This window comes from Rhodoferax sp. U2-2l (assembly GCF_020594515.1).
Lineage (GTDB): Bacteria > Pseudomonadota > Gammaproteobacteria > Burkholderiales > Burkholderiaceae_C > Rhodoferax.
This window is the reverse complement of the sequence record NZ_JAJCTH010000002.1, coordinates 114,531-172,201: the sequence shown is the minus strand read 5'-3', so window position 1 is coordinate 172,201 and position 57,671 is coordinate 114,531. Positions and strand designations below refer to the sequence as shown.

General features: G+C 61.7%; 42 protein-coding genes and 1 riboswitch (2 of these 43 cut by a window edge). Of the genes, 17 read left to right on the top strand and 25 right to left on the bottom strand.

Annotated features, from left to right (window positions below; translation table 11 throughout):
* Window positions 1–633, top strand: the 3' portion of a protein-coding gene (locus tag LHU53_RS02415) for an alcohol dehydrogenase catalytic domain-containing protein (protein ID WP_227330485.1). Its footprint begins 381 nt before the window's first position; the window shows 633 of its 1,014 coding nt (coding positions 382–1,014); its start codon lies beyond the left edge, outside the window; it ends in the stop codon at window positions 631–633.
* Between the two features lie 37 nt (window positions 634–670).
* On the top strand, window positions 671–2,167 hold the full coding sequence (locus LHU53_RS02410) for a tagaturonate reductase (protein ID WP_227330484.1): 1,497 nt from the start codon (window positions 671–673) through the stop codon (window positions 2,165–2,167).
* Window positions 2,168–2,170: 3 nt separating this feature from the next.
* Here the strand turns inward: LHU53_RS02410 and LHU53_RS02405 are convergent, their stop codons facing one another.
* The 3 genes from LHU53_RS02405 to LHU53_RS02395 form a co-directional block, all read right to left on the bottom strand.
* Window positions 2,171–2,995 carry a patatin-like phospholipase family protein gene (locus tag LHU53_RS02405; protein WP_227330483.1) on the bottom strand — a complete coding sequence of 275 codons (825 nt, stop codon included), beginning with the start codon at window positions 2,993–2,995 and terminating at the stop codon, window positions 2,171–2,173.
* 67 nt (window positions 2,996–3,062) lie between these two features.
* Window positions 3,063–3,410 (bottom strand): Hsp20/alpha crystallin family protein, encoded by a 348-nt coding sequence (locus LHU53_RS02400; RefSeq protein ID WP_227330482.1) that lies wholly within the window; start codon window positions 3,408–3,410, stop codon window positions 3,063–3,065.
* 2 nt (window positions 3,411–3,412) lie between these two features.
* Entirely contained in the window at window positions 3,413–3,622 is a 210-nt protein-coding gene (locus LHU53_RS02395) for a DUF2934 domain-containing protein (protein WP_227330481.1), read from the bottom strand.
* A 246-nt stretch (window positions 3,623–3,868) separates the two neighbouring features.
* Here LHU53_RS02395 and LHU53_RS02390 point away from each other — a divergent pair, with 246 nt between their 5' ends.
* From LHU53_RS02390 to LHU53_RS02380, 3 genes are read left to right on the top strand one after another with little or no spacing between them, the layout of a single operon-like run.
* Window positions 3,869–4,081: a DUF2934 domain-containing protein gene (locus LHU53_RS02390; RefSeq protein WP_227330480.1), complete on the top strand. Its 213-nt coding sequence runs from the start codon at window positions 3,869–3,871 to the stop codon at window positions 4,079–4,081.
* A 53-nt stretch (window positions 4,082–4,134) separates the two neighbouring features.
* On the top strand, window positions 4,135–5,385 hold the full coding sequence (locus LHU53_RS02385; RefSeq protein WP_227330479.1) for a cyclopropane-fatty-acyl-phospholipid synthase family protein: 1,251 nt from the start codon (window positions 4,135–4,137) through the stop codon (window positions 5,383–5,385).
* Window positions 5,382–6,077 carry a protein-L-isoaspartate(D-aspartate) O-methyltransferase gene (locus LHU53_RS02380; RefSeq protein ID WP_227330478.1) on the top strand — a complete coding sequence of 232 codons (696 nt, stop codon included), beginning with the start codon at window positions 5,382–5,384 and terminating at the stop codon, window positions 6,075–6,077. Before LHU53_RS02385 ends, LHU53_RS02380 begins: the two co-directional genes overlap by 4 nt.
* Here the strand turns inward: LHU53_RS02380 and LHU53_RS02375 are convergent.
* From LHU53_RS02375 to LHU53_RS02350, 7 genes are all read right to left on the bottom strand, one after another.
* On the bottom strand, window positions 6,069–7,064 hold the full coding sequence (locus LHU53_RS02375) for an HD domain-containing phosphohydrolase (RefSeq protein WP_370632200.1): 996 nt from the start codon (window positions 7,062–7,064) through the stop codon (window positions 6,069–6,071). The genes LHU53_RS02380 and LHU53_RS02375 overlap by 9 nt on opposite strands.
* Window positions 7,064–11,782 (bottom strand): PAS domain-containing protein, encoded by a 4,719-nt coding sequence (locus LHU53_RS02370; protein ID WP_227330476.1) that lies wholly within the window; start codon window positions 11,780–11,782, stop codon window positions 7,064–7,066. Before LHU53_RS02370 ends, LHU53_RS02375 begins: the two co-directional genes overlap by 1 nt.
* A 61-nt stretch (window positions 11,783–11,843) precedes the next feature.
* A complete protein-coding gene (locus tag LHU53_RS19655) occupies window positions 11,844–11,978 on the bottom strand; it encodes a hypothetical protein (protein ID WP_255631783.1) in 135 nt (44 codons plus the stop codon).
* Window positions 11,979–11,994: 16 nt separating this feature from the next.
* The gene (locus LHU53_RS02365) at window positions 11,995–15,441 is read right to left on the bottom strand and encodes a response regulator (RefSeq protein WP_227330475.1); all 3,447 of its coding nucleotides are present in this window, start codon (window positions 15,439–15,441) and stop codon (window positions 11,995–11,997) included.
* Window positions 15,442–15,607: 166 nt separating this feature from the next.
* Window positions 15,608–16,222: a response regulator transcription factor gene (locus LHU53_RS02360; RefSeq protein WP_227330474.1), complete on the bottom strand. Its 615-nt coding sequence runs from the start codon at window positions 16,220–16,222 to the stop codon at window positions 15,608–15,610.
* The gene (locus LHU53_RS02355) at window positions 16,219–18,051 is read right to left on the bottom strand and encodes a PAS domain-containing sensor histidine kinase (protein WP_227330473.1); all 1,833 of its coding nucleotides are present in this window, start codon (window positions 18,049–18,051) and stop codon (window positions 16,219–16,221) included. The genes LHU53_RS02360 and LHU53_RS02355 overlap by 4 nt, the downstream gene beginning before the upstream one ends.
* Before the next feature lie 239 nt (window positions 18,052–18,290).
* Window positions 18,291–18,758, bottom strand: coding sequence for a winged helix-turn-helix transcriptional regulator (locus LHU53_RS02350; RefSeq protein ID WP_227330472.1), 468 nt, complete (start codon window positions 18,756–18,758; stop codon window positions 18,291–18,293).
* Between the two features lie 129 nt (window positions 18,759–18,887).
* Between LHU53_RS02350 and LHU53_RS02345 the strand changes: the two genes are divergently transcribed.
* The 4 genes from LHU53_RS02345 (at window position 18,888) to glpK (ending at window position 24,531) form a co-directional block, all read left to right on the top strand.
* A complete protein-coding gene (locus tag LHU53_RS02345) occupies window positions 18,888–20,186 on the top strand; it encodes a D-amino acid dehydrogenase (RefSeq protein WP_227330471.1) in 1,299 nt (432 codons plus the stop codon).
* A 222-nt stretch (window positions 20,187–20,408) separates the two neighbouring features.
* Entirely contained in the window at window positions 20,409–20,699 is a 291-nt protein-coding gene (gene groES, locus LHU53_RS02340) for a co-chaperone GroES (RefSeq protein WP_227330470.1), read from the top strand.
* Window positions 20,700–20,872: 173 nt separating this feature from the next.
* Complete coding sequence (groL, locus tag LHU53_RS02335) at window positions 20,873–22,525, top strand: chaperonin GroEL (RefSeq protein ID WP_227330469.1); 1,653 nt, start codon at window positions 20,873–20,875, stop codon at window positions 22,523–22,525.
* A 506-nt stretch (window positions 22,526–23,031) separates the two neighbouring features.
* The gene (glpK, locus tag LHU53_RS02330; protein ID WP_227330468.1) at window positions 23,032–24,531 is read left to right on the top strand and encodes a glycerol kinase GlpK; all 1,500 of its coding nucleotides are present in this window, start codon (window positions 23,032–23,034) and stop codon (window positions 24,529–24,531) included.
* 15 nt (window positions 24,532–24,546) lie between these two features.
* Here the strand turns inward: glpK and LHU53_RS02325 are convergent, their stop codons facing one another.
* From LHU53_RS02325 to LHU53_RS02295, 7 genes are all read right to left on the bottom strand, one after another.
* Window positions 24,547–25,176: an HAD family phosphatase gene (locus LHU53_RS02325; RefSeq protein ID WP_227330467.1), complete on the bottom strand. Its 630-nt coding sequence runs from the start codon at window positions 25,174–25,176 to the stop codon at window positions 24,547–24,549.
* Between the two features lie 42 nt (window positions 25,177–25,218).
* The gene (pgi, locus tag LHU53_RS02320) at window positions 25,219–26,775 is read right to left on the bottom strand and encodes a glucose-6-phosphate isomerase (protein ID WP_227330466.1); all 1,557 of its coding nucleotides are present in this window, start codon (window positions 26,773–26,775) and stop codon (window positions 25,219–25,221) included.
* A 2-nt stretch (window positions 26,776–26,777) separates the two neighbouring features.
* A complete protein-coding gene (gene tal, locus LHU53_RS02315; RefSeq protein ID WP_227330465.1) occupies window positions 26,778–27,725 on the bottom strand; it encodes a transaldolase in 948 nt (315 codons plus the stop codon).
* Between the two features lie 43 nt (window positions 27,726–27,768).
* Window positions 27,769–28,815, bottom strand: a complete 1,047-nt coding sequence (locus LHU53_RS02310; protein ID WP_227330464.1) for an ABC transporter ATP-binding protein — start codon at window positions 28,813–28,815, stop codon at window positions 27,769–27,771.
* Window positions 28,816–28,832: 17 nt separating this feature from the next.
* The gene (locus tag LHU53_RS02305; RefSeq protein WP_227330463.1) at window positions 28,833–31,043 is read right to left on the bottom strand and encodes an iron ABC transporter permease; all 2,211 of its coding nucleotides are present in this window, start codon (window positions 31,041–31,043) and stop codon (window positions 28,833–28,835) included.
* 98 nt (window positions 31,044–31,141) lie between these two features.
* Window positions 31,142–32,152 carry an ABC transporter substrate-binding protein gene (locus LHU53_RS02300; RefSeq protein WP_227330462.1) on the bottom strand — a complete coding sequence of 337 codons (1,011 nt, stop codon included), beginning with the start codon at window positions 32,150–32,152 and terminating at the stop codon, window positions 31,142–31,144.
* Between the two features lie 34 nt (window positions 32,153–32,186).
* Window positions 32,187–33,200: an ABC transporter substrate-binding protein gene (locus LHU53_RS02295; protein WP_227330461.1), complete on the bottom strand. Its 1,014-nt coding sequence runs from the start codon at window positions 33,198–33,200 to the stop codon at window positions 32,187–32,189.
* Window positions 33,201–33,384: 184 nt separating this feature from the next.
* Between LHU53_RS02295 and zwf the strand changes: the two genes are divergently transcribed.
* Together zwf and LHU53_RS02285 are read left to right on the top strand one after the other, a co-directional pair.
* Window positions 33,385–34,839 (top strand): glucose-6-phosphate dehydrogenase, encoded by a 1,455-nt coding sequence (zwf, locus tag LHU53_RS02290; protein WP_227330460.1) that lies wholly within the window; start codon window positions 33,385–33,387, stop codon window positions 34,837–34,839.
* Between the two features lie 57 nt (window positions 34,840–34,896).
* Window positions 34,897–35,745 (top strand): MurR/RpiR family transcriptional regulator, encoded by an 849-nt coding sequence (locus LHU53_RS02285; RefSeq protein ID WP_227330459.1) that lies wholly within the window; start codon window positions 34,897–34,899, stop codon window positions 35,743–35,745.
* Between the two features lie 4 nt (window positions 35,746–35,749).
* Here the strand turns inward: LHU53_RS02285 and LHU53_RS02280 are convergent, their stop codons facing one another.
* Window positions 35,750–36,964: a M20 aminoacylase family protein gene (locus LHU53_RS02280; RefSeq protein ID WP_227330458.1), complete on the bottom strand. Its 1,215-nt coding sequence runs from the start codon at window positions 36,962–36,964 to the stop codon at window positions 35,750–35,752.
* Between the two features lie 133 nt (window positions 36,965–37,097).
* Here LHU53_RS02280 and galE point away from each other — a divergent pair, with 133 nt between their 5' ends.
* From galE to LHU53_RS02265, 3 genes are all read left to right on the top strand, one after another.
* On the top strand, window positions 37,098–38,111 hold the full coding sequence (gene galE / locus LHU53_RS02275; RefSeq protein ID WP_227330457.1) for a UDP-glucose 4-epimerase GalE: 1,014 nt from the start codon (window positions 37,098–37,100) through the stop codon (window positions 38,109–38,111).
* An 80-nt stretch (window positions 38,112–38,191) separates the two neighbouring features.
* Window positions 38,192–39,295, top strand: coding sequence for a sugar phosphate nucleotidyltransferase (locus tag LHU53_RS02270; protein WP_227330456.1), 1,104 nt, complete (start codon window positions 38,192–38,194; stop codon window positions 39,293–39,295).
* A gap of 41 nt (window positions 39,296–39,336) precedes the next feature.
* Window positions 39,337–40,797 carry a mannose-1-phosphate guanylyltransferase/mannose-6-phosphate isomerase gene (locus LHU53_RS02265; protein ID WP_227330455.1) on the top strand — a complete coding sequence of 487 codons (1,461 nt, stop codon included), beginning with the start codon at window positions 39,337–39,339 and terminating at the stop codon, window positions 40,795–40,797.
* Between the two features lie 541 nt (window positions 40,798–41,338).
* Here LHU53_RS02265 and LHU53_RS02260 read toward each other — a convergent pair.
* The 4 genes from LHU53_RS02260 to ahcY form a co-directional block, all read right to left on the bottom strand.
* Window positions 41,339–42,388, bottom strand: a complete 1,050-nt coding sequence (locus LHU53_RS02260) for a hypothetical protein (protein WP_227330454.1) — start codon at window positions 42,386–42,388, stop codon at window positions 41,339–41,341.
* Window positions 42,389–43,003: 615 nt separating this feature from the next.
* On the bottom strand, window positions 43,004–43,846 hold the full coding sequence (metF, locus tag LHU53_RS02255) for a methylenetetrahydrofolate reductase [NAD(P)H] (RefSeq protein ID WP_227330453.1): 843 nt from the start codon (window positions 43,844–43,846) through the stop codon (window positions 43,004–43,006).
* A gap of 74 nt (window positions 43,847–43,920) precedes the next feature.
* A complete protein-coding gene (locus LHU53_RS02250) occupies window positions 43,921–44,844 on the bottom strand; it encodes a TlyA family RNA methyltransferase (protein WP_227330452.1) in 924 nt (307 codons plus the stop codon).
* Between the two features lie 119 nt (window positions 44,845–44,963).
* A complete protein-coding gene (gene ahcY, locus LHU53_RS02245; RefSeq protein WP_227330451.1) occupies window positions 44,964–46,430 on the bottom strand; it encodes an adenosylhomocysteinase in 1,467 nt (488 codons plus the stop codon).
* 77 nt (window positions 46,431–46,507) lie between these two features.
* A riboswitch (S-adenosyl-L-homocysteine riboswitch) is annotated at window positions 46,508–46,619 on the bottom strand.
* A 170-nt stretch (window positions 46,620–46,789) separates the two neighbouring features.
* Between ahcY and LHU53_RS02240 the strand changes: the two genes are divergently transcribed.
* Genes LHU53_RS02240 through glgX form a run of 3 tightly spaced genes read left to right on the top strand, consistent with a single transcriptional unit; the run spans window position 46,790 to window position 53,563 of the window.
* Window positions 46,790–49,228, top strand: a complete 2,439-nt coding sequence (locus LHU53_RS02240; protein WP_370632199.1) for a glycogen/starch/alpha-glucan phosphorylase — start codon at window positions 46,790–46,792, stop codon at window positions 49,226–49,228.
* Between the two features lie 55 nt (window positions 49,229–49,283).
* Window positions 49,284–51,464, top strand: coding sequence for a 1,4-alpha-glucan branching protein GlgB (glgB, locus tag LHU53_RS02235; protein ID WP_227330449.1), 2,181 nt, complete (start codon window positions 49,284–49,286; stop codon window positions 51,462–51,464).
* Window positions 51,452–53,563: a glycogen debranching protein GlgX gene (gene glgX, locus LHU53_RS02230; RefSeq protein WP_227330448.1), complete on the top strand. Its 2,112-nt coding sequence runs from the start codon at window positions 51,452–51,454 to the stop codon at window positions 53,561–53,563. The genes glgB and glgX overlap by 13 nt, the downstream gene beginning before the upstream one ends.
* A gap of 13 nt (window positions 53,564–53,576) precedes the next feature.
* Here the strand turns inward: glgX and malQ are convergent, their stop codons facing one another.
* The 3 genes from malQ to glgC all read right to left on the bottom strand — a co-directional run.
* Window positions 53,577–55,100 (bottom strand): 4-alpha-glucanotransferase, encoded by a 1,524-nt coding sequence (gene malQ / locus LHU53_RS02225; protein WP_227330447.1) that lies wholly within the window; start codon window positions 55,098–55,100, stop codon window positions 53,577–53,579.
* Between the two features lie 69 nt (window positions 55,101–55,169).
* Entirely contained in the window at window positions 55,170–56,618 is a 1,449-nt protein-coding gene (glgA, locus tag LHU53_RS02220) for a glycogen synthase GlgA (RefSeq protein WP_227330446.1), read from the bottom strand.
* A 16-nt stretch (window positions 56,619–56,634) separates the two neighbouring features.
* On the bottom strand, window positions 56,635–57,671 hold the 3' portion of the coding sequence (glgC, locus tag LHU53_RS02215) for a glucose-1-phosphate adenylyltransferase (RefSeq protein ID WP_227330445.1). The gene runs 235 nt beyond the window's last position; 1,037 of the gene's 1,272 nt are visible here — the last part of the coding sequence; its start codon lies off the right edge, out of view; the stop codon is at window positions 56,635–56,637.

Sequence of the window (57,671 nt, the reverse complement as noted above, 5' to 3'; positions counted from 1 at the left end):
TTGCACAAGGTGCCCGATGGCCTGCCCTGGCACCTGGTGCCGATGGCCGAGCCGCTGGTGATCTCGATGCACGCGGTCAAACAGGCCGAAACCAAGGCCGGGCAACATGTGGTGATCACCGGCGCCGGGCAGATCGGCCTGCTGGCCGCGCAATACGCGCTGACCCTGGGCGCCATCCCGATCATGGTGGACCCGGTGGAGGAGCGGCTGGCGCTGGCGCGCTCGCTGGGCGTCGCCCACACCCTCAACCCGGTCAGCCAGGATGTGGTGGCCGAGATCCTGTCCATCACCCAAGGCCGCATGGCCGAGGCCGTGATCGAGTGCTCGGGCGACGCCCGTGCGATTCGTGGCACGGTGGATTACGTGGCCTATGCCGGGCACATCGCACTGGTCGGCTGGCCCAAGAGTGACATCCCGATGCCCACCGCGCTGTTCACCAAGAAAGAGCTGACCATTCGCGGCTCACGCAACAGCGTCGGCCAGTTTCCGGAGAGCCTGCGCCTGATCGCCGAGGGCAAGGTCAACGTGCAAGCCCTGCTGACCAAAACCGTGACGATGGACGAGACGCCCGCCACCGTGGCCGACATCGCCGCGCATCCTGAGAAATACCTTAAAGTGACCTGCCTCCTGTGAGTTTTGCCACACCAACCCTCCATGACTGGACCAACACATGATTGAACTGAATCGCACCAACTTGGCCGCTGGCCAACTGGCGGTGGCATCGTCCGCCCCCTCCACCCTGAAACCGGTTCGCCTCCTGCAAATCGGTGACGGCAACTTCCTGCGCGGCTTTGTCGACTGGATGGTGGACGTGGCCAATGGCGCTGGCCTGATGAACGGCGAGGTGATCATGGCCCAGCCGCAGGAGCGCGGCATCGCCGAGCTGATGACAGCCCAGGACCACCTGTTCACCGTGCTGCTGCGCGGTGTGCAAAACGGCCAGCCGACCCAGTCCAAGCGCCTGGTCAGCTGTGTCACCGACACGCTCAACCCCTACACCCAGTGGGAGGCCATGCTGGCCACGATGCAGGACCCGGCGCTGCGTTTTGTGGTCTCCAACACCACCGAGGCGGGTATCGCCTATGTGGAAGAAGCCTTTGTTGACGGCCAATGCCCGGCCAACTTCCCGGCCAAGGTCACGGCGCTGCTGCTGGCACGCTTCCAGGCGTTTGGCGGCTCCGCCGCATCCGGCCTGGTGTTTCTGCCCGCCGAGCTGATCGAAGCCAACGGCACCAAGCTCAAAAAGTTTGTGTTGCAGTTCGCCCAGGCCTGGCAACTGCCTGCCGAATTTATCGCCTGGGTGGAAGCCCACAACGTGTTCTGCAACACGCTGGTGGACCGCATCGTGCCCGGCTTTCCAGCCGCTGAGGCGCAAGCCTTGTTTGCCGAGTTGGGCTACCAAGACCCGCTGATGGTGGCCGCCGAGCCGTTCCTGCTATGGGTGATCGAAGGCCCGGCCGCCCTGGCCGATGAGCTGCCGCTGCACAAGGCCGGGCTGGACGTGGTGTGGACCGACGACCTGCAGCCCTACCGCACCCGCAAGGTGCGCATCCTTAACGGCGCACACACCGCCAGTTCATTGGCGTCCTACTGCGCCGGGCTCGATACCGTGCGTGAGATGACCGAAGACCCGGTAGTGTCCAAATACCTGAAGCAGGTGATGTTCGAGGAAATCGTGCCGTTTGTGCCGCTGCCCGACGCCGAGCGCCGCGCCTACGCCGAAACCATCATGGAGCGTTTTGCCAACCCGCACATCCGCCACGAACTGAGCTCGATCGCGCTGAACTCGGTCTCCAAATGGCAGGTGCGGGTGTTGCCCACCGTCAAGGATTACGCCGCCCAGCATGGCCAGGCACCCGCCGGGTTGTCGTTCTCACTGGCGGCGCTGCTCAAGTTCTACCAGTGCGAGCGCACGGCCAACGGCGAGTATGTGGGCCAGCGCCAGGGGCAGACCTACCCGATCAAGGACAACGCCGACATCCTGGCGATCATGTCCGCCGCCTGGCAAGGCGCCACCGACATGGCCCAAGTGGCGTCCACCTTGCTGGCTGACACTCGCCTGTGGGGCGAGGACCTGACGCGGGTGCCCGGCCTGGCCGAGCAGACGGCCGCCTCGCTCGCGCGCATCCAGGCGGTGGGCATCAAAGCGGCGATGAGCGCGTTGTGATCGTCAAACCGACGCGCAAAAGCGCTCGGCATCCCGGCACCCAAGCTCAAAGGTAGCCTGCAAGGCGGCATCGTCGGTGTAATCCCAAAACCCGGCCGGAATGGGTTGCGACGGTTGCACATAGGTACATCCGGCGGTTTCCGGCAGCTTGGGGAATTGCCGGGTCAGCAGCACCAACGTCTGCTGGTCTTTTTGGGGTACACCGTCGGTCGGCACGTTGTTGACCAGGCCGCCGTCGAAGATCGCCTTGCCGTTGCGCCGGGCCTGGGGTGTCAGCGGCGGCACACAGGACGAGGCCATGATCAGATCGGCCAACTCGGCCGGGGTGGCGCATTCCCGCACCGACAGATACTGAGGTTTGAACCCGACCCGGTAACCGCCCCGGGAATGCACCGCCTTCTTGTTGCAGGCATCCCATCCGACAGCCACCACGCCCAACACAAACGCCACGTGGGCCGAGGCCCACCGCGGCGGGCATGCAATCAGGACGAAAATTTCTGGCCCGTTGTGCAAGCGGGCCAGCGCATGGCCATCAATGCTGCCCAAAATCGCATTGCGGTACAGCTTGCCATGGGGAAAAACCGGACGTTTGTGCAGCAGGTTGGACAGATAGAGATTGCGCTCGTTCTCGGCGATGGCACGTTTGAAACCGGAAAAACCTTGCTCGAAGGTGCCGGCAAACAGGGCGCAAGCCACTGCCGAGCCGGCACTGACCGACACCACACCCGACGGCTTCAAATCCAGTCTGGATGCAGCGACCGACCAGAATCCCGCCTGCCAGAAGCAGCGGTTGCCCCCACCGGCGAAAACCACGTTCTCAAAATGCACGATGGGTCACCTTGCGGCTGGCAAACACGTGACCGGGTCGGGCAGCAGTGGCAAGCCGGTGTGGCGGTCACTGAATAGCGATCTTCTTCAAGCTGCCATTGCCCTTCTTGGGCAATACCAGACTCAACACGCCATCCTCGTACTTGGCAGAGCTCTTGCTCTCGTCGACCGTCTGCGGCAGGTTGAAGGCGCGGTACTGTTTGACGTAGTAACACTCCCGCCAAACGCCACCACGCAACCAGCGGTCATTCAGGGTCATGCCCCACCAGGCCTGGCGACGCCCGTGCTGATCCATCAGGCGCACCACAACATGAGCGCTTGATGGTTGGTCACCCGGTGACCGGGCCAAGCAGGCCAGTTCCAGCCAGGAGGCAAAACGCAAGTTGCCCACGATTCGGGATGAGGGGTTGTACATGGCTAGTTGGCCGTCTGCTGGCGGGATTCGGCCTGGGTCTGCAACCAGTCGTCAATTTCCCGGTTGCGGCTGAAGCCACGCACCTTGGCCTTGTAATAAGCCGTTGCAGCGATGCGCGGGCGACGCTCTGAAAAAACAAAATCGCCATCGGGTTGATGCTCAGCGCTTCGGGCCATTTGGCGTGAGGTGTTGCGTTGGGTGAAAGTTGTCATCGGCTGGATCCATCAGAGCGGTGTGTTGAATGGGTGAAAGCGTAACCATCAGGCAAGCCGTTGTGAATACGCGCACACGCTTAGGGATTTATCAGTAAGACACGACACGTACGGACCGACACGTAGGTCCATGTGTTTGTCGTCCACCCGGTCAGGTCCGTATTGCCCCCTACGGGCTCACGCGCATAGTGCTATTTCGGGCTGCTGGGTACGATCAGCGTCCACCCCTATTGGCAGGAGCCGCCCATGAAATCCGTTGCACCCGGGAGCGAGTCAGGACATGCCCAGACGCGCAAAAACAAGCCGAGGAGCCAACGGTTTCCGGGAGGCAAGGTGCTCGCAGACCACATCGCCACGGCAGCCTACTACCGGGCGCAAGCGCGCGGTTTTGCAGCCGGTCGGGAGGTCGAGGACTGGCTTGACGCCGAGGCCGAACTGCTCAAGTCGAGTTCCGGGTGAGCCGGTCTCGCAGGTAGTCGTGTGTGTGTTGACGCAGATCTCGGCATGCCATCATGAAAGCCCCCACCCTGCCTTTGGCCTCCGATCTCGGCGTGATCTCGCGTTTTCTGGCGGGATTTCAGTCGATGACAGACATCCCACTGCGTTTGAATCTGTGGAACGGCCTGCACCACGATCTTGGCAGCAACCCACAAGTCACCGTCAGCCTGTCCGGCCCCGGCGCGTTCCGGTACTTTTTGCCGCCCAGCCTGGACAACCTGGCTGACGGGTATGTCAACGGTCATTTTGATGTGGAAGGCAATGCCCAGGACATCGTGCGGGCCGCCTCCCGACTGGCCCAGATGGGCGTGCCCATGCAAGGCAGGTTCGGTCGCATCTTCAACGCCGTACCGCATGACCGCCATCATGACGCCCTGGCCGTCGCACACCATTACGACGTGTCGAACGAGTTCTTCCGGTGCTGGCTGGACCCGGCGTTGGTGTATTCATGCGCCTACTTCCCCAGCGGCACAGAGTCACTCGAAGTGGCTCAGCAAGCCAAGCTGGATCACATCCTGAACAAAATCCAGCTTCAGCCAGGTGAACGTCTGCTGGACATTGGTTGCGGCTGGGGGGCGCTGGCTTTGCGTGCGGCAGAAAAATATGGCGCCCAGGTGGTCGGCGTCACTTTGTCCAAAAACCAGTCGGTTTTGGCCTGTGAGCGTGTGGCACAGGCTGGCTTGAACGGACAAGTCGAGATCCGGCTGATGGATTACCGGGATATGGATGTGCGCGACGGACTGTTTGACAAGATCACCTCGGTCGGCATGTTCGAGCACGTCGGGTTAAACCACTTGAGCACCTATTTCGGCAAGATCCACAGCCTGCTCAAGGACGGGGGCCTGGTGTTGAACCATGGCATCACCTCCACCGACCCCGCCAGCGGCACAACACCTTTGGGAGCGGCGCGCTTCATCGAAAAATACGTCTTTCCCAATGGCGAGTTGCCGCACCTCGGCCTGGCGCTCAAAGACATGCAAAGCGCGGGTCTGGAGGCGCTGGATGTGGAATGTCTGCGTCGGCATTACGCCCGTACCCTCGCCTGCTGGACAGACAACTTCGAGTCGCAAAGCCAGGTCATTCGCAGCCTGGTGGACGAGACCACGTACCGCATCTGGCGGATGTACCTCGCGGGTTGCGCCAACGCATTCGCGCAGAACTGGGTGTCGGTGTACCAGGTTCTGGCCTGCAAGGCCGGCACCAGCCCGCACCTCAACCCCACCCCCTGGTCACGCGCCTACATGTACCCATCTGCCCCGCCATGACACCCCTGCAGCACCATGATCAGGAGCGTGAGGCCCTGGTCCGGGAAATCGCCGAGGAAGTCCATGACACGCAGTACCTGACTGGTTGCAAAACCTTGTCTCCCCGCGTGCTTCGAGCCTTGCGCGAGGTGCCGCGCGAAGCCTTTGTGCCCGAGGAGCTGCGCCCCTGCAGCTACTTGAACATCCCCCTGCCCATCGGCCATGCCCAAACGATTTCGCAACCGTACGTCGTCGCCCTGATGACCGAGTTGCTCGCCCTTGAGCCCGATGACGTGGTGCTGGAAATTGGCACCGGCTCGGGGTACCAGGCAGCCATCCTGTCACGGTTGGTCAAGCAGGTTGAATCGGTTGAATTCATCGACGCGCTGGCCAGGCAGGCCAAAGAGCGGCTGGCGGGTCTGAATTTCCCCAACGTGACGGTGCACACGGGTGATGGTCATGCGGGCTGGCCGGAGCATGCGCCGTATGACGCCATCATCGTCACCGCAGCGGCCTCGCAGGTGCCGCAGGCGCTGGTCGACCAGCTCAAACCGGGCGGCCGCCTGGTGATTCCGGTGGGGGCCGACCACTGGCGGCAGGGCCTGCGGCTGGTCAGCAAGAACCTGGCCGGGCAGTTGCATGAGCGCGAGGTGCTCCCGGTGGTGTTTGTGCCCTTGCGCGACACCGGTGCGGTGCCCGACGGCTCACCATGAGGCCTGCTGTTCCCTGAAGTCCCAATCGGCCTTGGTTTGGCACATCTTGTCCAGCACGGCGTCAAAGGCTTGCACCATGGCGGGCTCAAAATGGCTGCCCGCGCTGGCGCGGATGGTGGCAATCACCTGCGCCTCGGGCCAAGCGGGTTTGTAGGGGCGGCTCATCGACAAGGCATCAAACACATCGGCCAAGGCCACCACACGGGCCGCCACCGGGATGTCCAGGCCCGCCAATTGGTCCGGGTAACCTGAGCCGTCCCAGCGTTCGTGGTGGTGCAGGGCAATCGTGGCCGCCATCTGGAAAATCGGCGCATCACTTTTAGACAAGATGTCGTACCCGATTCTGGAATGGGTTTTCATCTGCGTCCACTCGTCGGCATCGAGCTTGCCGGGCTTCTTGAGGATGGCATGGGGAATACCGATCTTGCCGGTGTCGTGCATCGGCGCGGCCAGCTCGATCAGTTCACACTGTTCTTTTTCCAGACCGTAGGCGCTGGCGATCAGCCCCGCATAAGCGGCCATGCGCCAGATGTGGACGCCGGTGTCGTTGTCGTTGAAGTGCCCGGCCTCACCCAGCATGTGGATGGCTTCCCGGTAACTTCGGTCCAGCCTGCTGGCGCGCACCAGGGACAGATGGGTTTGCACCCGGGCCCGCAAGATGGCCCGGGAAATGGGTTTGTGGATGTAGTCCACCGCGCCGCAGGCAAAACCCTCTTCTTCGTGCCCGGCATCCGCCAGACCCGAGATGAAGATCACCGGAATCCCCTCGGTGCGTGGATCGGCCTTGAGTTGGTGGCAGACGGCGTAGCCATTCATGTCGGGCATCTGAATGTCCAGCAGGATCAGCGCGGGCAGGTGTTTCAGGGCTGCGGCCATGGCGTCCAGGCCGTTGCGGGCAAACACCAGCCGGTAGTCGTCCTTCAAGGCGACCTCCATCACCGCCAGGTTGATGGGCTCGTCATCCACGATCAGTATGGTGTTAGACATCATCCTTGCACTCCCTTGCTCAAATTCAACGCCGCTTGCAGCGCCCGCGTGGCCGCTTCACCCGCCCTGAAATCATAACCATCGAGAGCCGCCTGCACAGCGGTCAATCGGGCGGCGGGCAACACGGGCACCAAATTGGCCAGGGCTTGCCGCACCTCCTGAGCGCTGTCGCTGCCCCAGGACGCCAACAGTTGCGCCACCAGATCAGCCACGGCACCGGCCTGCCCGGACTGAGATTTGTCTGAGGCGGGCGGCACCGGGTCGGAGGCAAACAGGTGAATGGTGGTGAAGGCTGTGTCCATCGCCCCCTGCAGCTTGGCCATGGCCTCACCGGGGTCGGCCTGGGCGCGCAGGTTGGCTTCCAGCTCAGCCGCAGACGCGGCCACGTCCTCCAGCGCCAACGACGCCGCTGCCCCTTTGAGCTTGTGCGCCAGCGCTTGCGCTGCGGGGGGCTCCAGGCGCCGCAAGTCGGCCACCACCTCACCATACCGGGTCACAAACAGCCGCAGGAATTGTTTGTAAGCCGCCTCATCACGCCAGATGGCCAAACCCTGGCTCAGCGACAAACCCGGCAAGTCGCCACGGTCCAGGTCGATCGGCGTCTGGGCCGTCTCTGGCTGAGGCGCGGCAGGCTCCGCGACATGGTGGGTGAGTTTGAGCATCAGTGCCACGGCGGCGTCCACATCGAAGGGTTTGGAAATAAAACACGTCATGCCCGCCTGACTGGCCTGCGCCTGCTGGTCCAGGAAAGCCCCGGCGGTCAAAGCGACGATGGGCAGTTCAGCCAAATGGGGTAAGCGGCGGATTTGCCGCGTGGCTTCATACCCGTTGAGTACCGGCATTTGCACATCCATCAACACCAGGTCAACGGCATCCCCATGGTCCCGCAGCCAGTCCACCGCTTCCTGGCCATCGTTGGCCAGGGTGACCTCGGCGCCTTCGCTGGCAAAGATGCGCTGCGCCACCTCGCGGTTGATGTCACTGTCGTCCACCACCAGCAGGCGCAAGCCGACCAGTCGCGCCTGACCTGCAGCCGGTGCCTGGACTTGCTCCCCGCGGCGCAGGTGCAGCGCTTTGGTAACCGCGTTGTACAGGGCCGACGGAGTCACCGGTTTGAGCAACACGGCATCGGCCAGATGGGCGTGCGGGTGGCTGGCCAGTTCATCGTTGGCGTAGGCCGTGACCAGGATGACAACCGGGTCAAAAGCCCCCGGCTGGGCACAACGCGCGGCGTGTGCGGTCTGCAGCCCGTCCAAACCCGGCATCTTGAAATCCAGCAGCAACACTTCGTCGGCATGGGACGGTTGCGCTCTGGACTTCAGGTGGGCCAACACGTCTTCGCCAGAGCCCAGCGTGGTCACCCGCCAGCCCAGCCCATCGGCCATGGTGCCCAGCGCTTCGCGCGCCATGCGGTTGTCGTCGGCAATCAACACCGACAGGGCCGTCTTTTCCGGCGCGTCCAGCACGGGCGCCTGAATGCGCTTGAAGGTCAGCACAAACCAGAACTCGCTGCCACTGCCGAGCACACTGGCCACATGGAGTTCACCGCCCATGGCCTCCACCAGCCGACGGCAGATGGTCAGCCCCAGGCCGGTTCCGCCATATTGGCGGCTGGTGGACCCGTCCGCCTGCGAAAACTCGGCAAAAATTTGCTGCTGCTGATCCGGGGCGATGCCGATGCCGGAGTCGCTCACCCCAAAACGCAGCGTGACCTCGTCCCCGGCTTCGCGCACGGTGCTGATGTTCAGCGCCACATGCCCCTGCGCCGTGAACTTGATGGCGTTGCCGGTCAGGTTGATCAGCACCTGCTCCAGCCGCAGCGAGTCACCCACCAGCTCGCTGGTGCCCACCGGGGGTGGCGCAATCACCAGTTCCAGGTCTTTGTCGCGCGCGTTGGTGGACATGATGCCGGCCAGGTTGTCCAGGATGTCCCCCAGCCTGAATGGGGACGCCTGCAGGTTCAGCTTGCCGGATTCGATTTTTGAAAAATCCAGCACCTCGTTCAACATCGCCATCAAGGTGTTGCTGGCAGCGCGGATCTTGGCCACCACCTCGTTGGCGTCACCGGGCAGGTGCGATTTTTCCAGCAGGTACGACAGCCCCATGATGGCGTTCATGGGTGTGCGCAGCTCATGGCTCACATTGGCAATGAAGGCACTTTTGGCCACGGTGGCCGCCTCGGCCGTCTGCCTGGCGCGTTGCAGGGTTTGTTCGGCCAGCTTGTGGGCCGAGACATCGGTGTAGGTCAGCAGCGTCCAGCCGTTGGACAATGGGTCTGCGCAGACCTCCAGAAACACATCGTGGGCCTGCTTGCGCTCAAACTGGATGGTCTGGCGCGAGGCCATCGCCTCCACAAAGTACGCCTGGACGTCTTCAAAAGGCCGGTCTTCATAGTCCCCACGCGCCCAGTTGAAGTGCAACATGTCGCCAAAGCTGGTCTGCGGGCGGTCAAAGAAGTCAGCGGGGTAGTCCAGCAGCTGGGTCACGCGGCAGTTTTTGAGCCTGACCAGGCCGGCCTCGTCAAACACCACCACCCCGTAGGGCAAGGATTCCACCACCTCTTGCAGCAGGTTGTTGAGGGTCTTGATCTGCAGCGCCTGCGCCTTGCGCTGGGAGTTGTCCACCATCGTGCTGCGGGTCAGCAGGGGTTCACCGGCAGGCCCGCGGACCAGGTTGGCATCGATCAGCACCGGGCGAATCGAGCCATCCTTGCAGACGGCGTTGTATTCGACATTGCGCAGCGACCCGGTTTCCAGGAAGCGGGCGTAAATATCCTTGAACTTCAACACGCTGTCGGGCGCCAGGAAGTCCACCATCCGGCGGCCGACGAATTCGTCTTCGGTGTAGCCCAGCATGGTCAGCTCGGTCTGGTTCACCCGCAGGATGACCCCCTCGGGCGACAGCGAGTGGTAACCGCACGGCGCCTGGTCATACAGGTCATGCACCTCCTGGGTGCGCGCGGCCACCTTGGACTCCAGCTCCTGGTTGAGTTGGTTCAGATGTTCCTTGGCCGCTGTCAGGCGGTCAAGCAGTTCCCGGTGTTGGGTGATGTCATGGCTGATGCCCAGCACCCCCTTCACTTGCCCCAGTTCATCACGAACCGGCGTTTTGGTGGTTTCCAGCAACGCCCGGTGGCCATCCGACGCAAAGGTGATCCACTCTTCGTTGACGCTCGGGCCATCCAGCGCCATCGCTAGCAGATCGTGTTTGCGGAAAGACTCCGCCAGCGCCTTGTCAACAAAGTCGAAATCCGTTTTGCCCACAATGGCTTGTTCTGACTGACCAAAAAACGCTTCAAACCGCGAATTGCAGGCCAGGTAAACACCTTCGGTGTCTTTGAGCCACACCGGGTCAGGAATCGCCTGGATCAGGGTGCGCATGCGCAGTTCGCTGGTCTTGAGTTGTTGTTCGGCCAGCTGGCGCTGCGTGATGTCATGCGACAACACCAGAAATTGGGGTGATGACGCGCCTTTCTGGCTCTTGGTGGTGGTCGACAGCTGGAACCAGGCATCCTGGCCAGCCACCTTGAGTTGGACCACGCGCCCATAGTCGCTGCCCGATTGGGCCGCGGCATGGATTGAGTCCAAGAAGGTCTGCGCCGCCTCAGGCGGCAAAACCTCGCTGATGCGTTTTCCGACGAGTTCACGCTTGGGTGCAAAAAGCTTGTCGGCCTTGATGGCAAACACATCGAGTAACCGCCCTTCACCGTCTATCTTGAATAGCGCATCGGGAATGGCTTCCAGCGTGGCGGTGAGTTGTTCGTTGCTGTCCTGTGCAGCATCGTGGGCGGTCTTCAGCGCGTCGAGCGCCTGCTTCAACGCCTCGGTTCTGGCCGCCACCTGGCGTCGCAATGACAGGTTCCACACACCCAGCACAAAGCCGGTCAACACCACCAGCAAGGCCCCCCAGGCCAGGTACTTGCCATAGGGAAAGAACTGCACCTTGGAACCCAGCCACTTTTCCCTGAGCTGTTCCAGCTCCGTCGGGTCCAGGGTCAACATGCCCGCTTCCACCTGGTTCAAGACCGCCGCCTGGCCCTTGAGTACAGCGCGGTGGAACTGGCCTTTGTACAGCACAAAGGACTTCAGAAAGTTCTGGTGTGCCCCCAGTTGGTACAGGTAATAGTTGGCCGGATATTCGTCCATGCAGAACATCTTGATTTCCTGGCGGGTGGCGGCGCCAATCATGGCGGTGTAGTTGGGGTAGGTCACCAGGTCGGTGATGCCCTTCTCGTGCAGCTTGTCGATGCACGCGTCACCGGCCTGCACACCAATCCGGAAACCTTTCAGCATCTGCACCCCCGAAATCCCCCCGATGGATGCGTGGCTGAAGATCGCCGCAGGCGAATCGGCATACGGTTTCGAGAAGTCATAAACAGGCTCCCGTGAGGGTGTGCGGTAAATCAGGTCGATCACATCGGCCTTTTGCGCTTGCACCATGGCTTGGGCGTTGGCCCAGTCGGTGGCGGTCAAGGTGACCTGGATGCCGGTTTTGCGTTCAAACAGTCGCCACAGGTCGGCCGTGTAACCTTCCACCTGGCCTTCAGAATTGCGAAACAAATACGGTGGAAAGTTCTCGTCGCTCACCACATGGATCGATTTTTTTGGGCCGCCCACCTCGGCCATCGGCGCTTCAGACGCCTCGGCAGCCCAGACGCCTGGTGCCCAACCCAGCCACAGGCCCACCAGCAGCGCCACCAAAAACACACGCCGGGCCATCAACCCCGGCAGCGCCAAATCACAGCCCCCGCTTGTGCCGCGCCTTTTTAAGAAAGAAAGCTCAAAAACAGACATACACCACCCGCCGCGCTACCCCCTGGCGAACGGCGATGCGGGCAAAGCCCAGGCGTTGCAACGCGCGTTGGGCCAGCTCCTGGCTGATCCATTCGTCTTCAACTACCAGCACACTGTTCATGCTTGATTCCCTAGATTTAGCCCTTGACCGACAGCCACTTCAGCAGTATCGAGAAAAAGGTGTCCGGATGGATCGGCTTGTGAATGAAGTCAACCATCCCGGCCGTGATGCAACGCTGCCGGTCCTCTTCAAAGGCGTTGGCCGTCATGGCCAGAATAGGCGTTAACCGATGCCCCTTCAGCCGTCGGATGTACTGGCTGGCTTGCAGGCCGTCCATCTCGGGCATCTGCATGTCCATCAGGATCACCGCAAAGTCCGCCTCACACGCCAGCGCCACCGCCTCGCGGCCGTTGTTGGCAATCGTGATGCGCAGCCCCGTTTTGGACAGCAGGATCTGGGCCACCTCCTGGTTGAAGATGTCGTCTTCCACCAGCAGGATGGACTTGCCGGCATGGCGGCGTTGGATGTCGGCCTCGGCCTCATGGAGGCCACCCGGACGATCCGGCTGCATCGGCTGCCCGCGCTCCAGCCAGGCGGTGAACCAGAACCGGCTGCCCTGGCCCACCACACTGTCCACCCCCACTTCGCCCCCCATCAGGCCAGCCAGCCGGTGCGTGATCACCAGCCCCAGGCCGGTGCCGCCGTAGCGGCGTGTGGTGCTGACATCCACCTGCTCAAAAGCGGTGAACAGGCTGCCCAGCCGCTCCGGCGCAATGCCAACCCCGGTGTCTTCCACCTCGAACTGCACCAACAGCCGCTGATCCTCATCGTTCAACAAGCGGGCACGCAAGCTCACCTTGCCTTGTTCGGTGAATTTGATCGCGTTGCTGGCGTAATTGAGCAAGGCTTGGCGCAAGCGGGTTGGGTCGCCGCACAGCCACATGGGCACGTCATCGGTATCCAGCTCAACGGTCAGTCCCTTGGCGCTGGCCTGCTCTCCGATCAGCGATTGCACCCCGCCCAGGATGGCGTTCAGCGGAAAGTCGATGTGCTCCAGGGTCAGCTTGCCAGCCTCGATTTTGGAAAAGTCGAGGATGTCGTTGATGATGGTCATCAGGTGCTCCCCGGCGGCACCGAGTTTGTCCAGAAAGTCGCGTTGTTCCGGGTCGAGCCGGGATCGCTTGAGCAGGTGGGCAAAACCCAGGATGGCGTTCATCGGCGTGCGGATCTCGTGGCTCATGTTGGCGAGGAACATGCTTTTTGCCAGCGTGGCCGCCTCGGCGGTGCGCCTGGCCTGCTCAAACAACAGCTCGGTTTCCTTGCGCAAGGTGATGTCCACCACAATGCCCTGCATGATGACCGGCTCTCCAGCCGGGTTGCAGACCCGCTCACCGCGCGCCAGAATCCAGCCGTTTTCGCCATCGCCGCGGCGAGTCTGCAGCTCAATCTCATACGGCTCGCCACTCTCCACGGTGTGGCTCACCGCGTTCATCAGCCGGTCCCAACTTTCGGGCTCAAAGATGCTGGTCTGGTCCAGGAAGCCGGGCGGTGGTTTGGCGGGGTCGGCGCCAAACATGCGGTACAACTCGTCGGACCAGGTGACCGCGTTGGTGGTGAGGTCCAGCCTCCAGCTGCCCATGTGGCCGATCCGCTGCGCTTCGGTCAGGTTGGACTGGGCGAAACGCAGCTCGGAGATGTCATAAAACCAGGCCAGCTTGGCGTCCTGCCCCTGGTAGGTGATGCGCATGAAGGTGCCCAGCGCCCACCCGGGCAACTTGCCAGCTTGGGTGGGATGGCGCAGTTCGATCAGCCGGTTGCTCACCACCTCCCCGGCCAGCACCTGGCGGCTGATGTCTTCCAGCTCATCGGGGTCGGCATGGAAGCCGGCCACATCCAGGTGGGTGTCTTGCAAGGCGCTGGCATCGATGCCCAGCATCTCACAAAAACGCTGGTTCATGAACAGGGTGGCACCGTCCTGGAGTGCCAGGATGTGCGCCCCGATGGGCGCGCGCGACAGGATGTGCTGCAGATTCTGCTGCTGGGCGTACAGCGTTGAATAGTCCTGGACGATCGAGCGCGAAAAGAGAAACCGCCCCTCGGCATCGAAGTCAGCCGTGGCCGCGACCAAGCCACGGATGCAGGAGCCGTCCTTGCGCACAAATTCAAACTGCAGGTCGTTGATGTAGGCCTTGGCCAGAAATTCCGGGTAGTGGGCCTTGAACAGCTGGACGGTTGCAGGCGTCAGGAAATCGGTGATGGGCCTGCCAATCACCTCCTCACGCGCGTACCCCAGCCAGCGCAGCTCGGTGTTGTTGATGCGCAGAACGATGCCGGTCTGGTCCAGCGAGTGGTAACCACAGGGCGCGTTCTGGTACAGGTCTTCGAGTTCGCTGGACTGCGCCACCAGCGCACGGGTACGTTCGGCCACCTTGCGGTCGAGCTCGTCGCGCTCGGCGCGCAGGGTTTCGTATTGGGACTGCACCAGCTGGTGGAGCTGGTTGAAATGCCGCATCAGGCCATGGACTTCCAGACTGCCGGTTTCGGGCAAATGCGGAATCGCATCACCGGCCTGGTAACCGGCCATCATCCTGGAGGCCGCCTCCAGCGGCGCCAGCTTGCGGGTCATCAGCCACCAGATCAAGCCGCCCAGCAACAGCAGCCCGCCGGCCGCACCCAACCAGAAAGTCAGGGTCAGCGACTGCACGGGTCGCAGCACCTCGTGCGCGGGAATGTAGGCCAGCACGGTCCAGCCGAATTCCGGCAGGTACTCGGCCACGGAAAAGATGTCCAGCCCCCGGGAATCAATGGTCCGGTCAAAGGCCAGGTAACCCTCGCTCTTGCGCCGGTCAAACAGCGGGTTCAGGCCGGGTTGAGGCAACGGCTTGAGAACGCGCTCGGCATCGGTGCTGGCCACATAAATGTTGTGCAGAAAGTCAAAAACATGGTAGCCACCGCCCTCGCCGTTCCTGATGAAATTGGAGAGATAGAAATGACTGCCGGGACTCAGTGACTCCGAACCACAGACGATGGCGCGCACGTTGCCAGCAGCATCCAGCAGTGGCACGGCAAAAATCAGGTTGGGCTGGCCGGACAGCCGCCCGATCAGCGGCATCACCATGGGCGCCTTGGTCTGCAGGACGCGCTGCACGTAGGGAGAATGGCTGTAATCCATCCCGATGCCGTTGCGCCGGGGCACTTCGGCAATGCGGACGCCTTGCGGGGAAATGACGTAAACGTCACGGCTGAAGATGCTCAGCGCCAGCGGCTTGTCGTCCAGATAGGCTTGCACCTGTGCGCCGTCAGCCCAGGCGTCGATGGGCAGCCCTTTGGCCAGGGCGTCCAGGGCACGGTAGCGTTCGTGGGCCTCACTCTGAATCCACAGCGCCACGGTGTGGACGTTGCTTTGTTGCTGCTTGCGCACCTCGGCCAGAAAACCCGCTTCAAGCCGTTGCACAGCCAGCGTCGTGACAGCCATGAGCAGGCCGCCAAACAAAACCACCACGGCGACCACCAGCTGGTAACGCAAGGAATGAAAGGCCAGCCATGACCGCGGGTCTTTCCACCTACCTGGTTTGCTTTGCAATTGATGGTCCCTGACTGAGTTGCCACACCTGCCAATCTGGCTTCAACAGGGGCGGTGGGTCATTGAACCACAACCGGCAAGATCACCCAGGCCGCCCCCCGACATCGTCGGATCATGCGGGATAAATGGGGCCTTGTCTGTCAGTGATTGCCGACAAAAACGCGGCTCAAGGCTGATTTTGCCGGGCGTGCAGTGCCGCGAGTTCGGCGTTGCTGTTGACGCCCAGTTTGTCCAGCAGGCGGCGCCGGTAGGTGGTGATGCTTTTGGCGCCGATGCCAAGGCGCGCCGCCATGTCGGCCAGCGCTTCACCACACAGCAGGCCACGCATCACGTCTTCTTCGCGGGCGGACAACACCGCGAAGGGGTTGGCGCGGTCAGCGGCGTGGTGCTGCGGCCTCGGGAACCGGGTGCCACCGTCGAGGATGAAGCGGATCGTCTGCAACAGCTCGGCCTCGGCCACGTCCTTGCCGACAAAGCCCTGGGCACCGTGCCTGCGCGCATAACCCGCGTACTGGGCAGCGGAGTACATCGAAAACAACAGCACCGGCAGTCTGCTGCCCGAGGCGCGCAAGGATTCAAGCACCTGCATGCCGCGCTTGATGGGCAGCGCAATGTCCAGGATCAGCAGATCGGCCGGCAGGTCGCGCGCCAGGCGCTCGGCCTCGGCACCGTCTGCCGCTTCAGCCACCACCGAGAAGCCAGAGGCCCGCTCGAAGATGTTGCGCAAACCCTGGCGCACCACCTGGTGGTCGTCGGCAATGATCAGCCGGGCTTCTTTCATGACCCGGTCTCGGGGGCAGACACCGTGACGCGGGTGCCTGCCGGGGTGGACTGGATGCGCAGTTCCCCGCCATGACGGCGCAGCCGCTCACGTATACCCAGCAGCCCGAAGCCACCAGTCTGGCCGGGCTGGAAACCGTGGCCGTCGTCGGCAACCTGCAAACGGATCTGGCCTGCGGCATGGCTCAAACTGATGTTGACGCGCCGGGCGCCGGCATGGCGTGTGACGTTGGTGAGCAGTTCTTGCAGGATCCGGAAAATGTCGATGCGCAGCGGGTCGGCGGGCTCCATGCCCAGCGCGGCAATGCGTGTACTGGCGCGGATGCCTGACTTTTTGGCCCAGTCGCGCACATACCAGCGCAGGGTTTCCGCCAGACCCAGGTCGTCCAGGATGGGCGGGCGCAGGTCCGAACACAGCACCCGCGTCGTGGCCAAGACCTTGTCGATGTCGGCCAGTACCGGCGCAACGTTGGCGGGCGCCGGTGCTTGTGACAGCGCCACCAGCTGCATACGGATGCCGGTCAGCGCCGCGCCGATCTGGTCATGCACCTCGCGCGAGATCTCGCGGCGCTGCTCTTCCATCTTGTCTTGCACGTGGTCGGCCAGGTGACCGATGGCGCGGTGGGCCATGTCGCGCTCCAGCCGAGCCTGGCGCAGCACGGTGATGTCCGACTGCAGCGAAATCCAGGCCTTGCCAAATTTGGGATGTTGGGTGGCGACAATGTTGACGTTGGACCAGAACACACTGCCGTCTTTGCGGCGGCTCTGCAGGTTGCCGGACCAGTGACCATCGAGTGCCAGGGTGCGCAGGATGGCTTGCGCGGTTTCATCCGGGTCCGAGGTGCCCGGTGCATTCAGGATGGCCGCCGACTGCCCGACCAGTTCACCCGCTGCGTAGCCAAACATCGCATCAAACTTGGGGTTGGTGTAGTGCAGGATGCCGTGGCTGTCCACAATGTTCACCCCCTCCTGGAGGTTATGGAGAATGTCCGCCTGCAACTGCAGGTGTTCCTCGGCACGCTTGCGTGAGGTGATGTCGGCCGCAGCGCAGATCAATCCGGTGATCCGGCCATCGGCGGCGCGCTCGGGTTCAACAATCAAATCAAAGCAGCCGGTTCGGCCTAAGCTGGTGGCCCAGACCTCCTGCCGCTCGCCGCGACCTGTCAGCATGACACGCCGCTTGATCAAGCCCAACTGTCGAGCATCTTCCTGGTCGAAAATGTCTTCGTCGCGTCGACCAATCAAAAATTCATGCGTGAAGCCAAGGGCTGGGTTGGCCACCCAGGTGTAGCGCAATCTGGCATCCTGGTGCCAGATCACCAGGTCGGTGAGCTTGAGCGCCGTCTGCAAACGCGCCTCGTTGGTCGACAAGGCCAGCTGCAGGTGCTTTTGGTCGGTGATGTCGATGGTGGTGCCAATCGCCCGCGTCACCCGGCCCGCAGTGTCCCGCAGGGCATCCCCCGCAGAGCGGACCCAGCGGATGTCGCCATCTGGCCGGATGATGCGAAACTCGACGTGGAAGGGGCGGCCAGCCGCCAGGGCGTCGTCGCGGACGCGTTCAACCTGGCCCAGGTCCTGCGGGTGCACCCGCTTTGAAAAGTCGCTGTAGGTTCTGCCGAACGTGCCCGGTTTCAGGCCGTAGATGGCATCAAGCTCTGCCGTCCAGTCCAGCTCACCGGTGGCCAGGTTCCAATCCCAGATGCCAAATTGGAGCGCCTTGCCGACAACCAGCAAGCGCCCATCACTGAGACACAGCCCACCGGGTGCCTCACCCGTCAGATCAACATCAGGCTGTGGCGGCTGGCTATTTGTTCGGCGTTGTGTGCCCATTTGGCTTGCTGGTGCTCCACACTTTCATCAGTTGAAATAAGTATATGGGCCGGGGGTGTGATCCAACTCGCGGGGTCATTCCATTTCCAGATCGATACGACACGAGGCGCGAGGCCGCAGACGGTAAAGACGTACGGCATGGCGTTGCAACAACGTGTCGGATGGATAGGGAATCAGTGAGCATCCACCGGCACGGAACAACCGGCCTTGACCCGGTTACATGGCGCCGGACTGACTGCCTACCGATCGGTCCGTATCACCAGACTTTCCTTCACATCCTCCATCACCACATAACTGTGGGACTGCGCTGCCACCGGCAGTTTCTTGAGAATGTCGCCCAACAGGCTGCGGTATTCGTCCATGCCGCCGAGCCGGGCCTTGACCAGGTAGTCAAAGTTGCCGGACACCAGATGGCACTCCTGCACGTCGGGTACATGCAGCAACTCCGCGCGCACCTTGTCAAACACCTCGGCGGATTTGGCCGCCAGCGTGATCTCCACAAACACCAGCAAGGTCTTACCCAGCGCCTTGGGCGACACCCGCGCGTGGTAGCCGGTGATGACGCCTTCGCGCTCCATGCGTTTGACGCGTTCGGAACACGGTGAGGTGGACAGGCCGATGGCGTGCGCCAAATCGGTCATGGAGATGCGCCCGTCACGCTGCAGGATGTCCAGAATTTTCTTGTCCAAGCGGTCCAGTTCAGCCATTTCACTCCTCACCCGGGTTTTTGAGATCAACAACAGCAAATCTGACTGAGATGATCCACGATTTCAGGTGATTTCACTGATCTGATGCCCCTATATTTTGCGAATTCCTCACTCATTAGGCATCTGACCATGAAAGTTATCGTTCTCGGTGGTGGCGTGATCGGCACCAGCACAGCCCATTACCTCGCCCAGTCGGGCGCCCAGGTCACCGTGCTGGACCGCCAGCCCGATGTGGCGCTGGAAGCCAGCCATGCCAACGCGGGTCAGGTCTCGCCAGGGTATTCCACCCCCTGGGCGGCGCCCGGCATCCCGTTCAAGGCGATGAAATGGATATTCCAGAAACATGCGCCCCTGGCCATCCGGCCTGACGGCAGCCTGTTCCAGTGGCAATGGATGGCCCAGATGCTGCGCAACTGCACGGCCGAGCGCTACGCCGTCAACAAAGAGCGCATGGTGCGCGTGTCCGAATACAGCCGCCTGTGTCTGCAGCAACTGCGTGCTGATTTGGGCTTGCAATATGAACAACGCACCGGCGGCACCCTGCAGCTGTTTCGCAGCCAGGCGCAGGTGGATGCGGTGCAGCGCGACATCACCGTGCTGCGCGACAGTGGCGTGCCCTACGAATTGCTCACCGCCGAGCAACTGGCCAGCGTCGAGCCCAGCCTGGCCCAGGCGCGCGACCGCCTGGCCGGTGGCCTGCGTTTGCCCATGGACGAAACCGGCGATTGCTACCGCTTCACCACCGCCCTGGCCGAGCAGACCCGGGCGCAAGGCGTGGATTTCCGCTTCAACCAGGCCGTGGAAGGTCTGGTCACCGAGGGCGGTCGCATCACGGGCGTTCGCGTCAACGGTCAGGTGTTGACCGCTGACAAGTTTGTGCTGGCCTTTGGCAGTTATTCGCGTGGTTTTCTGCAACCGCTGGGCCTGGATTTGCCGGTGTACCCGGTCAAGGGGTATTCGCTGACGGTGCCGCTGGTGGACCCGGCCTTTGCGCCACAGTCCACGGTGCTGGATGAAACCTACAAAATTGCGGTCACACGTTTTGACGACCGCATCCGCGTGGGCGGCATGGCCGAGCTGGGCGGTTTTGATCTGCGCCTGGACCCGCGCCGCCGCGCCACGCTGGAGCTGGTCGTCAACGACTTGTTCCCCGGCGGCGATGTGGCCAACGCCACCTTCTGGACCGGGCTGCGCCCCATGACCCCCGACAGCACGCCGGTGATTGGCGGCACCCGTTATGCCAACCTGTTCCTCAACACCGGCCACGGCACCCTGGGCTGGACCATGGCCTGCGGCTCGGGCAAACTGGTGGCCGACCTGGTTCTGGGCCAGTGCCCGGAGATCAGCACCGAAGGCCTGGGCCTGGACCGCTACACCCAGCGTCAAAAAAGCCATCAGGTCACACGCCCCGCCCGCGCCCTGGCCTGATCCGGCCCGCCAGGGCGTGCAATGATCTGCATGCCCCGCCACAGAAGATAAGGGAATTGTCCGATCTGGCTCTTGAAATGCCGCCAAACACCCTTATCATTAGCACTCGATAGAGATGAGTGCTAACAAACACTGTCACTCCATCGCTTCAAGACAACAACGGCCAACTTCACCAGTTGGCGTTTTGGTTTTAACCCCTGTTTCGCAACTTAGGAGATATTTATGAAACTGCGCCCTTTGGCAGACCGCGTGATCGTCAAGCGTGTTGAGAACGAAACCCGCACCGCTTCCGGCATCGTGATCCCTGACAGTGCTGCTGAAAAGCCGGATCAAGGTGAAGTGTTGGCTGTGGGCCCCGGCAAGACCAACGACAAGGGCGAAACCAAGGCCCTGACCGTGCAGGTCGGCGACCGCGTTTTGTTCGGCAAGTACAGCGGCCAGACCGTCAAGGTGGACGGCGACGAATTGCTGGTCATGAAAGAAGACGACCTCTTCGCCGTTGTCGAGAAGTAATTGCTACTGCGCGGCTCATAGGCGTCGTTGCGCAGTGCTCGGAATCCTCACGTACAGGAAGTACGTTCCGGTTCCTGCGCGCTGTGCGCCTAGCCTCTGACCCGCTCGCGACGCAATTCTTTTCTCGACCCAAGTGTCTTTACCTTATTTTTTGAAATTACTGGAGTCATAACATGGCAGCAAAAGACGTTATTTTTGGCGGCGAAGCCCGCGCACGCATGGTTGAAGGCGTGAACATTTTGGCCAACGCGGTCAAAGTGACCCTGGGCCCCAAGGGCCGCAATGTGGTGCTGGAGCGCTCGTTCGGCGCCCCCACCGTGACCAAGGACGGTGTGTCCGTGGCCAAGGAAATCGAACTCAAAGACAAGCTGCAAAACATGGGCGCTCAGATGGTGAAGGAAGTCGCTTCCAAGACCTCTGACAACGCTGGCGACGGCACCACCACCGCTACCGTGTTGGCTCAAGCCATCGTGCGCGAAGGCATGAAATACGTGGCCGCCGGCATGAACCCGATGGACCTCAAGCGCGGCATCGACAAGGCGGTGACCGCCCTGATCGAAGAGCTGAAGAAGGCTTCCAAGCCCACCACCACTTCCAAGGAAATCGCCCAAGTCGGTTCGATTTCCGCCAACTCTGACGCCTCCATTGGCGACATCATCGCCAACGCGATGGACAAGGTTGGTAAAGAAGGCGTGATCACCGTGGAAGACGGCAAGAGCCTGCAAAACGAACTCGACGTCGTTGAAGGCATGCAGTTTGACCGTGGTTACCTGTCGCCCTACTTCATCAACAGCCAAGAAAAGCAATCCGCTTTGTTGGACAACCCGTTTGTGCTGTTGTACGACAAGAAGATCAGCAACATCCGTGACCTGCTGCCCACCCTGGAACAAGTCGCCAAGAGCGGCCGTCCGCTGTTGATCATTGCTGAAGATGTCGAAGGCGAAGCCCTGGCAACTCTGGTGGTGAACACCATCCGTGGCATCTTGAAGGTTGTGGCTGTCAAGGCGCCTGGCTTCGGCGACCGTCGCAAGGCCATGTTGGAAGACATCGCCATCCTGACCGGTGGCAAGGTCATCGCTGAAGAAGTGGGCCTGACACTCGAAAAAGTAACTCTGGCTGACCTGGGTTCCGCCAAGCGAATCGAAGTGGGCAAAGAAAACACCATCATCATCGACGGCGCTGGCCCGGCTGCTGACATCGAAGCCCGCGTCAAACAAGTGCGCGTGCAAATCGAAGAAGCTACTTCCGACTACGACCGTGAAAAACTGCAAGAACGCGTGGCCAAGCTGGCCGGCGGTGTGGCCGTGATCAAGGTTGGCGCTGCCACCGAAGTCGAAATGAAGGAAAAGAAAGCCCGCGTCGAAGACGCCCTGCACGCTACCCGCGCTGCTGTGGAAGAAGGCATTGTGGCTGGTGGTGGCGTGGCTCTGCTGCGCGCCAAGCAAGCTGCTGGCGTCATCAAGGGTGACAACGCTGACCAGGACCACGGCATTGCCTTGGTGTTGAAAGCCATCGAAGCGCCCCTGCGCGAGATCGTTTACAACGCCGGTGGCGAAGCCTCTGTGGTGGTGAACGCGGTCATGGCTGGCACGGGCAACTACGGCTTCAACGCTGCCAACGACACCTATGGCGACATGATCGAAATGGGTATCCTGGACCCGACCAAGGTGACCCGCACCGCGCTGCAAAACGCAGCCTCTGTGGCATCCCTGATGTTGACCACCGAATGCATGGTGGCTGAGTCTCCGAAGGACGACGCAGCTGGCGGCGGCATGGGTGGTGGCGACATGGGCGGCATGGGTGGTATGGGCGGCATGGGCATGTAACCCATCCGGCGTGCGTCCCTAGCGGGCGCATCCAGCACAAAGCCCTGCAGGCCTACCACCTGCAGGGCTTTTTTGCTTTCAGAATGGGCCATCTGCAGCCAGTCGCCGCACTGTCAGCGCCCGTCATTGGCTGAACTTTTCGGGGTCAAGCGACATGGCACTACGCAGCGGCCACAGGATGCGCGGCGCGTTGTGCACCATGGTGACAACCCTGGTACGGCGCCACAGAAATGCAGGAACATGAAAACGCATCTTTTCCCGTCTGGCGTTGTTGTTCGTCGTTGCCATAGCTACGGCTATGTCGCCTCCTCACGCCTAGCCAGTCAGAAAAATCTGTTGTTTTCATTGTGTTCCTCCATTTCTGTGGCGCCGTACTAGCGTTGAAAACGAACATTCTTGTTACGCTTCGTTTCGTGCACTTGATGCCCAAGCCCAGGCCACCCGTACACCGACCCGCTGGGGGGCGGCGTGTGGTGTGTTCCTGAATTTTTGACAGTGAGGCTCCCGTGACTTATCTCTTGGCCCTGGACCAGGGCACCTCCAGCTCCCGCAGCATTCTGTTTGATCGCCAGGGCCAGATGATCGCCACGGCGCAGCGCGAACTCACCCAGATCTTCCCGCAGCCCGGCTGGGTGGAACACGACCCGATGGACATCTGGGCCAGCCAGCTGGCCACCGCGCGCGAGGTCATCCAGCGTGCCGGCATCCAGGCGAGCCAGATCAAGGGCATCGGCATCACCAACCAGCGCGAAACCACGCTGCTGTGGAACCGGCGTACCGGTGAGCCTGTGCACAACGCGGTGGTCTGGCAAGACCGGCGCACCGAGCCGTTCTGCCAGGAGTTGCGCGCCACCGGATTGAGCGCGGACATTCAGCAGCGCACTGGCCTGGTGGTGGACCCGTATTTCTCCGGCAGCAAAGTGCGCTGGTTACTCGACCACGTGCCCGGCGCGCGGGCTGCCGCCGAGCGCGGCGAACTGGCCTTTGGCACGGTGGACAGTTGGCTGATCTGGCAGCTGACCGGTGGGCGCGTGCACGCCACCGATGTGAGCAACGCCTCACGCACCATGCTCTACAACATCCAAAGCAGCAGCTGGGACGACACACAGCTGGCGCGGTTTGAGGTGCCCGCGACCTTGCTGCCAGAAGTCCACCCGTCTTCTCATCGCTATGGTGAGACCGACCCGTTGCACTTCGGGTTGCCGCTGCCGATTGCCGGGGTGGCGGGCGATCAGCAAAGTGCCCTGTTTGGCCAGGCCTGCTTTCGCCCCGGGCTGGCCAAAAACACCTATGGCACCGGCTGTTTTTTGCTCATGCACACCGGCGATGAAGTCATGACCTCGCGCAACGGGCTGATCACCACCCGTGCCGCACAGATCGGGCTGCAGCCGCAATATGCGCTGGAAGGCAGCGTGTTCATTGGCGGGGCGGTGGTGCAGTGGTTGCGCGACGGCCTGCACGCCATCGACGCCAGTTCGGCCGTCCAGTCGCTGGCCCAAAGCGTGCCGGACTCGGGGGGTGTGGTGTTTGTGCCCGCTTTCACCGGCCTGGGTGCGCCTTATTGGCAAGCCGACGCGCGCGGCGCCATTTTGGGGCTGACGCGCGGCACCCACATCGGCCACATTGCCCGGGCAGCGCTGGAGAGCATCGCCTTTCAGAGCGCCGCCTTGCTCACCGCCATGGGCAAGGATGCCATGACAACTGCCGGGCACACACCGCCTATCACTGAATTGCGTGTTGACGGTGGTGCCTGTGTTAATGACCTGCTGATGCAGTTCCAGGCCGACCTGCTGGGGGTGCCGGTGGTGCGGCCGAAGGTGGTCGAGACGACGGCGCTGGGCGCGGCCTATTTGGCCGGTCTGGGCACCGGGGTGTACGCCTCGCTGCAAGAACTGGAAGACCTGTGGGCGGCTGAGCGCACCTTCTACCCCACCATGTCACCCGAGCGCGCGGACGAACTCAAGGCGCGCTGGGAACATGCCGTGCGCCAGACCACGGCGGCCTGAGCCCGATGGTGAAATTTAAACCAGCAAGCCCAGCAAGGCCAGATCGGCCTGCAACTGCTGCGCAGACTCGAAATGAATGCCCTGCCAGCCCAGTTCTTGGGCGGCGGTGATGTTGTGTTTCAGGTCATCCACAAACACGGTGCGCGCAGGCGCCAGGGTGTAGCGGCTTTGCAGCAGCTGGTAAATGGCGGCTTCGGGCTTGATGTGTTGCACATCACCCGAGAAGACGCCACCGTCAAACCACTGAAAAAATTCATAACGCTGCTCCAGCAGCCGGGCATAAGGCACCGGCATGTTGGAGAGGTAATACAGCCCGGCCACACCCTGCCCCGTCTGGCGGGCGGTGTGCAGGCGGCCCAGCAGCGCCACGGTGTCGTCCATCGGCGTGAGGCGCTCACCAATGCCTTTGACCAGCGTTGACATGGCTGGCAGCGGCAAGTCCAGCCGTTCGGCCGTTTGTGCAATGACCGCCTCCACGTCCAGCGTGCCCCGGTCAAACGCATGCCAATCCGGGTGCGAAAACACCTGGTGCGCCAAGTGTTTGGCCTCATCGGGCGAGCGCACTTGTTGGGGAAACGTTTGCAGCATCAACTGCGCCGGTTGCCAGGTCACCAGCACCGCACCAAGATCAAAGACGACATTCATGTCTGGCAATACCCCCTACGCGCTGCGTGACGCAGTGGCCGTTTAGGCCTGTAAACGCGCCAGCAACCCGGCGGTTGAGCCATCCAGCCCCTCGGTGTGGCCACTGAGCAAGCGGGCTTCCACATCCTTGGCCAGCACCTTGCCCAACTCCACGCCCCACTGGTCAAAGCTGTTGATGCCCCACAGGCTGCCCGAGACAAACACGCGGTGTTCCTGCAAGGCAATCAGTGCGCCCAGGCTGGCGGGGCTGAGTTCGTCCAGCAGCAAAAAGGTGCTGGGCCGGTTGCCGGGGAAGTGTTTGTGTCCACCGGCGTCAGCCTTGCCCAGCATCAGCGCTTGCGCCTGCGCCAGCACATTGGCCAGCAGCAGCGTCTGGTGACCGGGCAAGCTGTGTTTGGCGGTTTTGACGGCGACAAACTCCACCGGCACCACATCGGTGCCTTGGTGCAACATCTGAAAGTAGGCGTGCTGACCGTTGGTGCCCGGTTCGCCCCAGACCACAGGGGAAGTCGAAAATGGCACCGCTTCGCCGCTGGCGTCCACCCGTTTGCCGTTGCTTTCCATCTCCAGCTGCTGCAGATAAGCCGGGTAGCGTTTGAGCGCACAGTGGTACGGCGCCACACTGCGGCTGGTGAAACCGTGGAAATTGCGGTACCACACATCCAGCAAACCCAGGCGCACCGGCAGATTCTGGTCCAGCGGCGCGGTGCGGAAATGTTCGTCCATGTCGTGCGCACCGGACAGAAACTCCTTGAAGCCTTGCGCACCAATGGCGATCGCCAGCGGCAAACCGATGGCCGACCAGACCGAATAACGCCCGCCGACCCAGTCCCAAAAGCCAAAGGTGGTGCTGATGCCAAACGCGTTGGCCGCCGCCACATTGGTGGTGAGCGCCGCAAAATGCCGCGCCACGTCGGTGCCGCCCTGCGCCGCAAACCACGCCTTGGCGCTATGGGCGTTGGTCATCGTTTCGATGGTGGTGAACGTCTTGCTGGCAATCAGGAACAAGGTGCTTTCCACCTTGACCTTCTTCAGCACCGCCGCCAGTTCATGGCCGTCCACATTCGAGACAAAGTGGAAGCGTTTGCCCGGTATCACATACTCGTCGAGCGCCAGCACCGCCATTTGCGGGCCCAGGTCCGAGCCGCCAATGCCGATGTTCACCACATCGGTGATGGCCGCGTCAAGACGCACCTGCTCGGCATAGTCCAGCATTGGCGCCAACGTGGCATGCACCTGGGCCAACTCGACAGAGAGGCCTTGCAGGCCGTCGCGCTGCGCCTGGGCTGGGGTGCGCAGCAACCAGTGCATCACCGCGCGTTGTTCGGTGGTGTTGATCTTGTCACCGGCGAACATCGCGTTACGATGTGACTCCAGACCACTTTGCCGCGCCAAGTCGAGCAACAAGGCCTGGGTGGCCTCGTCGATCAGGTTTTTGGACAGGTCGGCAAAGATATGCGGCGCACTTTGGCTGAACACACCAAACCGCTGCGGGTCAGCAGCAAAGGCGTCGCGCACATCCAAGGTGCGGCCAGTGGTTTCAAACTGGGCCTGCAGGGCAGCCCAGGCGGGGGTGCGGTCACATCGGGTGGTGTTCATGGCTAGTGACCAAGCAAGAGTTGGTCCAGCTTGCCTGCGTCAACACAAAACGCCCGGATACCCTCGGCCAGTTTCTCGGTGGCCATGGCGTCCTGGTTCAAGGCGAAGCGGAAGCTGGCTTCGTCAAAACTCACCGGCGTCAGGTCCAGCGTCTTGGCGGCCTCGGCGTCCAGTGCACGCGTCAGGGGCGCATCGGTGTTGGCCAGTATGGCCAGCAGGTCGGGGCTGATGGTCAGCAAATCACACCCGGCCAGCGCCGTGATCTGGCCGACGTTACGGAAGCTGGCGCCCATCACCTCGGTGGCGATGCCAAATTTTTTGTAGTAGTTGTAAATCTGCGTGACCGATTTCACACCGGGGTCGTTGGCACCGGTGTTGTCGGCCTCGACCCAGGCCGCGCCCGCTGACTTTTTGTACCAGTCGTAAATGCGGCCGACAAACGGCGAGATCAGTTGCACCTTGGCCTGACCACAGGCCACCGCCTGGCAGAACGAGAACAGCAGCGTCAGATTGGTGTGAATACCGCGGCGCTCCAGCTCGGCCGCGGCCTGGATGCCTTCCCAGGTGGAGGCCACCTTGACCAGCACCCGGTCAATATGGATGCCTTCGGCCTGGTACAGCTCGATGATGCGTTCGGCGCGGCTGATGGTGGCGCTGGTATCAAAACTCAAGCGGGCATCCACTTCGGTGGACACGCGCCCGGGCACGATGGACAAAATCTCGCAGCCAAAACGCACCAGCAGGCGGTCGGTGATTTCGTCGAGGGCACGGCCGGGGAACTTCGCCACGGTCTCGTTCAGCAAAGACCGGTATTCCGGCTTTTGTACCGCCTTGAGGATCAAGGACGGATTGGTGGTCGCGTCGGTGGGCTGAAAGGCTTCAATTTGTTTGAAGTCACCGGTGTCAGCGACCACGGTGGTGAATTGTTTGAGGGCGTTGAGTTGGTTCATGCCGCCATTATCCGGCGGCTCAGTGACAAAACGCACGCACCGATTACAAAGCCGCCACAACCGAAACGCCGTGATCCGCCAGCGTCAAGCCCACCTCCGCGCCGAGGGTGAGCACATCGGTCAAATCGGGTGAGACCACAAAAATCGGCCCCAGTGCGGTGTCAAAGGTGTATTCGAAAAAGCTGCCCAGATAAGCCAGCTTGCGCAGCGTGGCAGGCACACCGCTGCCGTCGTGGTGGATGTGCCAGGCCTCAGGTCGCACCGCCACCTTGACCTGGCCCGCAGGCACGCTCTGGCGCGAATGGATCTGCAGCGGCCCCAGTTGCACCGTGCCAGCGGCGTCAGCCACCCCGGGAAACAACATCGCCTCGCCCATGAAACCGGCCACAAACTCGCTGCTCGGGCGCTCGTACATGTCCTGCGGCGTACCGCGCTGGGCAATCAGGCCATCGTCCATCACGATGATCTGGTCACTCACCGCCAACGCCTCGCTCTGGTCGTGGGTGACATAGGCCACGGTGAGGTGCAGGCGCTGCTGCAAGCTGCGGATTTCTTCGCGCATTTCACGGCGCAGACGTGCGTCCAGGTTGCTCAGGGGTTCGTCAAACAACAAGACGCCGGGCTCCAGCACCAGGGCACGCGCCAACGCCACACGCTGCTGCTGACCACCCGACAACTCGCTGGGCAGGCGGTCGTCATAACCGACCAGACCCACATTGCCCAGGGTCTCCACCGCACGCCGCGCGGCCTCGCCCTTCTCGATGCCGGACATCTTGAGGCCATACATCACGTTTTCCAGCACGTTCATGTGCGGAAACAGCGCGTAACTCTGGAACATCATGCTGACATTGCGGTCCGCCGGGCCAAGCGTGGTGACATCCTTGCCCAACATCAAAATCTGGCCACTGGTGGGGGTCTCCAACCCGGCAATCATGCGCAACACCGTGGTTTTGCCACAGCCGGAAGGCCCCAGAATGGTGGTGAGTGAGCCTTGCTCAATCTCGAAGTCGACACCCTTGATCACCAGCGGTGCACGTTTGTCGATGCCATACCGTTTGGTGATATTTTTGAATTCAACGCCGTAGGTCATGCTTGTCTCTCAGGAAATTAGTGGGCTGCGATGGTGGGAGGCTTCAGGCCGATCTTGCGGCGGCCCAGTTTGCGTTCACCCACCAGGAACTGGATCAGGGCAATCGCCGCCGACATCAGGATGATCAGCACGGTGCAATAAGCCAGCGCCACACCGTAGTCGCCATTGCCCACCCGGCCAATGATGTAAGAGGTGGCCAGCTCGTTCTCAGCGGTCACCAGAAAGATCACCGCACTCACCGTGGTCATGGAGCGCACAAAGCTGTAGACCAGCGCGGCCACCAGCGCCGGTTTGAGCAGCGGCAACACCACATGGCGCAAGGTCTGCAAGGTAGAGGCCCGCAACATCACCGACGCCTCGTCGAGCGACTTGTCGAGCTGTTTGAAGGCGGCGGTACCGGCCCGCACACCCACCGGCAGATTGCGGAACATGAACGACAACACAATGATCAACCCGGTGCCGGTCAGCTCCACCGGCGGCACGTTAAACGCCAGGATGTAACTCACCCCAAGCACCGTGCCGGGGATGGCAAACGCCAGCAGGGCCACAAACTCAAACCCGCCTTGGCCGCGAAACTCAGTCCGTGCCAGCAGGTAGGCAATCAGCAGGCCCACCGCCGCCGTGATGGGCGCGGCCAGGCCGGCCAATTTGACGGTGGTGAAAAAGGAGTTCCAGGCCGTCCCGGCCCAGACCAGCCCAAAATCGCCCCACTCCAGGCCAAAGGCGGTGTTGAAATGGGCGAAGGTCAGGGTGTAGTCCCGCCCCCAGGTCTGCACAAAACCACCGGCAAAGGCAAACAGGTAGACCACCACGGTGAACGCCAGCCACGGGTAGACCACCGCATTGAGCAAGCGGCGCACGCCGTCGGGCAAGGCCATCGGGATACCGGCGTCGCCCTTGCCACTGACCGTGGTGTAGCTCTGCTTGCCCAGCAAGGCGCGTTGCAGCGCAAACACCCCCAAGGCAAACATCGTCAGAATCCAGGCCAGCGAGGCCGCCTTGCCCTGGTCATACTGGGCGCCCACAATGGCAAAAAAGATCTCGGTGGACAACACCGAAAACTGCCCGCCCACCACAATCGGGTTGCCAAAGTCGGCAATGCTCTCGATGAACCCCACCAAAAAGGCGTTGGCCAGGCCCGGCTTGAGCAGCGGCAGGGTCACCGTGAAAAAGGTTTTGGTGCGACTGGCACGCAGGGTCTGCGCGGCTTCTTCCATGCTGGGCGCCACCCCTTGCACCACCCCGCGCATGATCATGAAGGCAATCGGCGTGAAGGCAAACAGCTGGGCAATCCAGATGCCAAACAAGCCATAGAACCAGCGGGTGGGCGGGATGCCAAACGCATATTCCAGAAACTGGTTGACCACACCCGCGCGGCCAAACAGCAAAATCAGGCCCAAGCCGACCACAAACGGTGGCGTGATGATCGGCAGCAGCGCCACCACCCGCAGCGGTGTCTGCACCCGTGGCCCGGCGCTGCGCTCGGCCAGCAAGGCCATCATGGTGCCCATCACCACGGTGCCAGTGGCGGTCAGCAGCGCCAGAAACAAGGTGTTCCAGGCCACGCCACAGCGCGTGCCACCACTCAGACAACCCAAGCCCCAGACCCGCTCGTTGCCGATGCGCTCAAAAATCGCCGACCAGGCCCAGTGGCCTTCTTCGTTGAGGAAAGCGCCGTACAGCGCCTTGGTGACGGGAAAGGCAATGAACATCAGCAACAGCACCGAACAGCCCAGCACCGACGAGGCGATGAAGAGGTCGCCCTTGAAGTAACCCCGACGCGCCAGCCCAAACGCGGTGAGCATCACCAGCGCCAGCAAAGCGATAAATGCACCGATGCCAATGCCGTACTGGTTGACCGCCAGTTCACCAAACTGTGTGTTCAACGCGGCAAACGACCAGCCCCGGGCGCCGATCATGAAACCACTGGCCAGCAGCCCGACAAATCCCAGCAAGCCCCCACCCAGCAGCCAGCCACTTTGTGCCCTGCCTGCGGGCAACCACAGACTCACGGCGCACAACCCCAAGCCGACCAGGCCCAGGCCGAGCCAGACACGGCCATGCGCCACGGTTTGCAGCAGGCCATTGGCGGTTTCCGGGCCCGCAAAAATCTGCGGCAACACGCTGTACCAGGCGGTGTCCTGGATGGCGTACCACGGCAGCAGCAGATAGGCCAGCAGGCCAAGGACGAGCCAGAGGCGGATCGCCTGATTGGGATGTTTGTTCACAAGAAGCTCACGGTAAATCACACAAGGCGGCGCTCAGCGCCGCCGCCAGACCGGGCGCAAGACCCGCTGCGCCCAAGGTTTGAACTGGCAGGGCAGGTTCAACGCGGCAGGGAATTGACTTCCTTTTCCCAGCGGGCAATCAGGCGCTTGCGCTCAGCCGAGGCGCCGTATTTGGCGTAGTCATAGTTGATGAACTTGATTTTCTTGAAGTCCGGCACACGGGGGTCGACCTTGGCCGCCTTGTTGGAGGGCACCTGGAACTGCTTGGCCGCAGCCGCCATTTCCTGGGCCGCCGGTGTCAGCGCCCACTCGTAGAACTTCTTGGCGGCATCCATATTGCGCGCGCCCTTGATGATGCTCATCGAGCCAATTTCGGCACCGGTGCCGTCGGTCGGTGTCACCGCCTCGATCGGGAAACCATTCATCTTTTCACCCGGTGCGTCGTGCACAAAACTGATGGACACCATGGTTTCACCCCGCGCCACCGCCTTGATCGGGCCGGTGCCGCTGCGGGTGTACTGGCTGATGTTGGTATGCAGTTTTTTCAGGTACTCAAACGCCTTGTCCTCACCCATCAGCTGCACCAGCGTGGCCACCATGGTGTAGGCGGTGCCGCTCGAAGCCGGGTTGGCGGACTGGATGTCGCCCTTGAGCGCCGGGTTGAGCAGGTCGGCCCAGGTCTTGGGGGGCTGCATTTTTTTCTTGGCCAGCAGTTCGGTGTTGTAACCAAAACCCAGCGGGCCGGAATAAATACCCACGGTGCGGAAGCCCGACTGTTGCGCTTGCTGCTGGGCCCAACTCTGCAGCTGGGGCAAAGTCGGTGATTTGTACTCCAGGCTCAGCCCCAGCTCGGCGGCCTGCAGATGCGGGTCACCGGTGCCGCCAAACCAGATGTCGGTCTTGGGGTTCTCTTTCTCGGCGATCAGCTGGGCCAACGCCTCACCAGAGCCCTTCATGGACACATTGATTTTGGTTCCCGTGGTTTTGGCGTAGACGGTGCCAATCATGTTGCACCACTCGGCTTGCACCGAACAAATCACGTTCACGGTTTGCGCTTGGACAAACCCACTGGCAGCGGCCAGTACCGACACAACGAACAACTTCTTCATGAAAACTCCTTATGGAAAAACTGGCAACGGGCCGTCAGCGGGGCAATGAATTGACTTCTTTTTCCCAGCGACCGATCAGGCGTTTGCGCTCGGCCGACGAACCGTACTTGGCATAGTCGTACTTGATCATCTTGGCCTTGGCAAAGTCCGGCATACGCTCGTCGAGCTTGGCCGCCTTGTTGCTTGGCAGCTGGAACTGTTTCGCCGCCACCCCGAGCTCTTGCGCAGCGGGGGTCAGCGCCCATTCGTAAAACCGTTTGGCTTCGGGCAGGTTACGAGCGCCGGCAATCAGGCTCATCGAGCCAATTTCGGCGCCTGTGCCTTCACACGGCGTGTTGCTCACCACCGGAAAGCCATTGGCGGCCTCCACCGGCGCCTCGTGGGCAAAGGCCACGCCAATCAGGTTTTCACCACGCGCGGCGTTCTTGACCGGCGCGGCGCCCGAGCGGGTGTACTGGCTGATGTTTTTGTGCAGCGCTTTGAGGTAGTCAAAGGCCTTTTCTTCACCCATCAACTGCACCAGGGTGGCAATCTGGACGTAAGCGGTGCCCGAGGTGTTTGGGTTGGGGGCCTGGATTTCGCCTTTCCACTTCGCGTCCAGCAAATCAGCCCAGCATTTGGGCGGCTGCAGTTTCTTCTTGGCCATGGCCTCGGTGTTGTAGCTGATACCCAGCGGGCCGGAATAAATCCCCACCGTCTTGTAGCCCGTTTGCTCCGCCTGTTGCTGCGCCCAGTCGCGCAATTGCGGCAAGGAAGCCGACTTGTAGGCCATGGTCAGGCCCGTTTCTGCGGCCTGCATGTGCGGGTCACCGGTGCCGCCGTACCACAGGTCGGTCTTGGGGTTGGCGCGCTCGGCGCTGAGCTGGGCCATCGCTTCGCCCGCCGCCTTGTGCGTCAGGTTGACCTTGATACCCGTGCTTTTGGCGAACACCGTCTGGACCAGATTGCACTGCTCCGCTTGCACAGAACAGATGATGTTGACCTGACCTTCGGCATGTGCGCCCAGACACGCCAAGGAGACTGCGAGGGCGATGACCTGTTGTTTCATGACAATTCCGTTACAAAAAACTGACAGTTTGACGAATAAACCACTGTAGCCTCGATTCTGAACCTGTAGACCCGGGGAAACGCCAACTTTCCTGACCAGACAGTCAAAAAGTAACCCGGTTACAAGGAAACATGAAACCCAGTTACAGTCAAGATTCATCTGATCCACTCCCACATTCAGCCTTATGAGTTTTGACCTTGTACTTTTTGGCGGCACTGGCGATTTGTGCTGGCGCAAACTGATGCCAGCCCTGTTCCAGGCCTTCAAACACGGCACCTTGCCAGCGGGTGCGCGCATCATCGGCATCGGGCGGGACGACCTCAGCGACGAGCAGTACCGCGCGCTGATCGCGTCACGTTTTGCCAAGGTGGAACTGGAAAAACGCCCCAGCACCGAAGAATTTGACCGCTTTGCCGCGCTGCTCGAATTTGTCAGCATGGACCTGTCCAAACCCGAGCACTACAGTTACCTGAAAGACAAGCTGGCCCAGCGCCAGGCCGACTCGGTGGTGATGTACCTGGCCACCGCGCCCAATTTGTTTGCCACCATTGCCGAGCAACTCGGCGCCGCTGGCTTGGCCACGCCCCACACCCGCATCGTGCTGGAAAAACCGCTGGGCCACGACCTGGCCAGCAACCGCGCCATCAACCACACCGTGGGCCAGGTGTTCACCGAGCACCAGATCTACCGCATTGACCACTACCTGGGCAAACCGGCGGTGCAAAACCTGTTCGCGCTGCGCTTTGGCAACGCCTTGTTTGAGCCGCTGTGGCGCCGTGAACACATTGCCAACATCCAGATCACCATCGCCGAAGACCTGGGCGTGGAAAAACGCGGCGCGTTTTACGAAACCACTGGCGCGCTGCGCGACATGGTGCAAAACCATGCGCTGCAACTGTTGTGCGCCATCGGCATGGAGCCGCCGATCAATTCACACGCCGACGCCATCCGCGACGAAAAACTCAAAGTGTTGCGCAGCCTCAAGCCCTGGACACCGGCATCGCTGGCGCAAGACGTGATCCGCGGCCAGTATGGCGCGGGCGCCATTGGCGGCCAGGCGGTGCCGGGTTACCGCGAAGAACTGGGCGTGAGCCCGACCAGCAGCACCGAGACCTTTGTGGCCATCCGCACCGAAATCATGAACTGGCGCTGGGCCGGGGTGCCGTTTTACATCCGCACCGGCAAACGGCTGGCAGACCGGGACTCACGCATTGTGGTGAATTTCCGGCCCACGCCGCACGCCATCTTCAACACCCAGATCGGGCAGGCCAACCAGCTGGTGATCAACCTGCAGCCCAAGGACGGGCTGGAGCTGCACCTGCTGGCGCAAGCGCAGGACAAGCGGCAAAACGCCAACAACCTGGCCCCGGTGCACCTGGACCTGGACTTTGACAAACGCTTTGGCGCCGAGCGCGTGGGCGCTTACGAGCGCCTGCTGCTGGACGTGATGGATGGACGCCTGAACCTGTTTGTGCGCAGCGACGAGCAGGAAGAAGCCTGGCGCTGGGTCGAACCCATCCTGGACCATTGGCGTGCCGACCCGCAAGGGCCGCGCCCCTATGCCAGCGGCACCTGGGGCCCGAGCGCCACCAGCGCCATGATTGCCCGCGACCGCTTTTGCTGGAGTGAAGAATGTTGAGATCGCCATCCGTGCGCCCAGGTGCCGCCGCACTGCGCCCGATGAAAGCGCCCTGCCATGCTTGACCGCATCCGCGCCTCCCTGCCCTCGCTGGCACCCGCCGAGCAGCGCGTGGCCAAACTGGTGCTGCTGGACCCGCGCAGCTTTGCGCTGATGCCCGTCAGTGAGCTGGCCGACCGTGCCCATGTGAGCAAACCGACCGTGGTGCGTTTTTGCCGCAGCGTCGGTTACGACGGTCTGGCCGACTTCAAACTCAAGCTGGCGGGCAACGTGAGCGAAGGCGTGCCGTTCATCCACCGCAGCGTGGATGCCGACGACAAGACCGGCGACATCATGGTCAAAGTCATCGACAACACCGTGGCCGCCTTCCTGAAATACCGCAACGAAGCCTCGGCCAGTGCCATCGACAAGGCGGTGGATGCGCTGACCGCGGCCTACCACGCCGGGCGGCGCATCGAGTTTTTTGGCGTCGGCAACTCGGGCATCGTGGCGCGCGATGCGCAGCACAAGTTCTTTCGGCTGGGCATCAACGGCGTGGCCTACAGCGACGGCCACATGCAGGTGATGAGCGCCTCGCTGATGCAGCCGGGCGACTGCGTGATCGTGATCAGCAACTCGGGCCGCACCCGCGACCTGATGGACTCGTGCGACATCGCCCGCAAAAACGGCGCCACCACCATCGTCATCACCGCCAGCGGCTCGCCCCTGGCCAGCGCGGGTGATATTCACCTGGGCGCCGACCACCCGGAAGGGTATGAGCGTTACAGCCCGATGGTGTCACGCCTGCTGCACCTGATGATCGTGGACATCGTGGCCACCTGCGTGGCGCTGCGCATTGGCAGCGAGAAATTGCAGCCCTTGCTGCGCGAGATGAAAAACAACCTGCGCAACAAGCGCTACGCCTGATCGTTCAATCCTCTGCCAGCGGCATGCCCTGCTCCACCAGGCTGGCGTGCAGGGCGGCGCCCAGGGGCAGCACATCGTCGTTGAAGTCGTAGCGGCTGTTGTGCAGGTAACAAGCGCCCTCGCCGTTGGCAGTGCCCTGCCCCAGCCGCAGATAGGCACCGGGTTTGACCCGCAGCATGAAGGAGAAGTCTTCGGCGCCCATGCTGGGCTCCAGGTCACGCACCACGTTCACAGCGCCCACCAGGCTCTCGGCCACATCGCCGGCAAATCGGGCCTCGGCCGGGGTGTTGACGGTGGCCGGGTACATGCGTTCGTACGTCACCAGGGCGCTGGCGCCAAAACTCTGCGCGATGCCGCTGCACAGCTCACTCAGGCGGCGCTCAATCAGCGCCTGCACCACGGGCGTGAAGCTGCGCACCGTGCCCACCAGCCGAGCGCTGCTGGGAATCACGCTCATGGCATTCACATCCCCTGCCTGCAGCGCACACAGGCTGATGACCGCGCTGTCCACCGGTTTGACGTTGCGCGAGACGATGCTTTGCACCGCGGTGATGATGTGCCCGGCCACCAGCACCGGGTCAATGGTCTGGTAAGGGTGGGCGCCATGGCCGCCCTGACCGGTGATCTCGATCGTGACGCGGTCTGCCGCGGCCATCATCGGGCCTGAATTCAGGCCCACCGTGCCCGGGCGCATGGCGGGCCAGTTGTGCATGGCATACACCGATTGCACCGGAAAACGCTCGAACAAGCCATCGTTGATCATGGCCTGCGCACCGGCATAACCCTCCTCGCCCGGCTGGAAGATCAGCACCGCCGTGCCGTCAAAGGCGCGCGTCTCGGCCAGATACCGCGCCGCCGCCACCAGCATGGCGGTGTGGCCATCGTGGCCGCAACCGTGCATCAGGCCGGGTTTGGCCGATTTCCAGGCAAAGTCATTGTGCTCGGCCATGGGTAGCGCGTCCATGTCGGCACGTAAACCGATCATGCGACCCGAACTGGTTTGCTGGCCACGGATCACCGCCACCAGCCCGGTCTTGCCGATGCCGGTGTGAATCTCATCCACACCACAGACCTGCAAGGCCTGCTTGACCCGGCTAGCGGTGTAGACCTCCTCGAACCCGAGCTCCGGGTGCGCGTGCAAATCACGCCGAAACGCGGTGATTTCAGGATGAAACGCCGCAATGTGCGCGAACGCACGGCCACCAACAGACAAAGACATCATGATCTCCAACAGACAAAGAGTTGTGGTGGGTAGGGTAGCGCAAGAAGCTTGCCACGCGCGCTTCTGCGTCTTTTCCAGCGTGCGCAGCGTCTAAACTCACCACCATCCACCACTCTCAGGTCAACCGAACATGATTTTCATCACCGGCGGCGCGGGCTACATCGGATCACACACTTGCGTGGAGTTGCTGAGCGCAGGCCAGCAAGTGACCGTGTTTGACAATTTCTCCAACAGCCAGCCCGAGGCGCTGGCACGGGTGGAGCGCATCACCGGCCAAAAAGTCACCTTCGTTGAGGGCGATATCCGTGACCAGGCGGCGCTGCAAACGGCTTTGCAAGCCAGCGGCGCCAAGGCGGTGATCCACTTTGCCGGGCTCAAGGCAGTGGGTGAATCGGTGGCGCAGCCGCTGCGTTATTACGACAACAACGTGCTGGGCACGCTCAAATTGCTGCAGGCGATGCAGGCCTCCGACGTGAAAACACTGGTGTTCAGCTCATCGGCCACCGTCTACGGTGACCCGCAATGCCTGCCACTCACCGAAGACCACCCGCTCTCAGCCACCAACCCCTACGGCCAGACCAAGCTGGTGATCGAGAACATGCTGCGTGACCTGAATACCAGCGACGACAGCTGGCGCATCGGCATCCTGCGTTACTTCAACCCAGTCGGCGCGCATGCCAGCGGGCTGATCGGTGAAGACCCGCAGGGCACACCCAACAACCTGATGCCGTTTGTGGCGCAGGTGGCGGTGGGCAAACGGCCCTTTTTGAACGTCTGGGGCAATGACTACGCCACCCCGGATGGCACGGGCGTACGCGACTACATCCATGTGGTTGACCTGGCGCTGGGCCACTTGGCCGCGCTCAACACCCTGCAAGCGGTCGATGCCAAGAGCTTTGCCGTCAACCTGGGCACCGGGGTTGGCTACAGCGTGCTGGACATGGTGCGCGCGTTTGAAGCCGCCAGCGGTCAGCCCGTGCCCTACCAGATCTCACCGCGTCGCCCGGGTGACGTGGCCGCCTGTTACGCCGACCCCACTTTTGCCAGCAGCCTGCTGGGCTGGCAGGCCCAGCGCGATTTGCAGACCATGTGCGCAGATGCGTGGCGCTGGCAAAGCGGCAACCCCCATGGCTACAGCGCCTGACGCGGGCCACCGCTCAGACAGCCGTCTATCCAATCAACAAACGGGAGTTTTCACCATGACAAAAAACAAGGAGGCCCACCATGGCTAAAGGCATGATTCTGGCCGCCGGACAGGGCACCCGGGTTCGCCCCCTCACCAAGGACTTGCCCAAACCGATGATCCCGATCCTGGGCAAACCGGTGATGGAGTACCTGATCGAACACCTGGCCAGCTACGGCATCAAGGAGATCATGGTCAACGTGGCCTACAACCACCACAAGATTGAGCAGTATTTTGGCGACGGCCACCGCTGGGGCGTGCAAATTGGTTACGCCTACGAAGGTGTGCGTGAACACGGCGAGGTCACGCCCAAACCCTTCGGTTCGGCCGGTGGCATGCGCCGTATCCAGGACTTCAGCGGCTTCTTCGACGAAACCACCCTGGTGTTGTGTGGTGACGCCATCATCGACCTGGACATTGGCGCGGCGCTCGCCGAGCACAAACTCAAAGGCGCGATTGCCAGCGTGGTGACACTCGATGTGCCCTTGAGCGAGGTGGAGAACTACGGCATGGTGGTGGCCGATGACAACGGCCAGATCCTGTCGTTCCAGGAAAAACCCAAGCCATCAGAGGCCAAGTCCACCGCCGCCAGTACCGGCATCTACATCTTCGAGCCCGAGGTGCTCAAGCTGATTCCGCCCGGCCAGGTCTATGACATCGGCTCACAACTGTTCCCGCAGTTGGTGGAGAGCAAGGCACCGTTTTTTGCGCAGAAACGCTTTTTCAACTGGATCGACATCGGCCGCGTGAGCGACTACTGGGCGGTGTTGCAACGCGTGTTGCGCGGCGAGGTGGCGCAGATGAACATGCCCGGGCGCGAGATCAAACCTGGCATCTGGGTCGGTCTGAACACGCAAATCCCGTGGGACCAGGTCACCATCGAAGGGCCGGTCTACATTGGCTCGAGCGTGCGCATTGAGCCCGGCGCCAGCATCATTGGCCCGAGCTGGATCGGCCACGGCTGCCACATCCGCTCAGGCGCCAAGGTGGTGCGCAGCATCCTGTTCGAATACACCCGCATTGCGGCCGACATGACCTTCAAGGAAATGATCGTCTCGCCCACCTACTGTGTCGACCAATCCGGTGAGACCCTCTACCGCGGTGATGAAACCGCGCAATTGCGCTGGGGCGATTCCCGCGCCTGAGCACAGGTCCTCTGAACATTCACATCCATCCGTCTTACCGCATGAACACACCTGTCCTCGTCCAGCCCGTGGTTTTGTCCGGTGGCTCCGGCACCCGCCTGTGGCCCCTGTCCCGCGAGAAATACCCCAAACAGCTGCTGAGCCTGGTCGGCCAGGACTCCCTCTTACAAGCCACCGTACGCCGTGTCACCGGCACCCCCGGCGTGACCCTGACCACACCGATGGTGGTTTGCAACGAAGAGTACCGTTTTGTCATCGCCGAGCAGCTGCGCCTGCTCGGTGAAAGTGGCACCGTGGTGTTGGAGCCTTGTGGCCGAAATACCGCCCCAGCCCTCACACTGGCTGCGTTAGCAGCTAGCAAAGGTGGAGCAGATCCAGTGTTGCTGGTGATGCCCGCCGACCACGTCATCACCAACGTAGCAGCGTTCCAGGACGTGGTCAGCCGGGGTGCAGCACTGGCCGACGCAGGCGCGGTGGTCACCTTTGGCATCACCCCCGACGCGCCGGAAACCGGTTACGGCTATATCCAGACCGGCACCCAGTTTGGCAACGCCGACGCAGCAGCCCGCAGCATCGCCCGGTTTGTCGAAAAACCCGACCTCGCCACCGCCCAGTCTTACCTGGATGCGGGCAGCTACCTGTGGAACAGCGGCCTGTTCATGATGCGCGCCTCGGTCTGGCTCTCCGCCCTGGGAGTCTGCCGTGCCGACATCCTGGCCGCCTGCCAGAGCGCCTGGGAAGTCGGCCAGACCGATGGCGAATTTGTGCGCGTGGGCAAAGAGCTGTTTGCCGCCTGCCCGAGCGACTCGATCGACTACGCGGTGATGGAACGTATTGCCGCCAACACCAGCAGCAGCACGCTACCCGCCGGTGTGGTGCTGCCGCTCAACGCAGGCTGGTCCGACGTGGGTGCCTGGGACGCGCTGTGGCAGGTGCTGCCCAAGGACGCGTCGGGCAACGTGGCACAGGGTGATGTGCTGCTGCAAGACTGCGAAAACACCCTGGCCCTGTCAGAAGGCCGCCTGGTGGCCTGCGTGGGGGTGCGTGACCTGGTGGTGGTCGAAACCGCCGATGCGATCCTGGTGTCGCACAAGGACAAGACGCAAGACGTGAAGAAAATTGTGGACCAACTCAAGGCCCAAAAACGCCCCGAGGGCAGCATCCACCGCAAGGTGTTCCGGCCCTGGGGTTCGTACGACGGCGTGGACCGGGGTGCGCGCTTTCAGGTCAAGCGCATCATGGTCAAGCCCGGCGGTGTTCTGAGCCTGCAAATGCACCACCACCGTGCCGAGCACTGGATTGTGGTCAGCGGCACGGCACGCATCACGCGTGGCGAAGAGGTCTTTTTGCTGTCAGAAAACCAGTCCACCTTCATCCCGCTGGGCACCACGCACCGGCTGGAGAACCCGGGGCGGGTGCCGCTGGAGATGATTGAGGTGCAGTCCGGTTCCTACCTGGGAGAGGACGACATCGTGCGGCTTGAGGATGTGTACGGTCGGTAGAGGCTGTGGCCCCACGCTCTGCGGCTTGCTATCTCATCAATAGCTTATTTCCCCTATCGGTTCAGGGCTAGAGGCTTATTTTTTCAACAACCGGTATCTGATACTGAGTCAGGTCGCGCCAGGCGGGCGGCGGGGTTACCGTTCTCCGGCCCCCTCGCGGGTGACGGTTTGAATTAGCTGCTTATTCGGGTGTCGCCACCCGTGTTGGTGCGCAATCTGTGTCGTCACGCGAATGGGTTCTACGCCCGGCAACCCCGCCACCCACCTTCAACGATTTTGGCTATGAACGTTGATGACGGCTATGGGCTGAAAGTGGTCCTACAGTTTGCCAATCTGCCGACCCCATACCTGCCGTTCAGTCTGGCGACACTGGCAACCCGCTGTAGACCCAAAGCCGACAACAAAGTTTCCTGAAAGCTGCCAACCAAATCATTGAATTTGGAGTATCACCATTGAAGCTGTGCTGCGCCGAAAGAAGCGCAGCGTAGTTTGGGTCCGAACGAGCGCCTTGTGTTACGTGTATTCATGACGGTGCAAAGTGTTACCCCGCTGCTCGATCGTAGATGAACTGCTTCGCCTCACCCGGGACTTCCCATTGCTTCTTGTCTGATTTAATCATTCCCAAGGTACGTTCGTCAGCAATTTCAAAGATTTTGTGTTTCTTAAACTCCTGATACAACTGTTCCAAAGCCTCTTGTGTGTCTTCAGCATTTCGTTTCTTCTTCCCCAGTTTAGAAGACCTAAATTCTTCCACGAATTTTTCTGGGAATCGGTGAGCAATTGCTGCCGCTACAAGCCAATCAACCAATGTAAAGTGTGGATGTTTTTTCGGATCTTTCCACTTTTCATCAACCTTACTCTTCCATCCCTCTAGTGTGTCTAGTCGATACGCGATACCACTAGCCTTGTTTTTAGCGTCGATACCTGTGAAGGTTTTGGCGTTCGCTTTCAAAAAATGCATAAACTTCATTCCCTGAGTTGTCGGCGACTTGTTTCCTGGCACAACACCCCCTTTGCTTTCGTCCGGGAATCTATCCAGCAACGCGATCATGTGTTCCCTATGCGCTTCGTCGATTGATAAAGCTACAAGTAGTATTGCGAACGATACTGTAAACATGTAGTACAAAAGCGCGACCGCATGCGCGAAATCTATATGTTCATTGCCAAAGTATAGACGGTATTGGTTGTAGTGTTTTTCGATTCGCGTATCAGGCAGTTCCTCGATCAGATCAAGGCCTAATCGCGCAGCTGAACTTTGGTCAAGAGCATTCATAAACCCAACTATGGTCAGGTTATTTCTTTCTCTTTCCGCCTTCATCCAGTTCTTGAGTTCTAACGCCTTTGCAGCCTTTTCAGATCGGCCATATTCCTTGTATTGCTTTATTGGTACATCAACCGTCTTGGCGTCCTTGCTGTACACAAAAATAGCGGCAACTCCAAGCCCTGGGAGTTCGTGCTTTTGAATTGACTCAGATGGTTTTGCATCGACGTACAACAGTATGTAAGGTTCTTTTTTCTTTTCTCTCACAGCCTCCTTTGCCTGTTCATTAAATATATTAATGATAGCGCTTGCGAGAATATTGTGCCTCATATACATATTCCAATCTACTCATTTTTTAGCAGATTAAAACATCAGTCACATCGATGCCATCTATCTTTGGCTGTTTTTTCATTTGCTATTTTTTCCTATACTCTTAGGCGCCACCATCAACCCAAAATCACATAATGTAATTTACCCCAAAAAGTCTATTTTATATTCTTGGCTCTGCGGGATAAAATGAACACAAAATCTCTTAGTAGTAGCTTACAGTCTAGATTTCTTCCACTTTATTATCTTTTTTATACAATTAAATAATCCCACAAACTCACGTAATGTGAAATTTCCAGATTCTAGGGGGCAAAGCGTCAAAAACAGGTAATTAGGCCGACTTAGTGAACGACCGCTTCCGCTGTTATCAGCAGTGGCGCCTTAGCCTGAATTCCATTTTTTTGCTGGCACACCAACGTCGCTCGCCGGCAGGGGATGGGTTGGGGTGGCGGCCGATTTCTGGGCCTTTGACAGTATGAGGCCGCCGCCCCAACCCATCCCCTGCCGCCACTATCGCCCCAAATCCGTTGCCCAGCCGCGAGTGGCCAGCGAACAGGACTCATGGTTAAAACAGCCTCTAGTCCTTATGAATCAGGGCTAAAAGCCATCCAAACCAGATCAGAGCAAATCCAACCGCTGGCAGATCTCCAGCGTGGCAGCGCTCTGGTTCATGCTGTAAAAGTGCAGCCCCGGCGCGCCACCGGCACGCAGCTGCTCACACAAATCGGTCACCACATCCAGACCAAAGGCCTTGATGCTGGCCGTGTCGTCGCCAAACCCTTGCAGCCGCAGCCGGATCCAGCGCGGGATTTCGGCCCCGCAGGCGTCACTGAACCGCATCAACTGGGTGGAACTGGTGATCGGCATGATGCCCGGCACCACGGGCACCTGCACCCCCAGCGCGTCGCAGTCTTCCACAAAACGGAAGTACGCATCCGAGTTGTAGAAGTACTGGGTGATGGCTGAATTGGCACCGGCGCGCACCTTGGTGGCAAAGGCTTTGAGGTCGCTCTCGGGAGACTTGGCTTGCGGGTGGATTTCGGGGTACGCCGCCACCTCGATGTGGAAGTCGTCCCCGGTCTCGGCGCGGATAAAGGCCACCAGATCGCTGGCGTAATGGAATTCACCGCCCGCGCCGTAGCCGCTGGGCAAGTCACCACGCAGGGCCACCAGGCGCTTCACACCCATGGCTTTCAGCGTGGCAAGTTGCTCGCGCACTCCGGCGCGGCTGGCGCCAATGCACGAGAAGTGCGACGCCGCCGCCACGCCCTCGGCCTGGATGTCGCGCACGGTGTTGAAGGTGCCCTCTTGGGTGGAGCCACCCGCGCCAAACGTCACGGAACAGAATTCGGGTTGGAGCGCATACAGCTGCTGGCGCACCAGGCGCAGTTTTTCCACGCCTTCAGGGGTTTTGGGTGGGAAAAATTCAATGCTGACGGGGAGTCGTGAAGAAGCGGTCATGACACGCCTTTACAAAGTGGGGTGAACCGCGCTGTCAGCCAAGCCTGGCGAGAGCGGGCCACAAGATTTTCAAGTTACTCAGCCGCACCGGAACAGCGGGCGCAGATGAAAAATTCGCGGTTGCCGTCGCCGCCTGAGATGGGTGAATCAAACCAGTGCGTCACGGTCAGGCCCAGTTCGGCGCAAGACTCGCGCAGCCGCTGTTCCACCAGCGCGTACATCGCCGTGTCCTTGACGATGCCACCCTTGCCGACCTGACCCGGCTGCAATTCGAATTGCGGCTTGACCAGCGTCAGCAGCGTGCCACCGGCTTTGAGCAGCGGCACCACAGCAGGTAACACCAGGGTTTGCGAGATGAACGACAAATCGGCCACGATCAGGTCAAACTCAGGGACAAACGCACCATCCGACGACACCCCGCCCGCCGAAGCGGCCAGTTCATCGTCCGACGCGTCATCGACCCCCTGCCCTGACGCATCGCCATCGCCATCGCCATCGCCATCGCCATCGCCATCATCTTCCAGGTCAAATTGGCCCTCAGCACCGATGCTGTCCTCATACGCAGCGATCAAATCAGCGGCATCCAGGGCGCGGGCGTTGAGACCTTCCACACACAACACGCGCGGGTCGCCGCGCAGTTGGGGGTGCAGTTGGGCGCTGCCCACGTCCACCCCCACCACCATGCGCGCCCCGTGTTGCAGCAGGCAGTCGGTGAACCCACCGGTGCTTTGCCCCACATCCAGGCACTGTAGGCCGTTGACCGACAGGCCCACGTGTTGGAGCGCCGCTTCCAGCTTGAGGCCGCCGCGCGACACATAACGCGCCTCGGCGTCGTCAAGCAACTTCAGCTCGGCCTCTGCAGGCACGTCGTCGCCGTTTTTGGCGACCTGGCGCCAGACATCACCCTGGCGCCACTGGACACCGCCCGCAATCAGGCGCTGAGCCTGAGAACGGGTGCTGGCCAAGCCACGCTGAACCAGCAATTGGTCAATTCGCATACATCTCCAAGTTAAATACTGCAGCTGCGCCCTTCAAGCGAGGGATACCGTCGAACCGGCTTAGCCGGGCGACTGGTATCGCCCCCTCGGGGGGAGGCGCCGCAGGCGCTTCGGGGGGATTAATACCGATACGTGTCGGCCTTGTACGGGCCAGCCTTGTCGACGCCGATGTAGGCGGCTTGTTCGTCGGTCAACTCGCTGAGCATCGCGCCAACCTTTTTCAGGTGCATGCGTGCCACTTTTTCATCAAGCAGCTTGGGTAACACATACACCTTGCCCACCTTGTAGGACTTGGGTTTGGTGAACAGCTCGATCTGCGCAATGGTCTGGTTGGCAAAGCTGGAGCTCATCACAAAGCTTGGGTGGCCGGTGCCACAACCCAGGTTCACCAGACGGCCCTTGGCCAGCAGGATGATGCGTTTGGAAGGCTTCTTGCCCTTGGCCGGGAAGATCACATGGTCCACCTGCGGCTTGATCTCTTCCCACTTGCATTTGTCGAGCGAAGCCACGTCGATCTCATTGTCAAAGTGGCCGATGTTGCAAACGATGGTCTGGTCTTTCATGGCCTCCATGTGCTTGTAGGTGATCACATTCTTGTTGCCGGTGCAGGTGACAAAAATGTCGCACTTGTCAGCAGCGTATTCGGTGGTGACCACTTTGTAGCCTTCCATGGCGGCTTGCAAGGCGTTGATCGGGTCGATCTCAACCACCCAAACTTGGGCCGACAAAGCGCGCAGCGCTTGGGCAGAACCCTTGCCCACATCACCATAACCCACCACACAAGCGACCTTGCCCGCAATCATCACGTCGGTGGCGCGTTTGATGGCGTCCACCAGGGATTCGCGGCAGCCGTACAGGTTGTCGAACTTGCTCTTGGTGACCGAGTCGTTGACATTGATAGCGCGCAGCATCAGTTCACCCTTGGCGCTCATCTCGTTGAGGCGATGTACACCGGTGGTGGTCTCTTCGGTCACGCCGATGATGTTTTTCAGGCGGCGGCTGTACCAAGTCGGGTCTTGCTTGAGCTTGGCCTTGATGGCGGCGTACAGGCAGGTTTCTTCTTCGCTGGTGGGGTTGTCCAGCAGCGCGGGGTTCTTCTCGGCCTTGGTGCCCAGGTGCATCAGCAAGGTGGCATCACCACCGTCGTCCAGGATCATGTTCGGGCCTTCGGCGGCGGCGCCTTTTTTGCCGTCGAATTCAAAAATGCGGTGGGTGTAGTCCCAGTAGTCGGCCAGGGTTTCACCCTTGATCGCAAACACCGGCACACCTTGGGCGGCGATGGCGGCAGCGGCGTGGTCTTGCGTGGAGAAGATGTTGCACGAGGCCCAGCGCACTTGCGCGCCCAGAGCGGTAAGGGTTTCGATCAACACGGCGGTCTGGATCGTCATGTGCAGGCTGCCGGTGATGCGTGCACCTTTGAGGGGCTGCTCTTTGGCAAACTCTTCACGGATGGCCATCAGACCGGGCATTTCGGTCTCGGCAATATTGAGTTCCTTGCGGCCCCAGTCGGCCAGGCCGATATCGGCGATCACGTAATCGGGTTGGCTGGCGGCGGGTTTGCTTGCAACAGGTTTTTTAGCGCTCATGGTTCACTCCAAAAGTTAAGGTGACAACCACGGGCCAGGCGCGCGAATCAAGGGGAAAAGACTCACCGCACAGGGTCCGTGGGTGAGCGCCGTTGTGAAACGCTGTGCCAAAAAACAACAGCGGGGTCCGAGCCTCACTCAGCACGACGTCCATTGACATCAGTGTGAGTTGCAACGCTCCTCGGAATGGAGCCGGATTATAGGGGGCGTGCGCAGCCTGCCCATGGCCAATCCCGGGCCGCACCGCAAGCTGGCCGACAACTTGCTTAGTAATTTTCCTGTAACTCTCGCCCGTGATTCGCGCCTTCGAGCGTGCAAAATAGACGCCAACGCCTCACCGGATGAGGCCATCCAAAGGAATGCTCTTGAATAACACCGCTAAAACCCAACCGAACGAGATCGGCAAAGACATCAACGCCCAATTGCTGCACACGGTGGGAGCGGACCCGGCCAACGCGTCACGCAGCGACCTGTTGCAGGCCGTGGCTCACATGGCGCGGGCCCAGCTGTCCGAGCGCTGGATCCACACCCAACGTGAAGAGCGTCGCCACAAGGCGCGCCGTGTGGTGTACCTGTCGATGGAATTCCTGATGGGGCGCACGCTCTCCAACGCGCTGGCAGCACTGAACCTCACCCAGGGCGCCGCCGCCGGTGCCGCCCAGCATGCCCACCAGCTCGAAGACCTGATCGACAGCGAACCCGATGCTGCGCTGGGCAACGGGGGCCTGGGACGCCTGGCCGCCTGCTTTCTGGACTCGATGGCCACCTTGGGCCTACCGTCTTTTGGCTACGGCATCCGTTATGAATACGGCATGTTTGCCCAGGAAATCCAGAACGGCTCGCAGGTGGAGTACCCGGACTCCTGGTTGAAAGACGGCACCCCCTGGGAGTTTCCCCGCCCTGATCTGACCTACCCGGTGCGTTTTGGCGGCTGGGTCGCGCACGAAGACGGCAAGGTCACCTGGAAACACGCTGGCGAAGTGGCCGCCAAGGCCTACGACATGGTGGTGCCCGGCCACGGCACCCAGAAAGTCAGCACCTTGCGCCTGTGGAAAGCCGTGGCGCCTGACCACATTGACCTTGGTGCCTTCAACACCGGTGACTACGCGCGTGCGGCCACCGCCAAGAACGAGTACGAAAACATCTCCTGGGTGCTCTACCCCAACGACAGCACCCCGGCCGGGCGCGAGTTGCGGCTCAAGCAAGAGTACTTTTTTGTCGCCGCCTCGATGCAGGACCTGATCAAACGGCACCTGGACGAGCACCACATCCTGGACAACTTGGCCGAGCATGTGGCCATCCACCTCAATGACACCCACCCGGCCATCGGCGTGGCCGAGTTGATGCGTATCCTGTGTGATGAACACGGCATGCACTGGGACAAGGCGTGGGCGCTGTGTGGCAAAACCTTCTCGTACACCAACCACACGCTGATGCCTGAGGCGCTGGAGACCTGGCCGGTGTCGCTGATCCAGCATGTGCTGCCGCGTCATCTGGAAATCATCTTCCGGATCAACAAGGAGTTTCTGGACCTGGCGGCCCGCTTTCGCCCGGGTGACCATGATTTTCTGAAGCGCCTGTCACTCATTGACGAAATGGGTGAACGCCGCGTGCGCATGGCACATCTGTCGGTGGTGGGCAGCCACCAGGTCAACGGCGTGTCGGCGCTGCACTCCGAGCTGCTGGTGCGCACCATTTTTGCGGACTTTGCACAGCTGTGGCCACACCGCTTCACCAACATGACCAACGGCGTGACCCCGCGGCGCTGGCTGGCACAGGCCAACCCGGGCCTGGCCCGCTTGCTCGATATCAGCCTGGGCTCGGGCTGGCGGCTGGACCTGGACCAACTAAAACGCCTGAAAGAGCATCAGGGCGATGCCGCCTTCAGGGAGCAGTTCCGCGCCATCAAGCGCGAGAACAAAGTGCGCCTGGCCAAACTCATCGAACAAACCACCGGCGTGGTCGTCAGCCCGGACAGCCTGTTTGATGTGCAGGTCAAACGCATCCACGAGTACAAGCGCCAGTTGCTCAATGTGCTGCACGTGGTCACCCGTTACCAGGCCATCCTGGCCAACCCGGATGCGCCCTGGGTGCCGCGCACGGTGATTTTTGCGGGCAAAGCCGCGTCGAGTTATGTGGCGGCCAAATCGATCATCCGCCTGATTCACGACATCGGCCAGACCATCAACAACGACGAGCGCATCGGTGACAAGCTCAAGGTGGTGTTCATCCCGAACTACGGCGTCTCGGTGGCCGAGATCATCATGCCCGGCGCTGACTTGTCGGAGCAAATTTCAACCGCGGGCACCGAGGCTTCCGGCACCGGCAACATGAAACTGGCCCTCAACGGCGCGCTCACCATTGGCACCGACGACGGCGCCAACATCGAGATCCGCCAGCAAGTGGGTGACGACAACATCTTCATCTTCGGTCTGAAGACACCCGATGTGCGCGAGCTGCGCATCATGGGTTACCACCCGCTGAACTACTACGAAAGCAATCCCGCACTCAAGGCCGTGCTGGACGCGATTGGCGAGGGCGTGTTCTCGCCCGAGGAGCCGGGCCGCTACAGTGCCTTGATCAATTCGCTGGTGTGGGGCGGTGACCATTACCTGCTGCTGGCGGACTATGCCTCGTACGTCGCCACCCAGCATCAGGTCGATGCCCTGTACCGGCAACCCGACCTGTGGAGCCAGCGAGCCATCGCCAACGTGGCGGGCATGGGTGTGTTCTCCTCGGACCGCACGATTGGGGAGTATGCTCGGCAAATCTGGCACGTCACACCCGCCCCTTATTGATGGGGGCGGGCAGCATCGAGTGCCGATCCGGCTTCTGTCTCAAGAAAGATGATTTATGTTGACCTCCCACGATATCGACCGGGTTTGTCGAGCCAGCCACAGCGACCCTTTCGCCATCTTGGGGCCCCACAGAACGAAGGGCGGCAAAACCTCGGTGCGCTGCTTTTTGCCCACGGCCCAGGTCGTCACGGTGGTCAGCCCGGAAGGCCACGCCTTGGGAGAACTCTCGCAGCGACACCCCGATGGTTTTTTTGAAGGCATCGTCGACGCCCAACATGACACGCCCTACCAGTTTCAGGTGGTATGGGCCAGCGGCCTGACCAGTGTGATGGAAGACCCCTACCGCTTCCCGCTGGTGCTGGGTGAAATGGATGTCTGGTTGCTGGGCGAAGGCACCCATCTGCGCCCCTTTGAGGTGTTGGGCGCCAAGCCCTGCACCATGGAAGGTGTCGCGGGCACCCGATTTGCTGTGTGGGCACCCAATGCCTCGCGCGTCAGCGTGGTGGGCGACTTCAATTATTGGGACGGCAGGCGCCACCCGATGCGCTTGCGGCGTGAGTGCGGTGTCTGGGAACTGTTCCTGCCAGACGTGCAGGCCGGTGCACTCTACAAATTCGAGATCCGCGGCCACCACGGCGAGGTGCTGGCAGCCCGTGCCGACCCCTACGCCCTGCAATCCGAATTGCGGCCCGCCACCGCCAGCGTCGTGGCCACCCTGCCGGAAAAAGTGGCGCCCTCTCAAGCGCGCAAACGCGCCAATGCCCTGGACGCGCCGGTCAGCATTTACGAAGTGCATCTGGGCTCCTGGCGCCGCGTGACCGCCGACGGCAACCGCTGGCTGACCTGGGACGAACTGGCTGACACGCTGGTGCCCTACGCCCAGGAGATGGGTTTCACCCACCTGGAGCTGATGCCGGTCAGCGAGCACCCGTTTGACGGCTCCTGGGGCTACCAGCCGATTGGCATTTATGCACCCACCTCGCGCTTTGGCGATGCCGCCGGTTTTGGCCGCTTGGTGGCGCGCTGCCACGCCGCGGGCCTTGGGGTGATTCTGGACTGGGTGCCAGCGCACTTTCCCACCGACGCGCACGGCCTGGCCAACTTCGATGGCACGCACCTGTACGAGTACGCCGACCCGCGCGAAGGTTTCCACAATGACTGGAACACCCTGATCTACAACCTGGGCCGCACCGAAGTCAAAAACTTTTTGGTGGGCAACGCCCTGTACTGGCTGGAGCGCTTCGGCGTGGATGGCCTGCGCGTGGACGCGGTGGCCTCGATGTTGTACCGCGACTACAGCCGCCAGGACGGCCAGTGGATTCCCAACATTTACGGTGGCCGCGAAAACCTCGAAGCCATCGCCTTCCTCAAACGCATGAACGAGGTGGTGGGCGTCGAGCGCGAGCAGGCCATCACCCTGGCCGAGGAATCCACCGCCTACCCGGCCGTGTCCCGGCCCACGTTTGCCGGTGGCTTGGGGTTCCACTACAAGTGGAACATGGGCTGGATGCACGACACCCTGGCTTACATGGCGCGCGACCCGATCTACCGCCAGCACCACCACGGCGAGATGACCTTCAGCATGGTCTACGCGTTCAACGAGAATTTTGTGCTGCCCATTTCTCATGATGAAGTGGTGCATGGCAAGGGCTCGCTGCTGAACAAGATGCCGGGCGACCGCTGGCAGAAGTTGGCCAATGTGCGCACCTTCCTGGGTTACATGTTTGGTCATCCGGGCAAAAAACTGTTGTTCATGGGCTGTGAGTTCGCCCAAGAACGCGAATGGAACCATGACCAGAGCCTGGACTGGCACTTGCTGGACAACCCGGAACACGCTGGCGTGCAGTGCCTGGTGCGCGACCTGAACCAGCTCTACCGCGCCACCCCGGCGCTGTACCAGCAGGATTTTGTACCTGCTGGTTTTGAGTGGATCGACCACAACGACAACCAGCGCTCGGTGTTGAGTTTTGTCCGCTGGGCGGCCGATCAGTCCGACTTTGTGGTGGTGTTGTGCAACTTCACGCCCAACGTCTGGACCGACTACCGGCTGGGTGTGCCCCGCCCGGGTGGCTACCGTGAACTGCTGAACACCGACTGGGCTGCCTATGGCGGCAGCGACGTGAGTTCGCTGGCAGCCGACAACCCGGCCACCGACACGCCTTGGCATAACCAGCCGCACTCCATCGTGCTGACCATCCCTCCACTGGCCACCGTCTTTCTGAAATGGACCGCCTGAACTTCTCAGCCACACAGCTGGGGCAACCCTGGCCGCTAGGCGCCCACTTCGACGGCAAAGGCATCAACTTTGCCGTGTTCTCGGCGCATGCCCAGGCGATGGACCTGTGCCTGTTTGACAGCCGCGGCACGCAGGAGCTGGCCAGACTGCGCCTGCGGGGCCACACCGGTGACATCTGGCACGGCTACCTGCCCAACGCCCAGCCCGGCCTGGTGTACGGCTTTCGCGCGTCCGGCCCGTGGCGACCGGATCGGGGTCATCGCTTTGATGCTTCCAAACTGCTGCTTGACCCCTACGCGCGCGATATCGTGGGTGAATTCATCTGGTGCGACGAGCACTTTGCGCCCGACCGCCTGCACCCGCGCCACATGGACACCCGCGACAACGCCGCCATGGCGCTCAAGGCACGGGTGGTGCATGACCCATTCGACTGGGGTGATGACCGGCCACCGGCCATCCCGATGGCAGCGTCGGTCATCTATGAATGCCACGTCAAAGGCTTCACCCAAACCCACCCGGACATCCCGCCAGAACTGCGCGGCACCTTCGCCGGTTTGGGGCACCCGGTGGCGGTCAACTACCTGAAAAACCTGGGGGTCACCACCGTCAGCTTGCTGCCGGTGCATTACCACCTCAGTGAAGAACGCCTGGTGGAAATGGGGCTGAGCAACTACTGGGGCTACAACACGCTGGGTTTCTTCAGCCTGAATCCGCGGCTGGCCAGTGGACACGACGGCCTCTCCCCCCGGGACGAATTCCGCAACATGGTGTGCGCCCTGCATGCCGCCGGGCTGGAGGTGATTCTGGATGTGGTCTACAACCACACCGCCGAGGCTGACCACTGCGGCCCCACCCTTAGCTTTCGTGGCCTGGACAACGCCGTCTACTACCGCCTGGTCGCCAATGACCTGAACCATTACGAGAATTACAGCGGTTGCGGCAACACGCTCGACATCCGGCAACCGCGGGTGCTGCAGCTGGTGATGGACAGCCTGCGTTACTGGGTCAGCGAGATGCACGTGGATGGCTTCCGCTTTGACCTGGCCACCGTGCTGGGTCGCACCGACCACGGCTTTTCACCCCAAGCGGCGTTTTTTGCCGCCGTGGCGCAGGACCCGGTGTTATGCCGCGTCAAGATGATTGCCGAGCCCTGGGACATTGGGCCCGGGGGGTATCAGGTCGGGCAGTTTCCGCGCGGCTGGATGGAGTGGAACGACCATTTCCGCGACAGCTTGCGGCGTTTCTGGGTGCAAAGTGTGGCCTCGCCCAACGCGGCGGGCAGTGGCGGCACGCTGGGCGAATTTGCCATGCGGCTGTGCGGCTCGTCCGACCTGTACCAGGCGCGCCGACGCGAACCGTCGGAGTCAGTGAACTACGTCATCTCCCACGATGGCTTCACCTTGCTGGACCTGCTCAGCTACAACCACCGGCACAACCTGGCCAATGGTGAAAACAACCGCGACGGGCAGGGCAACAACCTCAACTTCAACTGCGGGGCCGAAGGGCCCACGGCTGACCCGAAAGTCAACCAGCTCCGGCAACTGCTGCAACGCGCCCTGCTGGCCTGCAACCTGCTGGCCCAGGGCACACCCATGTTGTGCGCGGGGGATGAACTGGGCCACACCCAGGGCGGCAACAACAACCCGTACTGCCAGGACAACGCCATCACCTGGATCGACTGGACCCAGGTGGATGCCGACTTGCTGGCGTTTACCCGGCATGTGCTGAGCCTGCGCCACCGGCTGCAGCCGTTTGCCAATGTCTGGTACAGCGGCATTGCCGATGCCGACGGCATTTACGACCTGTCCTGGTGGAATGCGGACGGCAGCGTGTTGCAAGGCTCGGCCTGGCAACTGCCGCAACGCCGCGCCCTGGGTTGCCTGATTGGCAAACCCGGGCGCGCCAGCGCACCGCTGTTGCTGCTGGTCAACAACGCGCCACACCCGGAGCATTTTGTGCTGCCGCGCGGCCACTGGCAGGGTCTGCTGGACACCAGCCACCCGCGGGGTCTGGCCGACTGGCAAGGGGCCGGCACCACCGAACTGCCTGTGGCGGCGCACAGCCTGCTGATGCTGCAGCAGATCGTGGCACGCAAGTAGCCGGCGTCAGGCGTCAGGCGGGCAGGTCCAGCCGCTCGAACCCCACCCGGGCGCTGGCCGCTGACATATGCGCCAACTTCAGCGAGGCCTCGGGTTTCACCCAATCCCAAACAAACCGCCAGGTCCAGCAGCCCGAGGTGGTGCCTGGCACGTTCATGCGATGCGCCGAGCCGAGTTCCAGCACATCCTGGAACTGGCACAAGGACAGGCGCGCCACGGACATCGACGCCGCACGCAACAACGCCCAGGTGAAGTTGGTGTCGTCGGTGTCCAGGTAGCGGTACGCAAACGCCCGCTCGTGCGCGCTGCAACTGGCGAGCCAGCCCAGCACCGTGTCGTTGTCATGGGTGCCGGTGTACACCACCGTGTTGGGGCCGTAGTTGTGCGGCAAAAAGGGATGGTGGGCGTCGCCCGAGAAGGCAAATTGCATCACGCGCATGCCCGGAAAACCGGTGCGCTCGCGCAGCTGCACCACCTCGTCGGTGATGATGCCCAGGTCTTCCGCAATGATCGGCAACGGGCCCAGGGCGTCGGTGAGTGCCTCAAACAGGGCATCACCCGGCCCGATTTGCCAGCGCCCTTTGACCGCGGTGGGCTCATCCGCTGGAATTTCCCAGTAATCAACAAAGCCGCGAAAGTGGTCAATGCGGATCACATCCGACAGGGCCAGCTGACGCCGGACCCGCTCGACCCACCAGCGGTAGCCATCGGCCTGCATCGACTCCCAGTTGTACAGCGGGTTACCCCAGCGCTGGCCGGTGGCCGAGAAAAAGTCGGGCGGCACACCCGCCACCACGCGCGGCTGACCGGTGGCGTCCAGCAGATACAGGTCCGGGCGCGCCCAGCAATCGGCCCCATGGTGGGCGACAAAAATCGGCAAATCACCCACCATCAAGACGCCCTTGCTGTGGGCGTACGCCTTGAGGGCTTGCCACTGCACGTCAAACTGCCACTGCACAAACCGCCAGAAGGCCAGTTCGTCGGCATAGTGCGCGCGGGCGTTGGCCAAAGCCGCTGCATCGCGCTGGGCCAAGGGTGTCGGCCACTGCGGCCACAACAGCGGGGCATAGGCCTGGTCCAGCGCCATGAACAGTGCGTAATCCTCCAGCCAGAGTTGTTGGGTGGCCACCCACTGCGCCTGCGCCTCATGGTCCTGCGGGTTGGCCCGGGTCACAAAACCGGCGAAGGCCTCACGCAACTTTTTCATGCGCCAGGGCAACACCGCCAGGTAATCCACCGCCAGGTCATCAAAGTCGGGGGGCAGCGGGTCAGCCGTGAGCCAGCCACGTTCCAGCAGGGGCTCCAGCGCCACCAGCATCGGGTTGCCTGCAAACACCGAGCTGCCCATGTAGGGTGAAAACCCCGGCCCCACCGGGCCCAGCGGCAGGGTTTGCCACAAGGTCTGCCCGGCCTTGTGCAGCCAGTCCACAAAGTAGTAGGCGTTGGCACCCAAGTCGCCCGAGCCGTGAGGGCCCGGAAGAGAGGTCGGGTGTAACACCACCCCCGCGCGGCGCAGATCCATCAAAGAACTTGGCATTGGGTCATCCAAAAAAGAAAAAAGGGGCACCGGCGCCTGGCACGTGCTGCCCCGTCACCGGCAGAAAACTCACGCGCACAAATGCTGGTACAGCGCCGCGTACTGGCGGGCGGCACTTTGCCAGCCCAAATCCTGACGCATGCCGTGGGCACGCACGGTGTCCCATTCGGACTTGCGGGCATACAGCGCAAAAGCTCGGGCGATGGCGCGCTCCAGCGCCTGCTGGCTGAAGTCGTCAAACACAAAGCCGTTGGCGCGGCCATCGGCCAGGTTTTCCAGCGAACAATCCACCACCGTGTCGGCCAGACCACCGACGCGGTGGACCAGCGGCAGGCTGCCGTATTTCAGGCCATACATTTGCGTCAGGCCACAGGGCTCAAACTGGGACGGCACCAGCGTCACATCGGTGGCCGAAAAGATCCGGTGGGCATAGGCCTCGTCGTAACCGATGCGCACCGACACCGCGTGCGGGTACTGCGCCGCCCTGGCTTTGAACAGCGCCTCCAGATGCGCCTCACCAGTGCCCAGCAGAACCAACTGGCCGCCGCGTGACAAAATCGCGTCAAGGGCCCCCAGCACCAGATGCAAGCCTTTTTGGTCGGTCAAGCGGCTCACCACGCCAAACAAGGGCGCATCTGCCTGCACGCTCAGGCCGAGATCGGCTTGCAAGGTGGCCTTGCAGCGCGCCTTGCCGGCGGTGTTGTCGGCATCAAAATGGTCACTCACGTGGGGGTCGGTGGCCGGGTTCCACACGGCGTCGTCCACCGCATTCAGGATGCCCGACAACGCACTGGCGCGGGTGCGCAGCAGGCCGTCAAACCCACAGCCCTGGGCAGGCGTCTGGATTTCGCGCGCATAAGTGGGGCTGACGGTGGTGATGTGGTCGGCGTAGTACAGCCCGGCTTTCATGAACGACACCTGGCCATAAAACTCGACACCGTTGACGCCGAATGCCGAGTGGGGCAAGCCCAGTTCATAAAAGCTGGCCGGGGAAAACACGCCTTGGTAGGCCAGGTTGTGCACCGTGAACACGGTGGCCACACGCATCGATTGGTGGTGCATGAACGCCATGTAGGCCGGGGTCAGGCCGGCATGCCAATCGTGGCTGTGCACCACCTGCGGCTGCCAATGGCCATCCAGCCCATGCGCCAGCAGCGCCGCCACCCAGCCCAGCAGGGCAAAGCGGCGGTGGTTGTCGGCATACGGGTGGCGCCAGGCGTCTTCATAGGGGCTGCCGGGACGGTGGTAGAGATGCGGCAAATCAATCAGGTAGGCGTTCACCCCCAGTGTTTTCAAGCGCCCGTACAACACACGCAGGGGCTCGCCCCACGGCGCGTTGAGCTCGGCCAGCACATGCACATCCGTCAGGTCTGCCATGATGGCCGGAAAACCGGGCAACACCACCCGCACCTGGCAGTTCACCGACTGCAGCGCGCCGGGCAAGGCCCCGGCCACGTCTGCCAACCCACCAGTTTTGAGCAGCGGGAAGATCTCGGCACTGACTTGCAACACATTCATCACATAACCCTTGTCGTTAAAGTTTGGCCAGCATGTCGCGCGTGATCAACACCACGCCACCTTCGGTGCGCTCAAACCGCTGCGCATCCAGCACCGGGTCTTCGCCCACCACCAGGCCCTCTGGCACCGTGCAGCCCCGGTCAATCACGACCCGGCTCAGGCGGCAATTGCGCTGGATGATCACGTCCGGCAGGATCACCGCCTCGTCGATGCGGCAGAACGAGTGGATGCGCACCTCTGAAAACAGCACCGAATGGGCCACATACGAGCCCGACACGATACAGCCGCCCGAGATCAAGGTGTTCACCGCCACGCCGTTCTGCCCCATGGTGTCGGGCACAAACTTGGCCGGTGGCAGCTGGCGCTGGTAGGTCCAGATGGGCCAGTCGGTGTCGTAGATATCGAGTTCCGGCACGGTGGAGGCCAAGTCCAGATTGGCCGACCAGAACGCGTCAATCGTGCCGACGTCGCGCCAATACGGCGCCCCACCGGCCACGCGCGAGACACAGGACATGCCAAACGGATGCGCCAGCGCCCGCCCGTCGGCCACGGCCGCCGGGATCACGTTTTTGCCAAAGTCGTGTTCCGAATCCGGGTTGTCCAGATCGGCCTCCAGCAGCTTGTACAGGTAGTCGGCATCGAACACGTAAATCCCCATGCTCGCCAGCGACACGGCCTCGTTGCCGGGCATGGGCGGCGGGTCAGCGGGCTTTTCAACAAACGCGGTGATCTGGCGGTGTTGATCCACAGCCATCACGCCAAAGGCGCTGGCCTCGCTACGCGGCACCTCGATGCACCCCACGGTGCACCCGGCACCACGCGCCACATGGTCCTTGACCATCAGCGAGTAGTCCATTTTGTAGACATGGTCACCGGCCAGGATGACGACGTACTGCGGCTCGCTGGCGCGGATGATGTCCAGGTTCTGGAAAATGGCGTCGGCCGTGCCGCGGTACCAGTGCTCTTCACCGGCACGTTGCTGCGCGGGCAGCAGGTCGACCATTTCGTTGAGTTCGGCGCGCAAAAAGCTCCAGCCGCGCTGCATGTGACGCA

Coding starts and splice junctions, on each gene's coding strand:
- LHU53_RS02410 (WP_227330484.1), top strand. CDS start 671: ATGATTGAACTGAATCGCACCAACTTGGCCGCTGGCCAACTGGCGGTG.
- LHU53_RS02400 (WP_227330482.1), bottom strand. CDS start 3,410: ATGTACAACCCCTCATCCCGAATCGTGGGCAACTTGCGTTTTGCCTCC.
- LHU53_RS02395 (WP_227330481.1), bottom strand. CDS start 3,622: ATGACAACTTTCACCCAACGCAACACCTCACGCCAAATGGCCCGAAGC.
- LHU53_RS02390 (WP_227330480.1), top strand. CDS start 3,869: ATGAAATCCGTTGCACCCGGGAGCGAGTCAGGACATGCCCAGACGCGC.
- LHU53_RS02385 (WP_227330479.1), top strand. CDS start 4,135: ATGAAAGCCCCCACCCTGCCTTTGGCCTCCGATCTCGGCGTGATCTCG.
- LHU53_RS02380 (WP_227330478.1), top strand. CDS start 5,382: ATGACACCCCTGCAGCACCATGATCAGGAGCGTGAGGCCCTGGTCCGG.
- LHU53_RS02375 (WP_370632200.1), bottom strand. CDS start 7,064: ATGTCTAACACCATACTGATCGTGGATGACGAGCCCATCAACCTGGCG.
- LHU53_RS02370 (WP_227330476.1), bottom strand. CDS start 11,782: ATGGCCCGGCGTGTGTTTTTGGTGGCGCTGCTGGTGGGCCTGTGGCTG.
- LHU53_RS19655 (WP_255631783.1), bottom strand. CDS start 11,978: ATGAACAGTGTGCTGGTAGTTGAAGACGAATGGATCAGCCAGGAGCTG.
- LHU53_RS02360 (WP_227330474.1), bottom strand. CDS start 16,222: ATGAAAGAAGCCCGGCTGATCATTGCCGACGACCACCAGGTGGTGCGC.
- LHU53_RS02355 (WP_227330473.1), bottom strand. CDS start 18,051: ATGGGCACACAACGCCGAACAAATAGCCAGCCGCCACAGCCTGATGTT.
- LHU53_RS02350 (WP_227330472.1), bottom strand. CDS start 18,758: ATGGCTGAACTGGACCGCTTGGACAAGAAAATTCTGGACATCCTGCAG.
- LHU53_RS02345 (WP_227330471.1), top strand. CDS start 18,888: ATGAAAGTTATCGTTCTCGGTGGTGGCGTGATCGGCACCAGCACAGCC.
- groES (WP_227330470.1), top strand. CDS start 20,409: ATGAAACTGCGCCCTTTGGCAGACCGCGTGATCGTCAAGCGTGTTGAG.
- groL (WP_227330469.1), top strand. CDS start 20,873: ATGGCAGCAAAAGACGTTATTTTTGGCGGCGAAGCCCGCGCACGCATG.
- LHU53_RS02325 (WP_227330467.1), bottom strand. CDS start 25,176: ATGAATGTCGTCTTTGATCTTGGTGCGGTGCTGGTGACCTGGCAACCG.
- pgi (WP_227330466.1), bottom strand. CDS start 26,775: ATGAACACCACCCGATGTGACCGCACCCCCGCCTGGGCTGCCCTGCAG.
- tal (WP_227330465.1), bottom strand. CDS start 27,725: ATGAACCAACTCAACGCCCTCAAACAATTCACCACCGTGGTCGCTGAC.
- LHU53_RS02310 (WP_227330464.1), bottom strand. CDS start 28,815: ATGACCTACGGCGTTGAATTCAAAAATATCACCAAACGGTATGGCATC.
- LHU53_RS02300 (WP_227330462.1), bottom strand. CDS start 32,152: ATGAAGAAGTTGTTCGTTGTGTCGGTACTGGCCGCTGCCAGTGGGTTT.
- LHU53_RS02295 (WP_227330461.1), bottom strand. CDS start 33,200: ATGAAACAACAGGTCATCGCCCTCGCAGTCTCCTTGGCGTGTCTGGGC.
- zwf (WP_227330460.1), top strand. CDS start 33,385: ATGAGTTTTGACCTTGTACTTTTTGGCGGCACTGGCGATTTGTGCTGG.
- LHU53_RS02285 (WP_227330459.1), top strand. CDS start 34,897: ATGCTTGACCGCATCCGCGCCTCCCTGCCCTCGCTGGCACCCGCCGAG.
- LHU53_RS02280 (WP_227330458.1), bottom strand. CDS start 36,964: ATGTCTTTGTCTGTTGGTGGCCGTGCGTTCGCGCACATTGCGGCGTTT.
- galE (WP_227330457.1), top strand. CDS start 37,098: ATGATTTTCATCACCGGCGGCGCGGGCTACATCGGATCACACACTTGC.
- LHU53_RS02270 (WP_227330456.1), top strand. CDS start 38,192: ATGGCTAAAGGCATGATTCTGGCCGCCGGACAGGGCACCCGGGTTCGC.
- LHU53_RS02265 (WP_227330455.1), top strand. CDS start 39,337: ATGAACACACCTGTCCTCGTCCAGCCCGTGGTTTTGTCCGGTGGCTCC.
- LHU53_RS02260 (WP_227330454.1), bottom strand. CDS start 42,388: ATGAGGCACAATATTCTCGCAAGCGCTATCATTAATATATTTAATGAA.
- metF (WP_227330453.1), bottom strand. CDS start 43,846: ATGACCGCTTCTTCACGACTCCCCGTCAGCATTGAATTTTTCCCACCC.
- LHU53_RS02250 (WP_227330452.1), bottom strand. CDS start 44,844: ATGCGAATTGACCAATTGCTGGTTCAGCGTGGCTTGGCCAGCACCCGT.
- ahcY (WP_227330451.1), bottom strand. CDS start 46,430: ATGAGCGCTAAAAAACCTGTTGCAAGCAAACCCGCCGCCAGCCAACCC.
- LHU53_RS02240 (WP_370632199.1), top strand. CDS start 46,790: ATGCTCTTGAATAACACCGCTAAAACCCAACCGAACGAGATCGGCAAA.
- glgB (WP_227330449.1), top strand. CDS start 49,284: ATGTTGACCTCCCACGATATCGACCGGGTTTGTCGAGCCAGCCACAGC.
- glgX (WP_227330448.1), top strand. CDS start 51,452: ATGGACCGCCTGAACTTCTCAGCCACACAGCTGGGGCAACCCTGGCCG.
- malQ (WP_227330447.1), bottom strand. CDS start 55,100: ATGCCAAGTTCTTTGATGGATCTGCGCCGCGCGGGGGTGGTGTTACAC.
- glgA (WP_227330446.1), bottom strand. CDS start 56,618: ATGAATGTGTTGCAAGTCAGTGCCGAGATCTTCCCGCTGCTCAAAACT.